This is a genomic window from Shewanella sp. BJSY2023SW001 (assembly GCF_047314685.1).
Classification (GTDB): domain Bacteria; phylum Pseudomonadota; class Gammaproteobacteria; order Enterobacterales; family Shewanellaceae; genus Shewanella; species Shewanella indica.
Genome location: NZ_JBKORF010000072.1, coordinates 1 through 57,671 on the forward strand (window position 1 = coordinate 1; position 57,671 = coordinate 57,671).

The 57,671-nt window shown below is 53.5% G+C and carries 46 protein-coding genes (1 of these 46 running past the window's edge); 20 read left to right on the forward strand and 26 right to left on the reverse strand.

The window, feature by feature from the left end; translation table 11 throughout:
• The 4 genes from ACMHXH_RS16285 to ACMHXH_RS16300 form a co-directional block, all read left to right on the forward strand.
• On the forward strand, positions 1 to 1,099 hold a 1,099-nt coding region (locus ACMHXH_RS16285; protein WP_413738326.1), incomplete at its 5' end, for an ATP-binding cassette domain-containing protein.
• Position 1,100: 1 nt separating this feature from the next.
• Positions 1,101 to 2,846: a heme ABC transporter ATP-binding protein/permease CydC gene (gene cydC, locus ACMHXH_RS16290; RefSeq protein WP_071475450.1), complete on the forward strand. Its 1,746-nt coding sequence runs from the start codon at positions 1,101 to 1,103 to the stop codon at positions 2,844 to 2,846.
• 203 nt (positions 2,847 to 3,049) lie between these two features.
• On the forward strand, positions 3,050 to 3,340 hold the full coding sequence (locus tag ACMHXH_RS16295; RefSeq protein ID WP_025888568.1) for a DUF134 domain-containing protein: 291 nt from the start codon (positions 3,050 to 3,052) through the stop codon (positions 3,338 to 3,340).
• On the forward strand, positions 3,337 to 3,912 hold the full coding sequence (locus ACMHXH_RS16300) for a NifB/NifX family molybdenum-iron cluster-binding protein (protein ID WP_039034520.1): 576 nt from the start codon (positions 3,337 to 3,339) through the stop codon (positions 3,910 to 3,912). Before ACMHXH_RS16295 ends, ACMHXH_RS16300 begins: the two co-directional genes overlap by 4 nt.
• A 63-nt stretch (positions 3,913 to 3,975) precedes the next feature.
• Here ACMHXH_RS16300 and ACMHXH_RS16305 read toward each other — a convergent pair whose 3' ends face one another.
• Positions 3,976 to 5,274, reverse strand: a complete 1,299-nt coding sequence (locus tag ACMHXH_RS16305) for a DUF5666 domain-containing protein (protein WP_335912428.1) — start codon at positions 5,272 to 5,274, stop codon at positions 3,976 to 3,978.
• Positions 5,275 to 5,705: 431 nt separating this feature from the next.
• Here ACMHXH_RS16305 and ACMHXH_RS16310 point away from each other — a divergent pair, with 431 nt between their 5' ends.
• Positions 5,706 to 5,969 carry a hypothetical protein gene (locus ACMHXH_RS16310; protein WP_039034522.1) on the forward strand — a complete coding sequence of 88 codons (264 nt, stop codon included), beginning with the start codon at positions 5,706 to 5,708 and terminating at the stop codon, positions 5,967 to 5,969.
• Between the two features lie 230 nt (positions 5,970 to 6,199).
• Positions 6,200 to 7,429 carry a dicarboxylate/amino acid:cation symporter gene (locus ACMHXH_RS16315; protein WP_039034523.1) on the forward strand — a complete coding sequence of 410 codons (1,230 nt, stop codon included), beginning with the start codon at positions 6,200 to 6,202 and terminating at the stop codon, positions 7,427 to 7,429.
• Between the two features lie 75 nt (positions 7,430 to 7,504).
• Here the strand turns inward: ACMHXH_RS16315 and putA are convergent, their stop codons facing one another.
• From putA to ACMHXH_RS16335, 4 genes are all read right to left on the reverse strand, one after another.
• Positions 7,505 to 10,696: a bifunctional proline dehydrogenase/L-glutamate gamma-semialdehyde dehydrogenase PutA gene (gene putA / locus ACMHXH_RS16320; protein ID WP_177192571.1), complete on the reverse strand. Its 3,192-nt coding sequence runs from the start codon at positions 10,694 to 10,696 to the stop codon at positions 7,505 to 7,507.
• 255 nt (positions 10,697 to 10,951) lie between these two features.
• Positions 10,952 to 11,530, reverse strand: a complete 579-nt coding sequence (locus ACMHXH_RS16325) for a TIGR04211 family SH3 domain-containing protein (RefSeq protein WP_083399717.1) — start codon at positions 11,528 to 11,530, stop codon at positions 10,952 to 10,954.
• Between the two features lie 127 nt (positions 11,531 to 11,657).
• Complete coding sequence (locus tag ACMHXH_RS16330) at positions 11,658 to 12,926, reverse strand: inorganic phosphate transporter (protein WP_101052656.1); 1,269 nt, start codon at positions 12,924 to 12,926, stop codon at positions 11,658 to 11,660.
• A 27-nt stretch (positions 12,927 to 12,953) separates the two neighbouring features.
• Positions 12,954 to 13,634 (reverse strand): TIGR00153 family protein, encoded by a 681-nt coding sequence (locus tag ACMHXH_RS16335; protein WP_039034527.1) that lies wholly within the window; start codon positions 13,632 to 13,634, stop codon positions 12,954 to 12,956.
• Positions 13,635 to 13,866: 232 nt separating this feature from the next.
• On the opposite strand from ACMHXH_RS16335, the gene ACMHXH_RS16340 reads away from it, so the two are divergent.
• A complete protein-coding gene (locus ACMHXH_RS16340) occupies positions 13,867 to 15,351 on the forward strand; it encodes an inorganic triphosphatase (protein WP_335912427.1) in 1,485 nt (494 codons plus the stop codon).
• A 148-nt stretch (positions 15,352 to 15,499) separates the two neighbouring features.
• Here the strand turns inward: ACMHXH_RS16340 and ACMHXH_RS16345 are convergent, their stop codons facing one another.
• The 8 genes from ACMHXH_RS16345 to ACMHXH_RS16380 form a co-directional block, all read right to left on the reverse strand.
• Positions 15,500 to 16,297 carry an ion transporter gene (locus ACMHXH_RS16345; RefSeq protein WP_039034569.1) on the reverse strand — a complete coding sequence of 266 codons (798 nt, stop codon included), beginning with the start codon at positions 16,295 to 16,297 and terminating at the stop codon, positions 15,500 to 15,502.
• Between the two features lie 71 nt (positions 16,298 to 16,368).
• Complete coding sequence (locus ACMHXH_RS16350) at positions 16,369 to 16,695, reverse strand: hypothetical protein (protein WP_039034529.1); 327 nt, start codon at positions 16,693 to 16,695, stop codon at positions 16,369 to 16,371.
• Positions 16,696 to 16,701: 6 nt separating this feature from the next.
• Positions 16,702 to 17,352, reverse strand: a complete 651-nt coding sequence (locus ACMHXH_RS16355) for a hypothetical protein (protein WP_039034530.1) — start codon at positions 17,350 to 17,352, stop codon at positions 16,702 to 16,704.
• Between the two features lie 6 nt (positions 17,353 to 17,358).
• Positions 17,359 to 18,048, reverse strand: coding sequence for a PspA/IM30 family protein (locus ACMHXH_RS16360; protein WP_039034531.1), 690 nt, complete (start codon positions 18,046 to 18,048; stop codon positions 17,359 to 17,361).
• A gap of 11 nt (positions 18,049 to 18,059) precedes the next feature.
• On the reverse strand, positions 18,060 to 18,473 hold the full coding sequence (locus tag ACMHXH_RS16365; protein WP_025010359.1) for a YjfI family protein: 414 nt from the start codon (positions 18,471 to 18,473) through the stop codon (positions 18,060 to 18,062).
• A 79-nt stretch (positions 18,474 to 18,552) separates the two neighbouring features.
• Complete coding sequence (locus ACMHXH_RS16370) at positions 18,553 to 20,280, reverse strand: polyamine aminopropyltransferase (RefSeq protein WP_039034532.1); 1,728 nt, start codon at positions 20,278 to 20,280, stop codon at positions 18,553 to 18,555.
• Between the two features lie 4 nt (positions 20,281 to 20,284).
• Positions 20,285 to 21,184, reverse strand: coding sequence for a DUF350 domain-containing protein (locus ACMHXH_RS16375; protein WP_039034533.1), 900 nt, complete (start codon positions 21,182 to 21,184; stop codon positions 20,285 to 20,287).
• 31 nt (positions 21,185 to 21,215) lie between these two features.
• Positions 21,216 to 22,166, reverse strand: coding sequence for a hypothetical protein (locus ACMHXH_RS16380; RefSeq protein ID WP_039034534.1), 951 nt, complete (start codon positions 22,164 to 22,166; stop codon positions 21,216 to 21,218).
• A gap of 235 nt (positions 22,167 to 22,401) precedes the next feature.
• On the opposite strand from ACMHXH_RS16380, the gene glnE reads away from it, so the two are divergent.
• Positions 22,402 to 25,254, forward strand: a complete 2,853-nt coding sequence (gene glnE / locus ACMHXH_RS16385; protein ID WP_039034535.1) for a bifunctional [glutamate--ammonia ligase]-adenylyl-L-tyrosine phosphorylase/[glutamate--ammonia-ligase] adenylyltransferase — start codon at positions 22,402 to 22,404, stop codon at positions 25,252 to 25,254.
• A gap of 64 nt (positions 25,255 to 25,318) precedes the next feature.
• Here glnE and zapE read toward each other — a convergent pair whose 3' ends face one another.
• A complete protein-coding gene (gene zapE, locus ACMHXH_RS16390; RefSeq protein ID WP_335912426.1) occupies positions 25,319 to 26,437 on the reverse strand; it encodes a cell division protein ZapE in 1,119 nt (372 codons plus the stop codon).
• Positions 26,438 to 26,621: 184 nt separating this feature from the next.
• On the opposite strand from zapE, the gene ACMHXH_RS16395 reads away from it, so the two are divergent.
• Positions 26,622 to 26,963, forward strand: a complete 342-nt coding sequence (locus ACMHXH_RS16395; protein WP_025890081.1) for an FKBP-type peptidyl-prolyl cis-trans isomerase — start codon at positions 26,622 to 26,624, stop codon at positions 26,961 to 26,963.
• Between the two features lie 100 nt (positions 26,964 to 27,063).
• Positions 27,064 to 27,885 (forward strand): M14 family metallocarboxypeptidase, encoded by an 822-nt coding sequence (locus tag ACMHXH_RS16400; RefSeq protein ID WP_025890080.1) that lies wholly within the window; start codon positions 27,064 to 27,066, stop codon positions 27,883 to 27,885.
• A gap of 94 nt (positions 27,886 to 27,979) precedes the next feature.
• Here the strand turns inward: ACMHXH_RS16400 and ACMHXH_RS16405 are convergent, their stop codons facing one another.
• The 3 genes from ACMHXH_RS16405 to ACMHXH_RS16415 form a co-directional block, all read right to left on the reverse strand.
• Entirely contained in the window at positions 27,980 to 28,894 is a 915-nt protein-coding gene (locus tag ACMHXH_RS16405) for a L,D-transpeptidase family protein (protein ID WP_071475457.1), read from the reverse strand.
• Between the two features lie 110 nt (positions 28,895 to 29,004).
• The gene (norR, locus tag ACMHXH_RS16410; RefSeq protein WP_413738332.1) at positions 29,005 to 30,525 is read right to left on the reverse strand and encodes a nitric oxide reductase transcriptional regulator NorR; all 1,521 of its coding nucleotides are present in this window, start codon (positions 30,523 to 30,525) and stop codon (positions 29,005 to 29,007) included.
• 84 nt (positions 30,526 to 30,609) lie between these two features.
• Complete coding sequence (locus ACMHXH_RS16415) at positions 30,610 to 32,883, reverse strand: nitric-oxide reductase large subunit (RefSeq protein WP_071475459.1); 2,274 nt, start codon at positions 32,881 to 32,883, stop codon at positions 30,610 to 30,612.
• A gap of 514 nt (positions 32,884 to 33,397) precedes the next feature.
• Here ACMHXH_RS16415 and ACMHXH_RS16420 point away from each other — a divergent pair.
• Positions 33,398 to 35,122, forward strand: a complete 1,725-nt coding sequence (locus ACMHXH_RS16420) for a potassium/proton antiporter (protein ID WP_039034540.1) — start codon at positions 33,398 to 33,400, stop codon at positions 35,120 to 35,122.
• Positions 35,123 to 35,173: 51 nt separating this feature from the next.
• Here ACMHXH_RS16420 and lpxL read toward each other — a convergent pair whose 3' ends face one another.
• On the reverse strand, positions 35,174 to 36,097 hold the full coding sequence (gene lpxL / locus ACMHXH_RS16425) for an LpxL/LpxP family Kdo(2)-lipid IV(A) lauroyl/palmitoleoyl acyltransferase (RefSeq protein WP_101095374.1): 924 nt from the start codon (positions 36,095 to 36,097) through the stop codon (positions 35,174 to 35,176).
• A 106-nt stretch (positions 36,098 to 36,203) separates the two neighbouring features.
• Between lpxL and hldE the strand changes: the two genes are divergently transcribed.
• From hldE to ACMHXH_RS16440, 3 genes are all read left to right on the forward strand, one after another.
• A complete protein-coding gene (gene hldE, locus ACMHXH_RS16430; RefSeq protein WP_039034542.1) occupies positions 36,204 to 37,634 on the forward strand; it encodes a bifunctional D-glycero-beta-D-manno-heptose-7-phosphate kinase/D-glycero-beta-D-manno-heptose 1-phosphate adenylyltransferase HldE in 1,431 nt (476 codons plus the stop codon).
• Complete coding sequence (locus ACMHXH_RS16435) at positions 37,634 to 38,461, forward strand: hypothetical protein (RefSeq protein WP_335912425.1); 828 nt, start codon at positions 37,634 to 37,636, stop codon at positions 38,459 to 38,461. Before hldE ends, ACMHXH_RS16435 begins: the two co-directional genes overlap by 1 nt.
• 156 nt (positions 38,462 to 38,617) lie before the next feature.
• Positions 38,618 to 39,097, forward strand: coding sequence for a TetR family transcriptional regulator (locus ACMHXH_RS16440; RefSeq protein ID WP_071475461.1), 480 nt, complete (start codon positions 38,618 to 38,620; stop codon positions 39,095 to 39,097).
• Positions 39,098 to 39,284: 187 nt separating this feature from the next.
• On the opposite strand, the gene ACMHXH_RS16445 is transcribed toward ACMHXH_RS16440, so the two are convergent.
• The 6 genes from ACMHXH_RS16445 to ACMHXH_RS16470 form a co-directional block, all read right to left on the reverse strand.
• Positions 39,285 to 41,504 (reverse strand): PAS domain-containing protein, encoded by a 2,220-nt coding sequence (locus ACMHXH_RS16445; protein WP_335908585.1) that lies wholly within the window; start codon positions 41,502 to 41,504, stop codon positions 39,285 to 39,287.
• A gap of 182 nt (positions 41,505 to 41,686) precedes the next feature.
• Positions 41,687 to 42,304 carry a TatD family nuclease-associated radical SAM protein gene (locus ACMHXH_RS16450; RefSeq protein WP_039034546.1) on the reverse strand — a complete coding sequence of 206 codons (618 nt, stop codon included), beginning with the start codon at positions 42,302 to 42,304 and terminating at the stop codon, positions 41,687 to 41,689.
• Between the two features lie 164 nt (positions 42,305 to 42,468).
• Positions 42,469 to 45,618: an efflux RND transporter permease subunit gene (locus ACMHXH_RS16455; RefSeq protein WP_039034547.1), complete on the reverse strand. Its 3,150-nt coding sequence runs from the start codon at positions 45,616 to 45,618 to the stop codon at positions 42,469 to 42,471.
• The gene (locus tag ACMHXH_RS16460) at positions 45,618 to 46,832 is read right to left on the reverse strand and encodes an efflux RND transporter periplasmic adaptor subunit (RefSeq protein ID WP_234501156.1); all 1,215 of its coding nucleotides are present in this window, start codon (positions 46,830 to 46,832) and stop codon (positions 45,618 to 45,620) included. Before ACMHXH_RS16460 ends, ACMHXH_RS16455 begins: the two co-directional genes overlap by 1 nt.
• A 281-nt stretch (positions 46,833 to 47,113) precedes the next feature.
• On the reverse strand, positions 47,114 to 48,337 hold the full coding sequence (gene srmB, locus ACMHXH_RS16465; RefSeq protein WP_162206455.1) for an ATP-dependent RNA helicase SrmB: 1,224 nt from the start codon (positions 48,335 to 48,337) through the stop codon (positions 47,114 to 47,116).
• A 174-nt stretch (positions 48,338 to 48,511) separates the two neighbouring features.
• A complete protein-coding gene (locus ACMHXH_RS16470) occupies positions 48,512 to 49,243 on the reverse strand; it encodes a tRNA1(Val) (adenine(37)-N6)-methyltransferase (protein ID WP_071475463.1) in 732 nt (243 codons plus the stop codon).
• 575 nt (positions 49,244 to 49,818) lie between these two features.
• On the opposite strand from ACMHXH_RS16470, the gene brnQ reads away from it, so the two are divergent.
• From brnQ to ACMHXH_RS16495, 5 genes are all read left to right on the forward strand, one after another.
• Positions 49,819 to 51,228 (forward strand): branched-chain amino acid transport system II carrier protein, encoded by a 1,410-nt coding sequence (gene brnQ, locus ACMHXH_RS16475; protein WP_071475464.1) that lies wholly within the window; start codon positions 49,819 to 49,821, stop codon positions 51,226 to 51,228.
• A gap of 143 nt (positions 51,229 to 51,371) precedes the next feature.
• On the forward strand, positions 51,372 to 52,316 hold the full coding sequence (gene xerD, locus ACMHXH_RS16480; protein ID WP_233962966.1) for a site-specific tyrosine recombinase XerD: 945 nt from the start codon (positions 51,372 to 51,374) through the stop codon (positions 52,314 to 52,316).
• A 199-nt stretch (positions 52,317 to 52,515) separates the two neighbouring features.
• Complete coding sequence (gene dsbC / locus ACMHXH_RS16485; protein ID WP_039034550.1) at positions 52,516 to 53,244, forward strand: bifunctional protein-disulfide isomerase/oxidoreductase DsbC; 729 nt, start codon at positions 52,516 to 52,518, stop codon at positions 53,242 to 53,244.
• An 86-nt stretch (positions 53,245 to 53,330) separates the two neighbouring features.
• Entirely contained in the window at positions 53,331 to 55,055 is a 1,725-nt protein-coding gene (recJ, locus tag ACMHXH_RS16490) for a single-stranded-DNA-specific exonuclease RecJ (RefSeq protein ID WP_039034551.1), read from the forward strand.
• A gap of 99 nt (positions 55,056 to 55,154) precedes the next feature.
• Positions 55,155 to 55,469, forward strand: coding sequence for a cupin domain-containing protein (locus ACMHXH_RS16495; protein WP_039034552.1), 315 nt, complete (start codon positions 55,155 to 55,157; stop codon positions 55,467 to 55,469).
• Positions 55,470 to 55,563: 94 nt separating this feature from the next.
• On the opposite strand, the gene rpiA is transcribed toward ACMHXH_RS16495, so the two are convergent.
• Complete coding sequence (rpiA, locus tag ACMHXH_RS16500) at positions 55,564 to 56,220, reverse strand: ribose-5-phosphate isomerase RpiA (RefSeq protein WP_025008999.1); 657 nt, start codon at positions 56,218 to 56,220, stop codon at positions 55,564 to 55,566.
• Positions 56,221 to 56,509: 289 nt separating this feature from the next.
• Between rpiA and ACMHXH_RS16505 the strand changes: the two genes are divergently transcribed.
• Positions 56,510 to 57,463, forward strand: coding sequence for a DUF808 domain-containing protein (locus tag ACMHXH_RS16505; protein WP_039034553.1), 954 nt, complete (start codon positions 56,510 to 56,512; stop codon positions 57,461 to 57,463).
• Between the two features lie 75 nt (positions 57,464 to 57,538).
• On the opposite strand, the gene sodC is transcribed toward ACMHXH_RS16505, so the two are convergent.
• Positions 57,539 to 57,671, reverse strand: the final stretch of a protein-coding gene (gene sodC / locus ACMHXH_RS16510) for a superoxide dismutase family protein (protein ID WP_039034554.1). 389 nt of this gene lie beyond the right edge of the window; 133 of the gene's 522 nt are visible here — the last part of the coding sequence; its start codon lies beyond the right edge, outside the window; it ends in the stop codon at positions 57,539 to 57,541.

Below are 57,671 nucleotides of genomic sequence, written 5' to 3' on the forward strand. Positions count from 1 at the left end.
TATTTTGGCGGTATATTTCGGCTTCAGTTATCTGGGGCACCTGGACTTTGGTCATTACGGCATGGGTATCAGCCTGTTTACCGGCATGTTTGTGCTGATTTTGGCACCTGAGTTTTATCAGCCGCTGCGCGACATGGGCACTCACTACCATGCCAAGGCCCAGGCGGTGGGCGCCGCCGAATCCTTGATGGCACTGCTGGAGTTGCCTGAGCCGCTCAAGCGTGGCGAACAGCCCCTCCCCGGTGAGAGCATTGAACTGCAGGCCCGGGATCTCAAGGTATTGAGCATAGACGGCGTGCCTTTACTGGGGCCGTTGAGTTTTAGCTTAGCGGCGGGCGAGAAGCTGGCCTTGGTGGGCCCGAGTGGCGCCGGTAAAACCAGCTTGCTCAACGCTCTGCTGGGGTTTCTGCCCTATGAGGGCAGCTTAAAGCTCAATGGTATTGAACTGGCCGAGCTGGATCCTGCCGCCTGTCGCAGCCGTATCGCCTGGCTTGGCCAGAATCCGCAGCTGTTTCACGGCTCTATCGCCGATAATCTGCGTCTCGGCCAGCCCGAACTGACCGAGGCGCAATTGTGGGATTATCTGCAACAGGCCAAGGTGGCCGACTATGTTCGCGCCTTGCCGGATGGGCTGGCGCACCAATTGGATGAATACAGCGGTGGCCTGTCTGTGGGGCAGGCGCAGCGGCTGGCGTTGGCCCGCGCCCTTGGGCGTCAGGCGCAGCTGTTTGTGCTCGATGAGCCCAGCGCCAGCCTCGACAGCCAGAGTGAACAACTGGTGCTTAGCGCGCTGTGGCAGGCGATGGCTGGCAAGAGCTGCCTTATGGTGACCCACAGATTGGATCAACTGGATCGGATGGACAGAGTTCTGGTGCTGGATCAGGGAAAACTGGTGCAGCAGGGCACTTTTGCCGAACTCAAAGCGCAGCCGGGCTTACTGGCGCAGATGCTGGATGAGCTGCCGCTGGCGGTTTCCCTCGATGATGCGCCAAAGGCATCGGCGCCGCCGATTGCCGCGAGCGCTGAGGCGGAAGCCGTGCCCGAGTTAAAGTCAGAATCAAAACCAGAGTCAAAGTCAGAGTCAGGGGAGGAGCGTTGAGATGAAGCTGTTACTGCCCTTTATCCGGCTATTCCGCCGCCAGTCTTTGATGATGTTTGTCGGCCTGCTGCTGACAGTAACGACCCTAATGGCCGGTATTGGCCTGCTGTCGCTCTCCGGTTGGTTCTTATCTGCTACCGCAGTGGCCGGTCTGGCTTTGGTGACGGCGGAAGCCTTCAACTACTTTACTCCGGCGGGCGGGGTGCGTTTCCTCTCCATTGCCCGCACGGCAAGCCGCTACGGTGAAAGGCTGGCTACCCATGAGGCCACCTTCAGGATCCTGACCGATCTCAGGTTGTGGGCCTGGCGCTCTTTGCTGCCTTTGAGTGAACGTAATCTATCCGGGATGCGCCGCGGCGATCTGCTCAACCGTTTGGTGGCCGATATCGACACGCTGGATCACCTGTATCTGAGGTTGTTGACGCCGCTGACGGCCTTCTTGCTGATGTTGCTGGCATTGACCGCCTTTATCGGTTGGTTTGATCTCAACTTGGCTATCCTGCTTTGTACTGGCCTCTTGCTCAGTTGGTTGTTGTTGCCGAGTGTGTTCTATCTGCTTGGCAGGCGACCCGGGCGCGAGCTGATTGAAGCGCGGCGCAGCTACCGGGTTCGGCTGCTGGAATGGTTGTCCGGTCAGGCAGAGCTGAGTCTGTTTTCCGATGCCAAAGGTGGCGCTGCTGAAAGCTTTCGGGCGGAACTCGACCGCGCCGAGCAGAGCTGGTTTGCCAGTCAGAAGGCGATGGCGGCGATCACAGGTCTGAGCCAGGCAATGTTGATCCTCTGTCACGGCTTGCTGGTGTTGCTGCTGCTCTGGTTTGCCGCCGCAGGTGTTGGTCCGGCCGTGCCCCCCGGGCCTTTGCTGGCCATGGTCTTGTTTGCCACTCTGGCCTGTATTGAGATGATGATGCCGTTGGCCGGTGCCTTTCAACATCTGTCTTCTGTGCTCTTGGCTGCCAAGCGGGTGTCCGAGTTGACAGAGCAGCGCTCCGACATTGAATTTCCTGCCGTCTCGGCAACTGGGCCCGAGAGCGGCGCCCTTATCATCAAAGATCTGCATTTCGGTTACACGGACACCCAGCCAGTGCTGCAAGGCTTGTCACTGCAGGTCCCTGCGGGCAACAAGGTGGCACTCCTGGGTAAAACCGGCTCGGGTAAGTCCAGCCTACTGGCCTTGATAACCCGTCAGTGGCAGCCGCAGCAGGGTGAGATACTGCTGGGCGGTGTGCCTGTGGCCTCCTTGGATGAAAAGACCTTGCGGGCTTCCATGACAGTGGTCAGTCAACGGGTACAATTGCTCAGCGCCAGTCTCAGAGATAACCTGCAGCTGGCCTTGCCGGAAAAAGTCACCGATGACACGCTAGCCGAGGTGCTGCGCCAGGTTGGGCTGGAGGGGTTACTTGCGGGTGAGGGGCTCAACGCCTGGATAGGTGAAGGCGGGCGTCAGTTATCCGGTGGTGAGCAGCGCCGGATCGGCGTGGCTCGGGCGCTGCTGCGGGATGCGCCGTTGCTGCTGCTTGATGAACCCACCGAGGGGCTGGATCGGCGCACCGAACAGGAGATCCTCAGGTTGCTGCTGCAGTTTGCCAAAGACAAGACGCTGGTGATGATAAGTCATCGCCTAACCGGTATGGCGCAGATGGATGCCATTCACCTGCTGGATGAAGGCAAGCTAGTGGCCAGTGGCAGCCATGAGCAACTGCTGCAGGAGTCGACCGCCTACAGCGCCCTGTATCAGAGGTTACATTGAGCCCCAGAGGTTCAAAAAGAGACTCAAGAAGAGGCTCAAGAAGATACTCAAAAAGAGGCTCAAGTTAGACTTATTCAAAGGGATGCTCAGCATCCCTTTTTCTTTTAAAAGCGCTAAATTCTCGCCTGGATCACAGATCCCATACGGGTTCAAAGTCAGAATAAAGTTATTGGCATATGCTAATAACTAATAAGGATACTCCCATGCCCAGACCCAGAAAATGCCGCCGCCTGCAGCATGGCACGCCCTGCCGCTTTTATAAACCCAACGGCATTCCGGCCTCAGCCCTGGAAGCAGTCGCCTTAGCGGCCGATGAGTTCGAGGCCCTGGCGTTGGCCGACTTTCGCGGTCTGGCGCAACAAGAGGCCGCCGAGCAGATGGGGATATCCAGGCAGACCTTTGGCAACTTGATTAAGCAGGCCCGCCATAAGCTGGCCAAGGCCCTGATAGAGGGACAGATGCTGGAGTTGCCCCACACTGAGGAACAGAGATGATAGTGATACCCATGAGCCGGGGCCGCTTGGCCGGGCATTTTACCAAGGCCAAAGAGCTGGCCTTTTACGATAACGAGCACAACCACTGTTTTACCCTGGATAATCCGGCAGCCGCAGGCGGCAATTGCGCCGCCAAAAAGGCGATGCTGCAACTTATCAAGGACAAAGGTGGCCGCATTGTGTTGGTGGATCAAATCGGCGAGCGAATGTTGGGTAAGCTGCTCGATGGTGGCATCAGCGTTTGTCGGCCCGGCAAAGAGAGCCGCGATATCGCCGCTTTGCTGGTTGCGGCCAGTGATATTCAGTTACGGCTGACCAGTGCTGCGGCTGGACGCCCGTCACTCAAACATCAAGCCAAAGGCGGTTGTGGTGGCGGCTGCGGTTGTCATGGTCATAATGAAACCGGCGCAGCTTGTCATGGTGAAGATCATGGCCATGAGGGGGAGGCGAAAGGCGGTTGTGGTGGCGGCTGTGGCTGTAAGAGCCGCACCGAGGCCAAACTAAAACCCCTTGGTGATTCGCTAAACCAGCAAGGCAAGTTGAGTTACGCAGGCTTCAGGCCTTTGCGATAAAGCCGTCTGCAGAAAAAAAAGAGTGCCGACAGAAAGCCGGCACTCTTTGTTCATCTTGTGTTATCAATCATCCAGGCGGCACTGGCTCAGCAGTTCACCACTTAAGTGGCATTCCAGCTCGACCCTTTTGCCAATATGAGGCTCAAGGCTTTCATCGCTGGCCTTATAACCCCAGAGGCTGGCGCCTTGGCCGTCATCATTGACCAAGCCCTTGAGCTCTATATCTGCTTCCTGCACCTCAGGTTCGATCTCCATCACCAGGAATTGACCATTTTGCTCTGAGCCTTCAACCTGTACCCAGGTACCGTTGAGGCTGGCTTGGTTCAAACCATCTTCAAAACGAGTCTGAGGTGTCAGTGTCAGTACTATGCCGTTGATGCTGAATACACCGGCGTCATACACAGCCTTGCCTTCAACTTCAAAAGCGTGGCTTGCAATTACTGGTGGCTGACTCTGTTTTTCAAAGTCAATCTCGGTGGCCTGCAGCTCTTGAGTGTCGTCTTGCCACAGGCCTTCCACATCGACCAAGGCGCCGGGTTTGAGATCGGCAACAGTACCATCTTCAAAGTGGGTTTTGCCATCCAGGGTCACTTGCCATTTTTGGTTCAAGGTAAAGCGGGTCTGCAACTCGTTGACCCAGGTAACCTGACCTTCGAGTTCCACCTCAGTGCCCTTGTCCAAATCCGGGGCGCGTTCGACTTCCACTTCAGAAGCCAGCAATACTTCACCCTGATATTGACCTTCAACTTCTACCCAGGAACCGTTGGCCAGCGTGTCATCTACCTGCACGGCATTGGCACCATAGTCCACCTGCATACTACCGAGATAGAACTGCTTCAGATGAGTGTCCAGCTTGCTTACCCGCCCTTCAACTTCCATCTCTTGCCTGTCATTGTCGATAGCAAAATAGGTGGCCTTGAACTGACTATCACTCAGGTTGTAACCACTGAGCTCAACTATGTCACCTGCCTTGACTTTATTGAGGTCAAGTCCAGTTACTTGGTAACCGGCCACAATAGCTTGCTCGCCATCAATTGCGTTCACCGGGGATACCAGCACAGGGTCATAGTCTACGCTGATGGCACTGCTGCCATCTGTCTTGATGTTGAGCTGCATACCGGGCTTCAACTCAGTGATGCTGGCCTTGGTTTCATTGATTTCAACACTGGCCCTAGCCGCCGGGATTGCTACACCATTGACCCAAAGCGTATCCGTATCGACCTTTTGCAGGGTACCTTGGATAGTCTTGGCCAAAGTGGCAACCGGCGGTTGGGGATCGGGATTGTTCGACTCATTGGAATCTGAACCGCCACAGGCGCTCAGTCCGGCAACGAGAGGAACCAGCCATATGCTTCTTTGCATTCTGTTCTCCTTAGGGTCTTGGTTTTTAAAGCGGCGGCAGGATAAACAACTGTAGATGAGGCTAAGATTAGGGCGGGATGAAAGTTTATTAATGATCGTATGCAGCCGTTAAAAAATAGAGGGTTACTTTGAAAATCTCCGTGCAGATGTGTTTGGTTTTTGAATTTAGTTAAGGTTTAAATCAGCATGATTTACTGCAATCGGCAGACAAACATGCTGTCTGCACGCTTTTTGTTCAAATCCCAAGCCAACTTAAATGGGAAATCGTATGATTTTTAGAGGATTTGTAAGGGAGGTATACAGGCAGTTGGAGAATCTGAATAGCTAAAAAAGAGAACAAGTTACTACTTGGCTCTATGCTTTTTTATAGCTAAAGTTATCAGTATTATAAAAGTTGTGACAATGACGTCCCCACTAATCAGGAAGATACTATGACCCCCACCAAAGAGCGCTCCTTGGATTTGGAAGTGATCAGTCTACTGGAAGACCGGCAGACGATTCATGCAATTAAACTCCTGCGAGAACGAGACAACCTGAGCCTGAAAGAGGCAAAAAAGAAGGTGGATGACTATTTGCAGGGGCATCCTGAACTGGAATTGGCCGACAAAGAACCCGGAAGCGGCAATGCCATTGTCTGGATAGTGCTGGTAGGGTTGGCTGCAGCAGCAGCCTTGGCTGTCTCGACTCACTTATAGTTGTTGAGATATCTCTATTTTAAGCCGTTACAAGGCGAGTTTATTTAAACTTTTCTCATTTAAAGGCAGGGAAAATTGAATATTTTAAATTCTCTTTGCATCTTTTGCCATTTTTGACTAATTGTTGAGCCTGAGTCGAGAAAACTCACGGAAGCGATTGGCTTGAATGTGGTACCTTTGCCCGCTTTGATTTTGACAAGATGACGCCCTTGTGCGGCGGAGACATAACAATGAATAACAAACACTGGATTGGCAATATCGGCGTGCAAGTCGTGATTGCCATGTTTTTGGGGGCGGCTGTAGGCTGGTGGTTAGGTGAGGATGCCAGCATGTTTGCCCCATTGGGGACTATTTTTATCCATTTGATCAAGATGTTGGTCATACCGCTGGTATTGGTGGCTATCATCTCTGGTGCTGCCAGTTTGGGGGACACCCCTTCGGCTGGGAAAATCGGTCTAGGAACATTCGGCTTCTTTATTGTGACTTCGGGTATCGCAGTCACCTTGGCACTGGTGCTGGGAAACCTGTTTCAACCGGGTAAGGGAGTTGATTTTACTGCCCACAGCATGACTGACCTAATGGAAGTCACCAAAGAACAGGGCGATCTCCCCGGGGTGATGGATACCTTCATCGGCATGATACCAACCAATGTATTTGAGTCGCTGACCGGAGGGAATATTTTACAGATCCTGGTGTTCAGTATTTTCTTTGGCATAGCACTGACCAAGGTCAAGGGCGATGGCGCCAAGCCGATCCTTGGGGCGCTTAATGCCATCACAGAGGCTATGGTCTGGATGATTAACTGTGTCATGTTGGTGGCACCCATAGGGGTATTCGGTCTGATGGCCGACTCAGTCGGCACCTTTGGTTTTGATGCCCTTGAGGTGGTATTCAAGTTATTCATCGTCTTCGTTGGTGCAATTTTGATTTACGCTTTCATCTTCTTCCCCTTGATGGTGCAGCTGTTTTCCAAGGTGTCGGCGGCGCGCTTCATCAGTGCAATGAAAAAGCCCCAGGTGATGGCCTTGTCTACGGCTTCCTCCATGGCGACCTTGCCGGTGAATATGGAAACCTGTGAGCAGGAGTTGAAGGTCTCAAAAGCCACGGCTTCTTTCGTATTGCCGTTGGGCGCCACCATCAATATGAGCGGCAACGCCATCTATTATGGTTTGGTCGCCATGTTCTTTGCCCAAATGTATAACATTGATCTGAGCCTTGCCGCCTATGCGGCTATCATCTTCACCTCTACCTTGGGTGCTATTGGCCAGGCCGGGGTGCCTGGGCCTTCTTTCCTGGTGGTGGCCGTATTACTGGCGGCCAAGATCCCTATCGATGGACTGCCACTGCTGTTTGCCCTCGACCGGATTTTCGACATGATACGTACATCGCTGAATATTACCGGCGATGCCGCCTGCGCTCTGGTGATGGATAACTTTTGTCCCGAGGAAGCCAAGAGCTGATAGCGTGAGTTTGTTTGCCGCGAGCAGATAATAAAAAGCCAGGAAATAATTCCTGGCTTTTTTCATGGGTGGAGATTATTCCGCATCACCCAGTGACAGCAGAGTAGCATTGCCACCTATGGCTGTGATGTTGTTGGTGCGGGTCTTTTCTGTCATAAAGCGGGTCAGGTAGTGTGGCCCGCCGGCCTTGGGACCTGTGCCGGAAAGCCCCTGACCACCGAAGGGCTGCACACCCACCACGGCGCCAATCTGGTTACGGTTAATATAGACGTTACCTACATTGACTTGGTCGGCAACGCTCAGGGCGTGGCCTTCGTTGCGGCTATGGATCCCCAGAGTCAGACCAAAGCCTGTGCTGTTGATATCGGCAATCACCTTGTCCAGCTCTGAGGCTTTGAAACGGATAACGTGCAGTATTGGGCCGAAATGTTCTTTCTCCAGCACCTTGATGGAATCGATTTCCACCGCGGTTGGAGCAACGAAATGGCCATCCTTGCAGTCAGCGGGCAGCTCCACCTGTTTGATAAGCTTGCCTACCTGTTTGATGTGCTCGATATGGGCGTTGAGATTGGCTTTGGCTGTGGCATCGATCACAGGGCCGACATCTGTCTTCACTGAACCAGGATAGCCAATGCTGAGTTCATCCATTGCACCCTTGAGGATCTCCAGTACCCGATCGGCGATATCTTCCTGCAGATAGAGTACCCGCAGCGCCGAGCAGCGCTGGCCAGCGCTGGTAAAGGAAGAGGCAACCACATCGTTGACCACTTGCTCCGGCTGGGAGGTGGAGTCCACCACCATGGCATTTTGACCACCGGTTTCGGCGATAAGCGGAATGATGGCGCCTTCGCGGGCAGCCAGAGCACGGTTGATCACCTTGGCCGTGCCGGTCGAACCTGTGAAGCAGACACCGCCGATACGTTCGTCGCTGGTCAGTGCGGCGCCGACACTGGCGCCTGTGCCCGGCAGGAATTGCAGCGCTTCTTTGGGGATCCCGGCTTCATGGGCCAGTTGTACGGCGCGGTAGCCCACCAGGCAGGTTTGCTCGGCCGGCTTGGCGATAACTGTGTTGCCGGCAGCAAGGGCTGCTGTCACCTGACCGAGGAAAATCGCCAACGGGAAGTTCCAGGGGCTGATACAGACAAAGACACCGCGGCCTTGAACAAACAGTTCGTTCAATTCACCGGTTGGCCCGGGGAGCAGCTCGGGCTTGCTCATCATCTTCTTGGCCTGCACCGCATAGTAGCGGCAGAAGTCGATGGCTTCTCGGACTTCATCTATGCCGTCCTGCAGGCTCTTGCCGGCTTCACGGGTACAGAGCACTATCAGCTCTTCGCGATTTTCTTCCAGCAGGTCGGCCAGTTTTTGCAGTGCGCTGGCGCGCTGTGCCACCGGCGTGCGACACCAGGCTGGGAAGGCGGCGACGGCTGAACTGATGGCCTGCTCAACGGCTTGGTTGTCGGCAAAAACCACCTGACCGACGGTTTGTGTCGTGTCATAGGGGCTGACAACCGGCTTTGACTCGCCGCTCAGGGTTTCACCATTGATCAGCGGGCCTGCATGCCATTGATGAGCCTTGAACTGATCCAGTGCCGCGAAGAAGGGTTCGGCTTCAGAGAGAATGTTCATATTGAGTCCCTTGGAGTTTTTGCGTTCGCTGCCAAAGATGTCGGCAGGCTTCACTATCTTGTTATTGGCCAGGGTTTTGTATTGTTTGACTGTCACCAGAGGGTGGGTGATCAGTGAATCGATTGGTGTGTTGGGATCCACCAACTTATGCACAAATGAAGTGTTGGCACCGTTTTCCAGCAGACGGCGCACCAGATAGGGCAGCAGATCTTTATGGGCACCTATCGGCGCATAAATTCTGACGGTGCGAGCTCGGCTTTCCGCCAAAATGGTGTCGTACAACTCCTGTCCCATGCCGTGCAGACGCTGGAATTCAAACTCACGATCGCCGGCCATATCGCTGATGGCAGCGACTGTCTGGGCGTTATGGCTGGCAAATTGTGGATAGATGGCACCACGGGTCTTGTCCGATAACAGGAAACGAGCACAGGCCAGATAGGAGAGATCCGTCCCCACCTTGCGGGTGTAGAGGGGATAACCGGCTTCACCTGCCTGTTGGGCCCACTTGAGTTCGCTGTCCCAGTAAGCGCCTTTCACCAGTCGCAACGGGATTTCATCGCCTTGCTCTTTGGCAAGCTTGGTCAGCCACAGGAGTACAGGCAGTGCCCGTTTAGAGTAAGCCTGAACCACTATGCCTAATAGGCCCCAGCCCTTGGCGGCTTCTGAGTTGTATAACTTGCGGAACAGCTTGAGTGACAGCTCGAGACGGTCTACCTCTTCGGCATCGATAGAGATACCGACATTCAGGCTGCGAGCCTGCTCAATCAGCTTGATCACAGTGGCATACAACTCGGACATGACTCTGTCTTCATTGGCCACTTCATAGCGGGGATGCAGCGCCGACAGCTTGATGGAAATCGTCGGTCTGGGCGCCTGGGATTCATCGTACTGCTGGGCTCCCAATTCGCTGATGGCGTGGGAGTAATCCTGGAAGTATTTCTCGGCATCTCTCTGGGTCAGAGCGGCTTCACCCAGCATGTCGTAAGAGTGGGTATAGCCCTGCTTGCGCTTGTCTTCACTGTTTTTCAGCGCTTCTTTAACTGTGCGGCCGAGTACGAACTGTTTGCCCATGATCTTCATGGCGGCATACATGGCTTGGCGGATCACCGGCTCACCCAGGCGATTAACCAAGCGTTTCAGTAAGTTGCTTGGACTGCCATCCAGGTTGCGGTCAAGTTTGACGATTTTGCCCGTCAGCATCAGGCCCCATGTCGAGGCGTTGACCAATACAGAATCACTCTTTGACAGATGCTCGTCCCATTTGGCACCTGAGAGCTTGTCTTCAATCAGGGCATCGGCCGTTTCCGGATCCGGGATCCGCAGCAGGGCTTCGGCCAGGCACATGAGTATGATGCCTTCTTGAGTTTCAAGGCTGTATTGCTGTAAAAAAGCGTCTATACCTACCATCAGACCTTTTTTGTCATATTGACGAACCTTGCTGACCAAGTCGTGGGCGCGACGGGTCACACGCTCTATGGTTTCGTCACTCGACGGGACTAGCTTGATCAGATCGGACAGATATTGCTCTTCGTCGACAATATAGTTGTCACTGATGGCTTTAAAGAGTTCGTCGAGATTGGCGCTATCATAGTGGCCTGCCAGAACTTCACTCGCTTTGAACATAGTTATCGCTTCCATCTAAGCCGGTTGGGGGGCAGTTAATGACTGCTCGAATTACCTGGAATATGTCTGACGCAAAAGACGCTTTATTAATTTTGTATACAATATCGGCGCTTGCGCGCGCCGATTATACAATCAAAATGTGATCTGTGACACCAATCTTGGCGGGAATGTGAAAATTGTTTAATTGGCTTTACGCACCCCAGCTGTAAAGTCACATAAACAAAAGGCCAGTGGTTTTAAACACTGGCCTTTAAGAAGGGAAAAATGTTATTACATCCAACGATCTTTCTTGCGTCGCTGTGGTCTTGGCATGTAAACCAGAATGACCCCGAGGATTAAACCCAGGGCGGCGATGAGTCCGCCTTCCTGCCACATACGGAAACGCTCATTATCTTTCATCGATTTGAGCTTGGCGATGGCTTCATCGCGTTCTGCACTGGCTTGGGCCAGTTCGGCCTGGGCCTTGCTCAGCTGAGATTTGAGGCTGCCAAGCTCGCCCTTGAAGTCACCATTTTCGCTCTGAAGTCCTGTGAGCTGGCTTTTGGCTTCGACCAACTGGCTTTCCAGTTCTGAGACGCGAAAACGCAGCGACTTGTCCTTGGAGATCATGCTGGTCAGTACCCAGCCTTCACGATCCTTATGGTCGATAATCTTGGTGTAATCGCCTTGGCGCTCAGGCAACACGTTTATCTGCTGACCGGCTTCGATACTACCCAGGATCCGGTATTGAGTGCCGGGTCCACCATGAATGTAGATGAAGACATCATCCGAAATATAGCGCGTCTGGCCTTGGGCCAATAGGGTGGGAGACAGGAGCATCATCCCTATGAGAGTCAGGAGTCTTAACACTTAGTCATTCTCTGTCGCAAAATACTGCCCACATGCTAGGGATTTGAAGGCTTCAATGCAAGAGGGAAGTCATTCGACTTCCCTCTTATAATCATGATATTTACCGTGATTTCTAATGCTACTTCTGTTAACCGAACACACCTTTGATGGTGAAGAAGAACAGAATAGACAGGCCGGCACCGGCTGGCAAGGTCACTACCCATGAAACTACAATGTTGCGAACCACACCGATATTGATGGCGGCAATCCCCCTGGCCATACCCACACCCAATACCGCACCTACCAGAGTTTGAGTGGTGGAAATAGGTAAACCTGTGCCCGAGGCGATAACCACGGTTGAGGCTGCGGCCAGTTCGGCGGCAAAGCCACGACTTGGGGTCAGGTGAGTAATATTCTTACCTATAGTGGTCATTACGCGCTTGCCGAAGATGGCCAGACCCATAACGATACCAACGGCACCCAGAGGCAGAATCCACCAAACCAGCGGTGCCTTGGCTTCAATGGCACCGCCACTGTTTACCACAGAGACAACTGCAGCCAATGGACCAATAGCATTGGCCACGTCGTTGGAGCCGTGGGCAAAAGCCATACAACAGGCGGTCACAACCATCAGAATGGCGAAGACTCGTTCAACATTGCCGAAGTTGGTCTGGCGATCGTTTTTGCTGCTCATCTTCAGACGGCTGATGGCGATTTTACCCGCAATACCCACCAGAATGGCGATTGCCAATGCCAACAGATAGGCTTCTACAGTACTGAACTTGAGACCAACGTGCTTAAGGCCCTTGGTGATGGTAACCAAAGACATTACAAAGCCGGCAAAGGCCATGTAGAAAGGCACATAACGTTTAGCGTTTTCCAAAGGGTTTTCAGTATTGAAAATCAGTTTTTGTACGCTCTGGAAAATCATAAAGGCGATAAAGCCTGAGATGGCCGGGGTGACGACCCAAGAGCCAACGATACCAACGACTTTGCCCCAGGCAACGGCTTCAGTGCCCACACCCACAGCAGCAAAGCCTATGATGGCTCCCACGATAGAGTGAGTGGTGGAAACCGGCCAGCCAAGAGCTGATGCGGCTACCAGCCAGATACCCGCAGCCAATAGAGAGGCTATCATGCCGTAGACCAGTAGCTCGGGGCTATCTATGAAGAAAGCGGAATCTATGATCCCTTTTCGTATAGTACTGGTGACTTCACCACCGGCCAGATAGGCACCGGCGAATTCAAAGATCATTGCGATAATAATCGCTTGCTTAATGGTAATAGCGTTTGAACCAACAGACGTACCCATAGCATTTGCTACGTCGTTGGCCCCAATGCCCCAGGCCATAAGAAACCCGAAAACAGCCGCGATACCTATGAGCCATGGGCCATAGGTGACTAATACATCAACCATGTTGTTACCTTGATAACCTTTTGTTTGTTAGACGCGAGCCAGCATCAGCTCAAGGCGGGAACCGACACGTTCGGCAAGATCTGCCAGGTCACCAACCCACTCAATTATCTTATAGAGGAACATGACATCGATAGGATTAAGTTCAGCTTCCATGGCGAACAGCTGTCGACGCACCTGAATTTGCAGATCATCAGTGTCTTCTTCGATAGCATCGAGTTCACTGATCATTTTGGCTACCAAATCCACTTCACGGCCTCTAAAGCCTGCTTCCAGCAGATCATCGAGCTCGTTGATCGCTTCTTTGGCCAGGGCGACTGCATCTAGGCAGCGCTGCAAATAAGCGATGAATGGGGTTTGGATGGTTTGAGGAACAAGCAGTTGGCGGCCGATGATTCGACCGGAAATATCTTTAGCTTTATTAGCGATTTTGTCCTGTTGGGTCAGGAGCTCCAGTAAGTCAGTCCTTTCTACTGGCATAAACAAGCCACCTGGCAGTGTCAGGCGGATTTCGCGTTTAAGAAAGTCAGCTTCTTTTTCCTCTTGGCTGATCTTCTTGCGAATAGTGACCGCACTGTCCCAATCTTCAGCTATGGTCGCTTCGAAGAAGGGCACGAGTAGCGAAGCACAATCGTATACTTTGTCTATATGCTCTTGCAGAGGTTTTATCGGCGATTTTGCAAACACGCCTAAAATAGAGTTTACTGGCATAGCCGTTTACCTATTTAGGTTATTCCACTATTGGAAATGCGGGCGAATGTTAACCCAAGCGTCCGCTTATTGAAACTGTGTTTTTACAGAAAACACGTCAGTTTTTATTCTATCGGGTTATATATCACCCGACAGGATAATCCTAGGTCATTTTTGTGACAACAATATGACATTGTGACCTTTGAATGACGAGATGATGAATTTTTGATGACAAAATGAGCAGTAGCGCACCATGGATGCCGACAATCAACAAAATGAGATAGAACTTAAGCTCTTTTTCCCCGCCACAGAAGTCAGTCAGCTGACCACATTTCTGAACTCTTTACCCGCCGCTACATCCCAGGGATGCCAGCTATTGAGTAATGGCTATTATGATACGCCAGAGCTGGCACTGCGTCAGCTGGATATGGGGCTTAGAGTCCGCGGATGTGACGGTAAGCGGGAGCAGACCATAAAAACAGCCGGTCGGGTCAGCGGTGGGATCCACAGTCGACCGGAATACAATGTCGATATTGATGCCAACAGCCCTGTTTTATCGCTGTTTCCTGCTGAAATTTGGCCTGAGAATACCGATATCGACGGACTGCAAGCCCGCCTCGGTTGCCTGTTTCATACTGATTTTCAGCGTTGCTGCTGGTTGGTGATTCAGGGGGATAGCCTGATAGAGCTGGCACTGGATACCGGCACTATCAGTGCCGGGGGCCGGAGCGAATCGCTTTGTGAGCTGGAATTTGAACTCAAGCGGGGCCGAGCAGCCGATCTCTTACCGCTGGCACAGCAGGTGGCAGCCAATGTGCCCCTGCGCCTGGGGAAGGCCAGTAAGGCGCAGCGAGGCTATCGCCTGGCGCAGCAGGCCAGTCCACTGGCGTTGGAAGCGCTGCAATATATCAGTCTGCCCTGTGATAATGATATCAAGGCGACACTCTTGGTGGTGCTGGAAACGGCGTTGGAGCGTTGGCAACTGTTGGAGGGCATGATTGCCGAGAGTTTTGATGACCCGGTAGGGCAAGCGCTATTGTGGCAGCGTCTGCGCTCTTGCGTGCGCCTGCTGCGCTTGACTTTGGGGCAGTTCACCCTGGGCAACAGCCAGACCAAAGCGGGATTTTCCTGGCTGGAGCAGCAACTCGCTTTTGTGACAGAAGCCAATTATCTCGGGCGTTTGGCCCAGGATAAGTTGCTGCTTGGTAAGCTGGGCAATGCGGGGGATGTGCGTGAACGGGCATCGCAACAGTTGCAAAATATGGATTTCCACGGCCGTTTACAAACGCTATGGCAGGATTGCCGCTATGGTCAGCTGCAGTTGCAACTGGTGAACATGTTGCTCGAACTTGCCAGTGGTGAAATGCAGATAGTCGTGGCCGGTGGCTTGAAGGGAACCTGTGACGGTCTGCAGGAGGCATCCTGGCAAAAGTTGTTGGCGGCCATGCCGGGGGATGAACTCAGCCGTGATGACTATTTGAAACTGGCAACGCCCTTGGATGAAGGCATCTTGGTGGGGCTGGCTTATGGCAGTCTCTACTCATCCAAGGCTCGCGATAGTTTCCGTGCCCCCTGGCAGGACTTGAGTCATGGGATCATCAGTCTTGGCGCTTATGTCATGGCCGAGCAGTTGGCGCCTGAGTGTGCCGAAGCCTTGACCGACAAACAGCAGAGTTTGATTTTTGCGATGGAGCAATCCCGCAAGATGGCGCTGCAGCAACTCCCTTACTGGCGTTGACGCCTTGAACGCCAATTGCTGTGCAAGCCACTCTACTACAAAAGAGAAGGCCACGAGGACTTATTCGCGCCTTCCCTAAGTTTTCCGGAGGAGTCGCCCGGAAATAAGCACAAAGAAGGACGCCTAGGCGTCCTTCTTGTTGATTGGATTAGTCCCGCTGTTGCTGCGCCAGTTTCTGCTTCAAGTCGGCGATCTCCGTCAGCATCTGTTGTTGGTTAGCTTCCATGCGTTCGAGTACCAGATCCAACTCGCTCTTGATGACCTTGCTTTGGTTTTCCAGGCTCTCTTGTTCATCAGGGGCGACAAACAGCGATGCCATATAACCGGAAATGACCCCGAAGAAACTGACCCCGCAGACGATGACTATGCCACCTATTACATGACCCACAGTCGTCACGGGGTAAAAGTCACCGTATCCGACGGTGGAAATAGTCACAATTGCCCACCAGATAGCGTTTTCGGCGGTTTGAATATTGGCGCCTTCGACGCCGCTTTCCACCAGCAACATCAATACCGAGGCGATAGTGATGATAGTCACCATGGACACCAGTAGGCTGGCGATAGTGGCTTGACGTCTTTGTTTCAGCAGTGGCCCTATCAGCGAACTGCTCATGCGAATGAGCCGCAATACCCGGAGGATCTGGAATAAACGGGCGAAGCGCAGCGCTTCAATCGCCGGAATGCTGGCGACAAAGTCGACCCAGTGAGACTTGATATAAGCGAGTCGATTCTCTGCCTGAACCAAGCCCACCAGGAAATAACTCATAAAGATAAAACAGATACCCGTATCGATATAAAACAACAGCTTATGGGTTTCAGGATCGACAGGGACAAAGGTCATGATCAGGATCACAACCACAGAAATCAGCGACAATAACATCATCGCCAATTCGAAAGGGGAGACTTGAACAGGCGGCTTCAGGAACCAGCGAGGTTTATCCGGCATTGGTTCTTCCATTGAAAAACTTGATATCCTTTCAGGGTAAAAGACTTACCGTTTCCTGTAAATGCGCGCGTTTATTGTTCGTCTACGAATTGTACCAGGTCTTCCAATACCCGTTTTTTGATTTCCAGCTGTGCATCCGGTGCCAAGCCGTATTTTTCGGCGAGCTGAACATAGTCGGCGGGACTGAGCGAAACGGTTAACCGTGGCCGCTTGGGACGCTTGGCCACGGATAAACCCAATATCATGCGGATCTGATCTGACGGGCTTACTCCTGTATCCAGGGCCGCCTTGCGGATGGAGTATTGAAACCTTTCATCCAGATCGAAAGCTACCTGGGTTGCCTTGGCAGCTTTTTGGTTTTGTAACCATTTTTCCGGATAAGGGTGGTTCTTGCTCATGCCGCATTATTCTCCTGGCCAGTAGTCACGAATATCGCTGAGGGGGCGGTAAAGGGTTAGCGCCACATCGGTTTCGCCGCCTTCATAGACTTCGATATCCACAGCGCGAGACTCGTCATCATCCAGCAACTGATAGCTCTCGAAGGCATCACCTGTTGCACCGTCAGCATCCTGAGGAGGCCTGAGCCCACGGTAATCTTCCCGGTGGAAATAGCCAAACTCAGCAAAACTGACCTGATGGTAGTGTTTCCCGAGCCATTGCTCAAGCATCTCAGTCTCGGCGGTGAGCGCCTTGGTACTCAGCTCAGCTTTCCCCGGTTCATCGAAGATGGCGGAGAAATCATCCAGATCGAACAAGGCATCGACCTGAGCACGGCTTATTTTCAGTGAAAAAGCCAGCCAGGTTTCGTCGTCTTCATCCAGCCCCAGATAGATGGCTTCACCGCTGTGCCCCTTGAGTACCCACTCAGTCGACTGACTGCGCTGATACTCATAGGTATTGACGGCTTCGACCCTAAGCTGCTGCCCGCGCAGGTGCGCAGGCAGGGCAAAGCTGTCATCTAGGGAGATCATATCGCCCTTTTGCAGCTCTGACGGATGCTTAAGCTGACGCACTGGAGTTTCTTTTTTGCCAAACAGGCTGCCAAAGAATCCCATAGGTTATCAGCCTTTCTTGGCTTTTAAACGCTCGAGCACATCGCTGGCGTTGCTCTTCTGCTCGCCGATACCGGCTTCAGCCAGCTTGGCTTTCAGCGATTGGTCGCTGTTCTCGGCTTCCAGGTTTTCGGCAGCCTTCAGGCGGTCGTCAAATTGTTGCTGACGGGCCTTGATACGCTCCAGTGAGTCTTTGGCGTTGAGCAGTTTGGAGTTGCTTGACGCGAAAGAGTCGGTAATGGAAGCCGTGGCCTTTTGCACACTTTCTGTGGTCTTGACCATGCTCAGCTGACGCTGATAGTCGGCCAACTGACGTTCGGTTTTCTTCACCAGATCTTTCAGGCGGGCAGCGTGGGCGCTGAAGCTGTCGTTGGCGGTTTGTTGCTCGGCCAGTTCCATTTCCAGCTGGGCAATCTTCTCGGCCACTTCCAGTGCCAGGGTTTCATTGCCTTTTTCCAGTGCCTGAGTGGCATAGCCTTCATGCTCGGCGATAGCACGCTTAATGCGATCGATTTCGCGGCTGGCTTGCATCTCTTTGGCCATCACATCTGTCAGTTCACGCTTGGCCTTGGTGAGGTGTTTCTCGGCGTCACGGATCTCCTGTTCGAAGATGCGGGTTGAATTGGCATCCACTATGCTTTGGCCGACTTCGTTGGCCCCACCGCGGAATGCTGTAAGAATTTTGTTCAGTATGCCCATGATTTGGCTCCTTATTTCAAAAAGTCGACCAGTTCGTCAATGACTTCGAGACAGTTGTCAGACAGGACAGAGAGTTCCTGCTCTATTTCCAGCATGCTCGATTGCAGGGAGAGTGCACCGTAAACCACATACTTATCATCAATCTTGGCGAATGAAGACAGTGGCATAGGGATGTTGAGTTCCAACATGGTTTCAAACATCTCGGCACGGCGTTCCTGCTTGAGTTCATCCTCTCCCCAGAGATAACTGATGCAGAGGATTTGGTTTTCCGTTACCGAAACAAATACGGGGATCTCTTCACGGCCAACCACATTGACCTGCAACACTTCTACATCCCCTTCAATGGGGTAACAGTCAAACTGGAACCCAGTAGAGCTGTTGTCGCCAAGTCCATTTAAATGATTGGCAATAGTGTGAATATTCATATTTGTCCTCTTTGACATATTATGTCTGCGTTTAAAGATAACACCGAGACATAATATGTCAAGCGTTATCTTTGCCTGTTTAAAAGGTTGCTACACCCTGTTCATCTGTCCACGCCTGCAGGTGGTAGTAATACAGCTGCAGCGAGCCTATGGTGTTGGGCTGAACCTGGTCCATCTTAGTGTAAAATTGTTTCGGAAACTCGAAGGCGCCGCGAATAAGCCCAGGCGTCAACCAGTCATCCTCTACCGGCAGTTGCTGCATCTGCTGCAGCCTGCTCTTGGCGTCCTGGCCATTGAGTGTCCCTATGGTCCAGCCCCATTCGCCAAAGCTGGGCACATTGTGGTGATACTGATTCACCTTGAATCCCGCCAGTGCCAGGGTCTTGCCGACTGAGATAAAGGCCTTGGTCGCATGGTAAGGCGAGGTGGACTGTATACTGATGGCTCCATCCGCGCTCAAAAGTTCCCTGAGTTTTTTATAAAACAGGTCTGAATAGAGCTTATTGAGATCCGGATGTGAGGGATCAGGCAGATCCACTATGATGGCATCGTATTTATCACCGCGGGCCAGCAAGCGGTCGACACCGTTAAAGGCATCGTCGAAAACCGTTTCCACCCTGGGATCGGCAAAGGCGTTGTCGTTGAGGCCGAGCAATGCAGTCCTGAGATCTTCCGGTACTTCAGCCCCGGGTTCTTTGAACAGTTTGACCATCTCGGCATCGAGATCCACCAGAGTGACCTGCTTAGGTTGCCATTTCAGTACCTGTTTCAAGCCTAATCCATCACCACCGCCTATGATCAACACCTTGTCGTGACGGGCACTGGCTGCCAGAGTCGGATGTACCAGGAAGGCATGATAGATGTGTTCATCACTGGAGGAGAACTGCAGCCGTCCATTGATATAGAGGGAGTACACCGGCGGCAGATGGTTACCCATCAGGCGCTTGGTCAGTGTCAGTTGCTGAAACCGGGTAGCCTTGGCATAGACGACCTTGTCTTGATACAGGAGGTTGTTGAACCCTTGCTCCCAGGTTGGCCCCTTGATGGCCAGCATCAGCAGTATCCCCGTAGCCAGTACGTGTGCCGCCAGTAACCAGTTGGCGGCGCGGATCCTGTCTCTGAAGCGGATAATAAAGATAAACCCGGCCAAGAGGTTAAAGGCGGCTGTCATGGCGGCAGCCAGCTGGATATCCAGCGCCAGCATAAAGCCGACCCAGAGCGCCGCGCCGACACCTGCGCCTATATAGTCGGCGCCATAGATGGTGCCGGCATTGTGCAGCAGGTGTTCTTCGGAAAGAGCCTGACGCACCCTGGCAATGAGCGGGATCTCCATGCCTATCATCAAGCCGAGCAACACACCCCAGAGATAGGGCAGGTAGCGGGATAACTCCTGAAAACGGCCGATAAAGCCACCCTTAGGCAGATGATCCGGCGGTAGCCCCAGGGTTCGTCCTATCAGTTCCGGCAGCTCGTGGCCAAAGCCGATGACGGCCGCAGTGATCAGAATCGCCAGTGAGCCCAGCAAGGCGACAGTTAATTCCAATACTGCAAAGCCACTGAAGGCGCACTTTATCTTGCGGGCGGCAAAGGCCCCCAAGCCCATGGAGACTATCATCAAGCCTATCATGGTGTAGATGGCTGCCTCGAGGGCGCCCAAAATGCGCCCGGCATAATGAGAAAGCAGGTATTCGTATATCAGACCACAGGCCGCCAGTACCCCCATGATCCCCAAAAGCAGGGCATCATCGAGGGCACCTAAGTGGCGTCTGTTGGGCTCTTGGGTGTTGGTGTGACTACTTAATGCCACGGGATCAGGCCATCAAAGCGGTGAGGATCAGCGCAACCGCTATGCTGATCGCCATTTCAACCGCGGCCAAGCCTATGTTGTGCTGCTTTTCCACCTCATCGGCGAGGTCAATTTTTGCCAGCACCAGGAGTTTGACCAAGGGCAGCAGCAGGCTCAGTACCACCAACATAATGAAGGAGAACACCAGCCAGCCAAGGGCGTTGGTGACATAGGCTTCAGGGCTGAAGACGATAAAGTGACTGGCGGCATTGAAGCTCAGCGCCATGGCGATCATCGCCCCGGCATGACGTATCGCCAGGGCGGTATTTCCCTGTGCCAGCGCTTGCTGCATTGAGCTGTCCTGGTTGCGGGCGGCGTAGCGATTCTCTCTGAGGCGGGTCAGCAACACCAGCATCAATTGAGAGATGGCGAAGGCACTAAGGATGGCAATAAAGGTATCCAGAGTCAGATCTTCGGCCCACAGCAGCACGGCGCGGATAATAATCGCAGTGGCGATAGCGGCCGAGGCATCGACTATGGCAACCGACACATTGCCTTTGAGTACCAGGGCGTTCTTGTCGATATTATTCAAGGCGATTTTATCGTGCAAAAAGCGCCCCATTTTGATCAGCACCAGACCAAACAGGCCGTAGGCGCTCATGCCGATGGCTTCCTGCAGATAACTGTGAGCGGCGGCGCCGGTAATGGCGCCTGTCAGCACTATACCCAGTGCCGCAACAGCGCCGGCGGTGCTGATGCCGAAGGCGAAGTTGTCTCTGACCGCCAGCTCTTCACTGCTGTTTACCCGAATACTCCAGCCTTGCAGGTAGCGGGTCAGAGTGAGCAGTACCACGGCGATAGAAAGGTCGATGGCGAGTATGACGGCCAGTTCCTGAGTGATGCCGAATTCCTGAAATAGAGTCATGTTCATTCCTTAAGTTGTGATCCTGGCTGAGTTATTTGCCCCGGCTGACACCACGGCTGGTGCGACTGCCAGAATTACGGAAACTGCTGTCTTTAGAGTAGTTTGAGCGAAACTTGCTGGCCGATTGTCCACTGCTGGATGGCTTGGGTGCGGCGCTGCTCTGACGAGAGAGGGCGCTGGAGCCGGAGCGGGACTTGGCATAAGGGCTGTCAAAGCGTTTGCCTTGAGAGTCGAAACGTTTTTTGGTGCGCTCATAGACCTGAGTTTGGGCCTTGGCCTGCTTGGGGGAGGTATAGCGATAGCGGCCCACATCATTGTAATAGCTGTAATCCCTGCCTCTGGACCAGTTGTCATAATAAACCGGCCTGTGGAACAGGTTGGAAAACATGGAGTACATGCCATACCAGGCCCAAAAGGACATGCCGTTGGAATCGGTTTGCCACTGGCCATAGGCGGGGTTACCCACCAACTGGCTGCCGGCACCAAAGTCTTCCGAGCCATTGGCCAGGGTTGAAGCCTCGCGGCTGATGGCGTTGACCCTGGCGAGTTTGCCCTCTGACATATCGGCAATCACATTGACGGGATCTGACAGCATGTCGTTGAACAGGCTTGAGTCCAGCGCTTGATAGAGGTTGTTTTCCTCTTCCAACTGTTGGTCAAGATTAACAAAGTTGCTCGCCACCTTGGCGTCTTTCACCCTGCTTTCCAGAGACTTGTACAGTGGTCCTTTACTGGTGGCATCCAGTGTCAGTTGCTCCACCAGCGGTTGTAATTCCGGCCGCTGCTGCGCCAGAATTTGACCATACTGTTTAAGTAAGATGCCGTTGCGCAGCTGGTCTTTGTCCAGCATCTGGCCGAGTTTTTCCAGACGTTGGTCATTCAGCTGTTGCAACTGGGCGATCTGCTCGGGTCTGTCGTCACCGCAGGCTGTCAGTGATAACAGCATTAGCAGACTGAGAATACGGATCAGCATTCCTGCCATGTTTTCTCCATTATGATAAGCACTTGAGACTGGCAAACGGTGCTAAAACCTCTGGTCCCCGTAGGCCGTCAGTGCAAGTTGGTGTAATCTGTGCACAGAGTATCACCCACAAGAATTGGGGTGAAGTCAGAATCACAGGCATCGACTTGGTAACCCTCATGTCGAGCAGAGATACGTGCAGTAAAATGACATAATATGTCTAAATAATCTTGAATACAATCGAACAGGGATAACTATGGAATTGGGGTGTGACAGTCAAAAGCCGTTTTCCGAGTTGCTGTGTAAGCAGGCCGGTAAGCATTGGCATCTGCTGGTGGAGCGCTGGCCTGAGGTGGTCACCGAGCTCAGCCTCATCGAGCAGCAGGAGCTGCAGCGAGTTATGGGCCTGAGTGATTATGTTGCCACTCAGCTGTGCCGCCACCCAGAGTGGATTGCCCCCTTGTTTACCGGCCAGCTCACTCGCCTGGATAGACAAGACTTTGCCGGCGAAATTCAATCCCTGCTCGACTCTGTCACCCAGGAAGAAACCGCCAAATCAGTGCTGCGAAATTATCGCAATCGGCAAATGGTACGCCTCGCCTGGCGCGACTTCATGGGTTATAGCCCGCTGCAGGAGTCACTGCTTGATCTCTCTGTATTGGCTGAGGCACTGATCATCGGCGCCAGAGACTGGCTCTATCGTGAAATGTGCCAGAGTCTGGGAACCCCCTGTGACAGCGACGGCAAGCCACAACCCTTGATGATCCTGGGAATGGGCAAGCTGGGCGGTCGTGAGCTGAATTTCTCATCCGATATCGACTTGATCTTTACCTTCCCGGAACACGGCGAGACCCAGGGCGGTCGGCGCAGCCTGGATAACCAGCAGTTCTTTATCCGCATGGGGCAACGCCTGGTCAATCTGCTGGGGCAGGTCACAGTCGATGGCTTTGTGTTCCGGGTCGACATGCGTTTGCGTCCCTATGGCGAGAGTGGCCCGCTGGTGGTCAGCTACAGCGCCCTTGAGGATTATTATCAGGAGCAGGGGCGTGACTGGGAGCGTTATGCCATGGTCAAAGCCCGTGCGCTTGGTCCCTGGACTCAATACTCTGATGAGCTTCACGACCTGCTGCGCCCCTTTGTTTACCGGCGTTATATCGACTTTTCTGCCATAGATTCCTTGAGGCGGATGAAACGCCTTATCGCCCAGGAAGTACGGCGGCGCCAGCTCAAGGACAACATCAAACTCGGTGCCGGCGGTATCCGCGAAGTGGAGTTCGTGGTGCAGAGTTTTCAGCTTATCCGCGGCGGCCGGGAGCCTGCGCTGCGCAGTCAAAGCCTGTTCGATGCCATAGATACCCTCTTTCGTTTGGGGCAACTTGAGTACCTGGCGGTAGATGAACTCAAGCAAAGTTATCTGCTGCTGCGCCGGGTAGAAAACCTGTTGCAGGCCATAGGAGATAAACAGACCCAGACCCTGCCGGATAACGGTTTGGATTGGCATCGTCTCTGCTATGCACTGGAGATGGCCAATGAAGCAGAGCTGCGCAGTGAGATTGATTCTGCCATGTTCAAAATTCATCGCCATTTTCGCGATACCGTCGGCGGTGATGAAGACAATGAGGAGCAAAGCGATAGCTGGGCCTGCCAGCTCTGGGTCTGTGACAGCGAGGAAGACATACAATCGCTGCTGGCCGAGCGAGGCATAGAAGACAATGAACTCTGGAGCAGTCTGGCCCATTGGCACGAGACGGTATCACGCCGGGCCATAGGCCCAAGAGGGCGGGATACCCTGGATAAGCTGATGCCGAAAATGCTTGAGGAGCTGACGCTGCAGCCCAATCCCGGCAAGGCATTCAAGCCGGTAACCGGCGTACTGGAGCAGATCCTCACCCGCACCACTTATCTTGAACTTTTGTGTGAAAACCCCGGCGCCCGCCAACAATTGGTGAGCCTGTGTTGTGCCAGTCCCTGGATTGCCCAGCAACTGGCGAAATTCCCCATGTTGCTGGATGAGCTGATCGATCCGGCGCAGCTTTATGACACCACTTCTCTGGATGATTACGGCAGTGAACTGCGTCAATACCTGCTGCGGGTTCCGGAAGAGGATATGGAGCAGCAGATGGAGGCGCTCAGGCAGTTCAAACTGTCACAACAGTTGAAAATTGCCGCCGCGGATGTCACCGGGGTCTTGCCTATCATGCAGGTCAGCGATCACCTGACCTTTCTTGCCGAGGCCATTATAGAGCAAGTGGTGCAACAGGCCTGGCAGCAAATGACAGAGCGCCACGGCATGCCGCCTGGCCTGGCTGACGGGGAGATAGGTTTTGCCGTCGTCGGTTATGGCAAGCTGGGGGGCATTGAGCTGGGCTACGGCTCGGATCTCGACCTGGTGTTTCTGCACAATGCCAAGGGCGGCTCGACTGACGGTGACAAGCCGTTGGATGTGGGGCATTTCTATCTCAAACTGGCGCAGCGGATATTACATCTGTTTTCCACCCGCACCATGTCGGGCGAGCTCTACGAGGTGGATATGCGCCTGAGACCATCGGGCGCCTCCGGGCTCTTGGTCAGTGAAATTGGGCATTTCGGTGAATATCAGCAGCAGGAGGCCTGGACCTGGGAACATCAGGCTTTGGTTCGTGCCCGCTTTGTTTTCGGTGACAACGTCCTGGCGCAGGAGTTTCAGACGGTGCGAGACAGTGTGCTGCGCCAAGCAAGAGACAGGAAACAGCTGGCCAGCGAAGTGCGCGAGATGCGCCTTAAGATGCGCGACCATCTGCTCAAAGCGCCGCAGGGAATGTTCGATCTTAAACAAAGCGTTGGCGGTATCGCCGATATTGAATTTATCGCTCAGTATCTGGTGCTGGCCCATGCCCATAAGTACCCTGAGCTGTGTATCTGGTCTGATAATGTGCGGATTTTTGAGGTGTTGGCTGAGCTTGAGCTGTTGCCCTTGATGTCGGCGCAGCATCTGACTCAGGCCTATTGCATGCTGAGGGATGAAAACCACAGGTTAACTCTGGCCGGGTTGCCTGGGCAAGTGGCGCAGGAAAAAGTGGCGGAGCAGGCCGAGCGGGTCAGCAACATCTATGAGCTTATCCTGGGGTAAGAGTTATTTATGGCTGATGGGCATGGCTCGGATACAAGAGGTTGATGTCATCTTTATTCGCGTTTCAATAACCTACCCCTGGCTTGGCGGGAGTTCCCTGCAACATTTCGCTTAAGCGGCTGTAGGTGCGGCGAAACTCGAAGCTGAGGGCGCCGCCCTGATAAAGCTGCTCCAGTGGTACTTGGGCATGCAGCACCAGTTGTTTACCCCTGTCATAAAACTCATCTATCAGGGCGATAAAGCGCCGGGCGGCATCATCCTCCGGCGCATAACTGAGTTTTCTATCGCCTGTGCTGACGGCTTCGGCAGCATCTTCGGTGCCACGGGCGCGGATCCAGCCGCGGCGCTCACCGCCAAGTCTGGGCACATGGCTCAGCAGCAGAGTATCCAGTGTTTCGGCCAGCTCCATATAATCCAGAGTGGATCTCGGCCCTTCGCACAGCTGATCGAAGCGAAACCAGGCCAGGGATTGGGTGGCCTCCATGGCTTGGAAAAAAAGCGCTCTGCCCATGATGCTGAGTTGCCCTGGGCCCGAGGCGTTTTTTGAAAGCCACTGGCTGAAGTCAGGTTCATTGCCAAGCTGCAGCAGGGGAAGTGCCGCCTGGGCATGGAGCGCGCCTTTGGTGAGGCGATGGTCCCGCTCGCCATTGAGGTGCAGCGATTCCATCTTTTGTTGCAACAAGTCGATAGTCGGCAAAAAGCGCTCTCGCTGCAGGCCGTTTTCATAGAGGCGCTCGATTGGCGTATTGGAAGTGCTGACCAGCATAACGCCACGGTTAAACAGGCCTTCGAGTAAACGTCCGAGAATAATGGCATCGCCGATATCCGAGACGAAAAACTCATCGAAGCACAGCAGGTGGCATTCTTTGGCCAGTGTGGCGGCAATCTGATCCAAAGGCTCACGGGTGCCGCTGATGCGGTTCAGATCTCTGTGAACCCTGGCCATAAAGTGATGAAAATGCAGTCTGAGCTTGGGCTGCCCCTCGACGGCATTGAAAAAGAGATCCATCAACATGGTCTTGCCGCGGCCGACATCCCCCCACAGGTAGAGCCCGGGGACTTTGTTTCCCTGACCGAGTGCCTGAAAACGCTGATCAAGCGCTGCCAGCGCAGGCAACTGGGCGGGGTCTTGCTGCCAAGGGCCTTGGGCATAGCGTTCAGAGGGGGAAATAGTGTGCTTCATTCTGGACGTCCCATCCTGTGACTGTTATTTAAGTGCCATATAAGTGCCACGGGCGGCCAGTATAGCAAGGGCTTGAGCTTAAAGGAAAAGTGCCTACCATGCCGCTTCATCTATCCATGGAATAGTGTTTAGTTCCTTTTACGGATAAGATGCGCCTTTTGAACCATAGGTTGAGGAACAAGCCATGACGGCAGAATTGGCAATCATAGATATTGAGGAAGGTCAGGGCAAAGCTGCGGTGAAAGGAGCGCTTATCACGGCTCACTACCGAGGTTGGTTGAGTGACGGTACTCAATTTGATTCTTCCTGGGACAAGGGCCGTCCCTTTCAGTGTGTCATTGGCACGGGGCGGGTGATCAAGGGCTGGGATCTGGGCTTGATGGGAATGAAGGTCGGTGGCAAACGCCGACTCAAGGTTCCGGCACATCTGGCTTATGGCGAACGCCAGGTTGGGGCGCTGATCAAGCCGAATTCGGATCTTGAATTTGAAATCGAACTGCTGGAAGTCCTGACCCGCGACGATTGAGTCCAGGGCTTTTGAGCGCTATTGGCTCAGATGGATTTTGTTTTTATATAAAGCTGATATTATAGCTTTGCCCTTCATTCATCTGAGTCATAAAAGCACTATGAGCCGTTCCCCCTTCGCATCTTTTCAATGGCATTCAGACATTTTTGCCTGCGACAGTACGGATATCGAACATTTCTATGCCCAATTGCAACAGGAAGTTGATCGTCTGCAGTTGGGGCGCAAGAAGCTGGGCGAAATAGGTGATTATCCACTGGAGCTGTATCAGTCGCCCTCAGCGACGGCGGAGCTGCCCTCTGTGTTGATCAGTGCCGGATTTCACGGTGAAGAGGCTGCCGGCCCTTGGGGTATGCTGCATTTCCTCAGTGAACTGCAACAGGATATTTTCGAGCGAATTAATCTAAGCTTGTTGCCTTTGGTCAACCCCACTGGCTTTGCCAAGGGGCACAGATTCAATAAGTTCGGTGAAAACCCCAACCGGGGGTTTTTACAGCCCAAAGAGGGCGAAGCCAGTTCACCTTCGGTTGAAGGCAAGCTGCTGCTGGAATATGGTCAACTGCTGCAGGGCGCCAGCCGCGAAGGCATATTGACCTGTCATGAAGATGTGTTGCAGCAGCACACCTATATCTATTCTTTTGAGCCCAGACAATCACCCGGCCAGTTCAGTTTGCAGCTGCGTGATACTCTGGGGCGTTTCTTTGATATTGCCGCCGATGGCGATATCGATGGCTGTCCGGTGCAAGACGGGGTCATCTTCAACCACTTTGATACTTCGTTCGAGGCCTGGCTGGTTCGCACCGGCGCCAAGGTGGGGGTATGCAGTGAAACACCGGCAACCCAGAACCTGGATCAGCGAATTCTGGCCAACAGCGCCGTGATGCACGCCTTTGTGCAGCAGCAGTTGGCTCCCATCAAGGGGTAACAGCCAATTGCTGTGCAAGCCAGAGTGCCACAAGGACTTATTTGCACCTTCCCTAAGACCCCAGCCTTGGCTGGGGTCTTGCTTTTTAAAGGGTTCAGGGATTGAGGCGGGTAGGAATACCGCTTCTGTCATCCAACAGGCGTTTGAGCACGGTGGAGTCGGTGTCGGCATGGGCGATAAAGCGGCTGATGGCCGGGGTCATCTTCAATACCACAGGCGCGGTGGATTCAAACTCGGCCTCGGTGCGCGACAGTGGCTGATGCACTTCCAGATAGCGACCGCCATCAGGCTCCAGGCTGGCCTTTATCGGCTGATTGACAAACTGTACCCGGGTGCCGTTGGGCACAGTATTGAACAGATGCTCGATATCCTGATTACGCAGGCGGACACACCCCTGGCTGACACGCAGGCCTATACCGAAGCTGGCATTGGTGCCGTGAATGGCGTACAGGTTACCGATATAAAGCGCATACAAGCCCATGGGGTTATCCGGGCCTGCGGGCCAGACCTTGGGCAGGGTAATGCCGTTGGCGGCATACTCCTTGCGGATCCTGGCCGTTGGGGTCCAGGTGGGGTTGGCGCGTTTGCGATAAATCTTGGTCACCCAGTTTTCCGGGGTATCCCGGCCTATTTGACCTATACCTATGGGTAAGACCTGTACCGTATTGCTGTCTTTGGGATAGTAGTAGAGGCGCATTTCGGCCACGTTGATCACTATCCCTTTACGGGGGGCATCCGGCAGGATCAGTTTATGGGGGATCAGCAATGTGCTGCGGGGCTTGGGAAGAAAAGGGTCTACCCCTGGGTTGGCCTCGGTCATGTTGGTCAGCCCCAGTTGATATTCGTCGGCAACACTCTCAAGTGTGCGTTTGTCATCGGGCACTACATAATACTGGTTGTCACCGACGATACTGCTGCCCTCTGGCGGCAGAGGATATTCAACGGCCTGCGACAGGCAGGCGGGAAGTAACAGGCCCAGTAACAGGGCGAGGCGGGGGATTCTTGTCATAGGATATTTTTCTTCATTAAACGCTGTCAGTCGCCATGGTTTCAGGCATCAGAGTCGAGCAGGCATCCTTACCTTTTCCGGCGCAGATTTCAACAGATTGCGGCAAAAAACTATTTCAGTTGCAGGCGTTTTGCCAGTCGATGCAGGTTGCCCGGGTCGACACCCAACTCGCGGGCACTGGCGGCCCAGTTGTATTGGTGCCGTTCTAGCACACTGCGCAGCAGCTGTCTTTGGAACTCCGCTGTGGCTTGCTTGAGTGTAATGGATTCTGCAGGCACTGTTGTGTCCAACTGGCGCGGCAGCGCACTTGGAGAGGGGCTCTTTGACTGTAACTCACCCAGTTGCAACTGGCATTGGTTATGGTCACTGGCGGCGCGCGCCAACACGCTGGCGCGGTGCAACAGGTGTTCCAGTTCCCTGACGTTGCCGGGCCAGTCGTTGGCCAGCAGCCAGGCTTCCGATTCGGCGGACAGACTGAGGCGCTCCAGCCCCAGCTTGCTGCGGCAACGTTCAAGAAAATGCCCGGCAAGCAGCAGTATGTCGCGGCCCCTTTCTCTCAGTGGCGGCACAAGTAGCGGGAAAACACTTAGCCTGTGGTAGAGATCGGCGCGAAAGTGGCCTTCAACCACCTCGGTTTTGAGATCCTTATTGGTGGCGGCGATAACCCGCACATCCACTGTCAGGCTTCTATCTTCGCCAACCCGTTGCAGATCGCCGTATTGCAGCACCCTGAGTAACTTGGCCTGCAGCGGCAGGCTGAGCTCGCCTATCTCGTCGAGAAACAAAGTCCCCTTGTCGGCCAATTCAAACTTACCGGCGCGATTGCTGATGGCGCCGGTAAAGGCGCCTTTGACATGACCGAAGAGTTCACTCTCGGCGACCGACTCGGGTAGGGCGGCGCAGTTGAGGTACACCAGAGCCTTGTTGCCTCTGGGCGAGGCGGCGTGTACTGCCTTGGCAACCAGCTCTTTACCCGTGCCGGTTTCACCGAGGATCAATACGTTCAGATCGCTGGGAGCGACCACGGCAATTTCCCGCTTCAGCGCCAACATTTGCGGGCTTTCTCCCAGGAGTTCACTATGGCCGCTTTCCGGCAAAGGTCGACTCTGGCTCTGTAGCGACAGGCTTTCCAACTTATCCAGCAGCAGGGCATTGCCGAGGGAGGCGGCGGCGATGGCGCTCAGGCTTCGCAGCTCTTCATCGCTGAAATCGTCGAACTGGCAAGGGTCCAGACCATCTATGGTCAAGGCGCCTATCAGTTGTTCCTTGTCCAGCAGCGGCAGGCCGATACAGGCATGCACCTTGAGCTTATCTGTATGGGCGGCTATCAGGCCATCGTAGGGATCCGGCAATTGGCTGTCTGCCGGAAAGCGCACCAGATCGCCGGCGCGGGCGATGGCTTCCAGTCTCGGGTGCTCTGTGATGTTGAAGCTGCGACCGAGTACATCGGCCCTGAGGCCATCGATTGCCAGTGGGATAAAGCGATTGCCCTGAAACCTCAGTAGAGCGGCGGCATCACAATGGAGATTGTCCCGTACCGTTGCCAGCAGACGGCTGAATCTGTCGCTGTTTGGCAAACCTGAGGTGATATCCAGCGCGATACGGGTGAGATCGGAATGGCTGAGTGGCATAAGCTGACCTGAATAAAATCCCTGGGGTGAGTCTACCCCAGGGACAGTGGAATGTCATTTTGACATTGTTTGCAGTGTGAGTGGCTAGTGACTGGTAGCAATGGCCAAGCGTTTGGCCTTGACTGCCTGTCGTAACAATCCCAGCAGGAAGGCGCCCAGCAATAAACCACCGACGGAGAAGATGATATCACCGAACATCCGCATCCATACCAGGCGTTCTACCAGCGGGCTGTGGATCACCTCTGCCGAGCGGGCAAACCAGTAGCCATGATCCAGAACGGCAAAGAACTGCACTATGCCCACCGGCAGCAATGACAGGAACAGCATGGCGGCCAGCCCCAGATTCAGGCTCCAGAATGCTCCCTTGAGCCACTTGTCTTCCCAGCGCAGTTTACCGGCAAGTCCTGACAGGCAGAACAACATCAGGCCTATCCCCAACATGCCGTAGACTCCCATAAAGGCGCCGTGGGCGTGGGTGGCCGTGGTATTCAGCCCTTGAATGTAATAGAGGGCAATCGGTGGATTGATCAGGAAGCCCAGTACACCGGCGCCCACCAGATTCCAGAAAGCGGTGGCAACAAAGAACATGATGGCCCAGTGATAGCGTTGCATCCAGGGAGCGGCCCGGCGCAGGCGATAGCTTTCTACCGCTTCAAAACCGATAAGGGCCAGAGGCACCACTTCCAACGCCGAGAAGATAGCGCCCCAGGCGATGACCGAAGTGGGGGTGCCGGTGAAATAGAGGTGATGCAGTGTGCCTATCAGGCCCCCGGTCAGGAAGATCAGGGTAGAGAAGAGTACCGCACCATTGGCACTGCGGGCACGGATAAGGCCAAGACGCACAAACATCAGGGCGATAACCGAGGTGGCAAAGGTTTCAAAGAAGCCTTCAACCCACAGATGTACTACCCACCAACGCCAGTATTCGGCGATGGCAAGGTTAGTGTGTTTACCCATAAACAGCCCGGCACCATAGAAGAGGCCGATGGCGACACAGGAGGCGTAGAGTACCCAGAGCACAGGCTTTAGCTCAGATTCCTGTTTCAGGGCGGGCAACATGGCGCGGCTCACCAGCGCCAGCCAGATCATCAATCCGGCTAACAGCAGCAATTGCCAAACCCGGCCGAGATCTATGTATTCATATCCCTGGTGACCGAAGAGGAAGTTGTTGTCCAGCGAGAAATATTGTTGTACCCCCAGCCATTCACCGGCCATGGAGCCCAGCACCACTACCAGCAGAGCGACCCACAGTAGGTTGACACCGAAGCGTTGATATTTTGGCTCGTGGCCGGAAAGCGCCGGCGCGATATAGAGCCCGGTACCGAGCCAGGCCGTCGCTATCCAGAATACAGCCAGTTGAGTATGCCAGGTGCGGGTCACTGAATAGGGCAGGATCTCACTCAAGGGAAAACCGTAAAACTCCTGGCCTTCAACCGCATAGTGCGCCGTGACGCCACCTAGCAGTATCTGCAGCAGAAATAGGCCGATAGCGGTAATGAAATATTTACCCGTGGCCTTTTGTGAAGGGGTGGGTTTGTGTCTGAACAGGGGATCTTCTGTGGCGGGAGCCGGCAGCGCTTCATGTTTGCCGGCGGCATGATACCAAACTAGGGCACCGATACCGGCCAGCAGAGTCACTATGCTCAGAATCGACCAGACGATATTGTCTGAGGTCGGTGTGTTGCCCAGTTGCGGATCGTAGGGCCAATTGTTGGTGTAGCTGTAACTGGCATCCGGGCGCTCGGTCACTGCGGCCCAAGCGCCCCAAAACAGGAAGGCATTGAGCTGCTGACGGCGTTCGGCAGATCCTATGGTATTGGTTTTCATCGCATAGGCTTCTCGCAGCTCATTCAGCGCGGGATCGTCACCAAACAAAGATTGATAGTGCTGACTCACTTGCGCCATGGCAGCGATACGGGTGTCGGAAAGCACCACCCGGGTGTGACCTCTCTCATCTGTAGTGACAGTGTTATGGCGCAAATCGTCCCTTAAAGCTTGCTCCAATGCGGCCTGAGTACTCTTGTCCAGGCTATTGAAAGGCTTGTTGTATGTCTCCTTGGCGCGAATATCCAGCCAGGCTTCGGCCTCACGGTGCAGCCAGTCTGCAGTCCAATCCGGAGCCACATAAGCGCCATGGCCCCAGACGGAGCCCAACTGATGCCCGCCCATGGAGCGCCAAACCAGCTGCCCTTGTTCTATGTCCTTGCCGCTGAAAACCACTTGGCCCTGGCTGTCGCTATAGACATCGGCAATCGGTGGTTTTTCCCGATAGATTTCACTGCCGATACTGAGAAGTACAGTGAAAGAAGCGACCAACACAAGTAACAGTGCGATCAGGGTGAATTTTTGTCTGCTCATTGGCATCCCTCTGACAAAGTCTATTTGATAGGTTTTCCTTCATAGAGCAGCTAATGTGCCAAGTTTTATTCTTGTTTTTAATCAGTGTCTTACTTTTTTGTGTGTTTTTGATTGTGTCATTTTGATTGTATTTTGAATGTCTTTTTAACATTACAAAGTGTCATTATGACACTGAATGTTTGCCCTGAAGCCATCACTGATATATTGATGAGGATTCTTGGATTTCAAATTCTTTAGTTGATTGAAAAAATTAAGTTTTTTTCATTAATTTGAGTTTATGTTTCTTTGGCTTCATATTTGATGTTTTATTGGTAAATTTTCTATTTTTTAAGGGGTTACACGGCTTCTTTTGCTGGTCTTTTTCGCTGAAAGCGAAAATAAGTCAACTGTTTCTACTGAAAAATAACCCTAATTAATGATATAATTCCGTTTGTAACCCACGTGTTTTCCGGAGTCTCATTAGAGTCAGGTTTCTCTTTTATTAGCTTCCCCGCATTTTCAACTGGAGGGTCATTTGAACGCAGATATCATCAACAGCTTTTTCCTTGTCGGGGCCTTGCTTGTCGCAGTCAGTGTATTGCTCAGCCCGGTGTCGTCGCGACTCGGTATTCCTATTTTGGTGGTATTTCTTGCGGTGGGTATCTTTGCCGGTGAAGATGGCCCAGGCGGCATAGTATTCAATGACTATTCAGTGGCTTATTTGGTCAGTAACCTGGCGCTGGCTGTTATTCTGCTCGATGGTGGCATGCGTACCCGGGTTGCCAGTTTCAGGGTGGCATTGTGGCCGGCCTTGTCCTTGGCCACTTTTGGGGTGGCGTTAACCACCACGCTGACAGGTTTATTGGCTGCCTGGCTGTTTGATCTCAGCTTACTTCAGGGCATGTTGGTGGGGGCCATTGTTGGTTCGACCGATGCCGCGGCGGTATTTAGCCTGCTCAAAGGCAAAAACGTGAACGAGCGTGTCGGTTCGACACTGGAAATAGAATCCGGTTGTAATGACCCCATGGCCGTGTTTTTGACCGTGACGCTGATTGCTATTCTCGGCAGCAGTGGCGATGAACTCTCGGGCAGCTATCTGGCACTGAGCTTTATCAAACAGTTTGGCCTGGGCGGGATCCTCGGTGTCGGCGGCGGTTGGCTGCTCTGGCAGGTTATCAATCGCAATCAATTGCCCGAAGGACTCTACTCCATTTTGGTGCTGAGTGGCGCAATGATGATCTTCGCTATCTCCAATGCCCTGGGAGGCAGTGGTATTCTGTCTATTTACCTGGTGGGTCTGTTTCTCGGTAACAAGGCGACCCGTGGCAAACACTCGATTCTCAACGTCCTTGATGGTATGACCTGGCTCAGTCAGATAGGCATGTTCCTGGTACTGGGACTCTTGCTGACGCCATCGGATCTGAAAGATATCGCCTTACCGGGTTTGGCACTGGCCTTTGGGATGATCTTTCTGGCGCGGCCGATTGCGGTTTGGCTTAGTTTGCTACCGTTTCGCAGCTTCCATGACAGAGACAGATGGTTTATCTCCTGGGTTGGGCTGCGCGGCGCCGTACCCATTATTCTCGCGGTATTTCCCATGATGGCGGGGCTGCCACAGGCGCAGCTTTACTTCAACCTGGCCTTCTTCGTGGTGATGGTTTCCTTGCTGCTGCAGGGCAGTACCTTATCCAAGGCGGCGCAGCTGGCCAAGGTGGAGTTGCCCCCCAAACCGGCACCCATATCCCGCGCCGGGGTGGAAATTTATCCCACCAGTGAATGGGAGATATTTGTCTATCGCCTCAGTGAAAACAAATGGTGTATCGGTGAACCTCTGAGGCGCCTTGCCATGCCGGCGGGAACCCGGATTGCCGCGGTATTTCGCAATAACGAACTGTTGCATCCTTCGGGGAGTACCAGGCTGATGGCCGATGACATTCTTTGTGTGCTGGGGCAAGAGGACGATTTGGAGCCTCTGAGTCAGCTGTTCAGTGAGGCGCCAGAAAAACGCGAGGCGCCCCGCTTCTTTGGTGACTTCTTTATTTCAGTGGATGTGATGCTGGCCGATATGGCACCTATTTACGGCATGCAGCTGGAACCCGAATATGAGCAGATGCGGGTTGCCGACTTACTGCAGCAACAACTTGGCAGTCACCCTGTAGTGGGAGATCAATTCCTCTGGCAAGGGCTGGACTGGATTGTCGCCGAGGTGCAGGAAGGGACTGTCAGCCGGGTTGGTTTGAGATTGCCCTCTGAAGACTGAAAAAAAGCGAAGAAATGCCGACCCTGAGTCGGCATTTTTACGGTTATTTTCTTAATAGAGCGAGGGCGTGCTCTCAGTGGGGCGGGTCTTGAACCTGCGGTGCAGCCACATGTACTGCGCCGGGTTACGGCTGATCAGCTGCTCGACAATGACGTTGCCGCGTTTGGCGTCTTCCACCTCATTTTCGCCGGGAAAGTTATCCAGTGGCGCCTGGATCTCTATGTTGTAACCCGTATCGTCGGCGTTGCGCTCGACAAAGAAAGGCAGCACTTTGGCTTTACCCAGCTTGGCCAAGGTGGTACCGCCGGTAATGGTGGCGGCATCGGGAACGGCGAAGAAGGGGATAAAGACGGCACTGGAGCGGCCAAAGTCCTGATCTGCTGTATACCAGATGACATCAGGGTTACGCAGGCAACGCACCATCTGCCTAAGATCCCGCTTGGGAACCAGCGCCTTGTTTGAACGCAAACGCCCCTTTACCTGCAGGTATTCCATTACAGGATTGTTATGGGGGCGATACACACCAACCCCGGGCTGAAATTGGCCGAATATTCTTGCGCCCATTTCCAGCGGCAAGCAGTGAACCGCAAACAGAATAACCCCTTGACCGGCAGCCAGTGTCTGCTCTACATGCTCCTGGCCCTTTATCTGCATGTGCTTTTGCACCTTGTCGTTGTTCCACCACCAGGCGTTGATAGTGTCGAAAATGGCCTTGCCGGTTTCTTGAAAGTTACGCTTAAGCAGGTTTTCCCGCTCCGCGTTACTCATTTGTGGAAAACACAGCTCCAGGTTGCGTCTGGCGGTGTTGACCCGGCTTCCGGCCAGCTTCATTGCCACAAGGCCGAAGGTGCTGCCAAGCTTCATTTGCCATTTAAGTGGCAGCAGGAGAGTCAGCCTGGCCAGACCGACAGCAAGCCACAGCAACCAGAATTTAGGATGATACAAGTGAGTGGAAAATTGCGCTTTCTCTACCAAAACGATAAACCCGTTTACTGGAAAAATTACCGCATATTCTAACCCAATTTATTGTGAAAATTAGGTACAATTAGGGTTTATTTGGCCCTAAGAAGACAAGTTCGTTATGAAGGTAACTCTGCCCCCATTTGAAAAAGCCAAGGTTCTGGTCGTTGGTGATGTCATGCTCGATCGATACTGGGGTGGCTCAACCGGCCGCATTTCACCCGAGGCGCCTGTACCTGTGGTGCGAATCAATCAAATAGAGGATAGGCCCGGCGGAGCAGCCAACGTGGCACTAAATATCGCGGCGCTGGGTGGGTCGGTGCAACTGGCCGGTATTGTTGGTGCCGATGAGGCCGCAGCAGCCCTGCATATGGGCATCAGTGCTTTAGGTGTGGAGCCTAAGTGGTTGACGGTCGAAGATAAACCCACGATCACTAAGCTGCGCGTGCTGAGCTGTAATCAACAGCTTATCCGCTTGGATTTTGAAGAGACCTTTGCCCGGGAACAGAGCCAGGCGCTATTGGCGCAGAGTGAGGCTTTGTTGGATGATTGCAAGGTACTGGTATTGTCTGACTACGCCAAGGGGGCCATCTTTGAGCCTCAGGCCTTTATTGCCAAGGCGAGAGCAAAGGGGATCAGTGTCTTGGTGGATCCCAAGGGCAGTGATTTCGGTCGTTATGCCGGAGCCAGCCTGATCACCCCCAATATGAATGAGTTTGAGGCTGTCGTGGGCACTGTTAGTTCGGAGGCCGATTTGGTAGCCAAGGCGCAGGCCTTGATTAGTGAGCATCAACTGGGGGCGATTCTGGTTACTCGTTCGGAGAAGGGCATGACACTTATCACCAGTGAAGGAGATGAGTTGCATATCCCGACTATGGCCAGGGAAGTCTATGATGTGACAGGTGCCGGAGATACTGTGATATCGGCGCTTGCCACTGCTTTGGCGGCTGGCAGCGACCTGCCGCAAGCTTGCGCTATTGCTAATAGCGCCGCAGGTGTGGTGGTTGGTAAGCTGGGGACTTCCACTGTCAGTCGTATTGAACTCATTGAGGCTTTGGCTTTACATCAGGGGGAATCGGGCTTTGGGGTGGTCAGCGAAGATCAACTGCTGTACGCCATTCAGCAAGCCAAGCTCAGAGGCGAACGAGTGGTGATGACCAATGGTTGCTTTGACATACTCCATGCCGGGCACGTTAGTTATCTCAAAGAAGCCAGGGCTTTGGGCGATAGATTGATAGTGGCGGTTAATGACGACGCTTCGGTAAAACGTCTTAAGGGCGAAGGACGTCCGGTCAACAGCTTGGAGCGGCGGATGGCTGTTTTGGCAGGGTTAGCTTCCGTCGATTGGGTAGTGCCTTTCAGCGAAGATACGCCGCAGCGGGTGATTTCCAGATTGTTGCCGGATCTCCTGGTCAAGGGCGGAGACTATCGGGTGGAAGAGATAGCCGGAGGTGAAGAGGTGATCGCTGCCGGTGGCAGTGTCAAGGTGCTGGGATTCGAAGATGGTATCTCCACCACAGCTATCATTCAGAATATTATGACCAAATCCTGATGTTGATGGCGGCGTTGCTATCGGGAAGCTTGTTTTGGACCGATGTGGGTCCAAAACAAGCCTTGATATGCCCGCCATCGGAACTGCCACTGTGTCTGCAGCAACTCCCCGATAGGGTCAAGCGGCAATTGCCCCTGTCTCAACAAGCTTTCTTCGATGCTTTGGGGATGAGAGGCGCCATGTCTCTGCCCGTCGAAGATGACAAAATTGCCGGCATGGTTCTCTGGGCACCGCAATATATCCCTCAAAGTCAAACTGCTATCTGGAATGGTCAAAATCATGAACTGGTGTTGCGGCATCAGCCGCAATTAACTCTCTGGCATGAGTTGGGACATTTGGAAGTAAAGCGTCTGCAAGGAAATGTTTTGCCTGCCGAGTTGTCTGAACTGGAGCATGAGTGGTTGGCTGATACTTATCTCGCTTGGCGTTGTGCTAAAGAATGGAACAGTCTGGAACTTGTGTGGCAACAATACCATCGTCGCAACCTGGCCGTCATTTCTGATATCGGCAATTTGTCACACTGGAGTCCACTGTATCTGATACAAGTGTTAAAAAAATATGAACAGCAAGAAATCGCAGGATTTACTGATTTTGCAACATTTGTGCTCGATTTTTATCCGAACATCAGTGGTTATTCTCAGGACGAAGTGGCGGAATTTTCCAGCTTACTGCAGCATCTTTTTTCTCGGAACCGTCGGCAAGTCCTTCCCAGCTACATGTTTTGGCGTCGTGAGCAGTTGGGTAGAGTGTTGCAACCCACCCTGGAACAGTTGCTGGGAACCGAAAGCGCCAATATTTTGTTGTTTAAAGAGGGTATGTTGCAATAATGTGAAAAATAAGCATTTTTTTCAGTTTTCTTAGCTGAACATTTGCTGAACGAAAGTGAAAAACACTGTTAGCACCCCTATTTTTGGCAGTATTCTCTTTATCCCTTTGATAAGCTCGTTGGCAATAAAAACAAAAGGGATAAGAGGCAAACAAGAATGGCCAAGCGTTCAAAGGCTCAGACTGAGCTGACTATCAATCAGATTATGGACGAAGCTCTCAAACAGATCTTAACTATTGGCTTTGAGGCTATGTCTTATACAACACTTTCTGAAGCAACGGGGATTAGCCGCACGGGGATTAGTCATCATTTTCCGCGCAAAATTGATTTTTTAACAAGGTTAGATGTGCGTATTGGTCGACTGTTTCTGGCCGCTCTGGATTTTTCCAGTGTTGGAGCACTCGAGCATTCCTGGATGCAGGCGCTTAATCAAGCAGAGCATAGGGCGGTATTGAGGCTTTTCTTTAGTCTCTGTGGATACAATAATCCAGAGATCACTCTATTTCGTGCCGTAGCCATGGCCAGAGAAAACGCCCAAATAGAGCTGGGGGATAAGGGCGAGCAGATGATCAACGATCTCCTGGGGCGCAGTGCTGTTATGTTGTTGTCCGATCCGGGTATCTCTTACGCCGCTTAAAATCCCGTTTAAGTGACGCCCATTCAAGCGATTCATAGAGATAATTGAGGCAGCAGGCTTAGGCCTGCTGTTTTATTTGGACGCTCTGTATATCAAGGCCAGTTGTCGCTTAAGCCGTACTCAGTAGTCGGCGCTGCAAAAAGCCGCGCCGTAGACAGCAACTCTTTAGTATCAAAGGCAACTTATATTAGAGCTGGCGGGTATAGGCCTGGCAGATATTCTGCTCACCGGTCTGCTTGGCTCGTTTTAGTGCTACTTCGGCATTGCCGAGGAATTGCTCCAGACTCTGGCCCGGCAGATAGGCGGCTATGCCTATACTGATCCCTTCGGCCAAGCCGTTTTCATTTAGGCTTGCCAGTGCCTTGACCGCATAGTGGTGTGCCTGGTTGGCATCGGTTTCCGGCAATATGATAATGAGTTTTCCCAACTGCCAGTGGGACATTTGATAGCTGTTGGGCAGATCCCTGAGTAGTTGCATCTCCACCTCATGTTGGCGGTTTTCCAACTGGCCAATATCACTCATATGACTGAGCATGCCCTCTGGGCTGATGTCCATCAGAAGCAGACTGGCCTGCAGTTTTTCCTCTTCGGACATGGACTTGAAGTAGCGATCCAGATCTCTGAGATTCACCAGGATGGTGCTGCGGTGAGGCACCAGATCGCCACTGGCTTCAACTTTACTTCTTGGGGTTGCCTGCTCCAGGGTGCACACCAGATACTCAATCTCGCCGTCTTGATCCAGATAGCCCTTGAGCGTGGCCTGCAGGCAACTGCCATGACGCTGGGTACAAAGGATCTGCCCCTGCCACTGGCCTTGCATACTTACCAATTGGCTTATTCTTTGCCACTGGTTGCCAAGATCGTTTTCCAGTAGAGCCGCCAGACTATGGCTGATATCGCCATTGAGCTGCATTAGCTTATCGAAGGCGTCGTTGACCTTGAGCAACTGTCCTGATGGCGTGGTTAGGGCGGTGGCAACATTGCTGCCGGTCAACAGCTTACTGAGGAAGGCTTCCTGTTGGGCTTGTTTCAGTTCGCCGATATCCTCGAGGGTAATCAGTAGATAAGTCTGTCGGCTGGCATAGTAACGGCGGATATGCAGTCTGAGTTGGGCGTTATCCAGTGACTCGAGTTGCACCTCACCGCGCCACTCGCCGATATCTGCCAGTTGCTGCTTCATTGATGAGTAGAGCTCATCTTCCAACTGCAGGATCCGCTGCAAACTGCGATCCGGCAGCTCATCTTGTTCGAGTTGCAGAATACGGGCCGCGGTGGCGTTGGCGCTGACGATACGGCCACTGGGATTGACCAGTACACAACCCAGGTTGGAGCGGAACAGGCCACGGGCCAACTCAATGCTGTTTTGCCTGGCACGTTGTTCAAGGCGGAACATATGGGTCAGCAGAATAACCGCGGTCGCCAGAATGGTCAGTATGGCGGCACAGGCCAACAGCATATTGCGCCATTGGAAAAAGCGCGAAGCGATATCGTGATTGCGGATATAGGAAAGCAGCAGATATTCACGTTTGGCATCATTGGGCGAGGCCAACTGCAACTTGAGGTAGACGAAGGTGGCGTCTTCACCGTGGAATTGGCCAAAGTTGCTTGCGGCCATCTTGCTCCACAGTGCCGGGTAGCTCTGTCTTATGCTGCTGCCCATGGTTTCCGGTAACCTTGCCAAGGGCTCCAGATCCGATGCTCCTGCATAGAGCAGGCCTTGATTGTCAAACAGCAATAGCGGTGAGGCATTGCTGGAGAAAGCGGGTTTTATCGCCTGCAGCATTTGCAACATGGAGTTGTAGGTGACCAGATAACCGCGCACAGTCTGATCCTGAGTTTCCAATCGGGCTACTTGATAGATGTAAGGTTCGAGACGCCCGCCAATCGGGGCAAACTCTAATGCCGAGGTATAAATATCCTGGCTTCCGAGGTTATGCTTGTTGCCCAAGAGTGCCGGCGGCATCGACATGCTGCCGAAGGTATTACTGGTAGCGATCCGAAACTTGCCGTCGGCATCAAACAGCGCCAGATCCAGCAGCTCGGGGGTGCTACGCTTCAGGCTGTCCCAGCTTGTTAACAGGCGCTGATATTCCTTGTGCCCCGGATTATCCAGGTACTGTCGCAGATACTCGGACTTGGCAAACATTTGGGTGCGAAACTGTTGGAAGGAGATTTTATCGGCCAGCAGGGCGCCGACGGTTTGCAGCTCGCTGTATCTTTGCACCGCCCACTCTTCCTGAAGACGTCGTTCGCCCAATGTGATTAACACATTGGTAATAAGTATCACAGTGATCACCAGCATGCTCAGCTGACTGGCAACGGCCAGCAAGCGCTGCTGGGACCAGTGAATACCCTGAGCCGAGATAAGCAAAGGCGTGTCTTTGAGTCCGGTATTCTTTTTGAACATGGAACTGTGCTGGCTCCGGAGTGAAAAATTGCGCTCATGTTAACACGAATTAATCCGGCGGGCATCGACGGTGACTGAGTGCTCACCGGGCGGTTAACAATGGGGCCAAGCAAGGCGCAAATCAGTTATGTGACGGCTTTGACCGGGGTTTATGGCATCATCGGCAGGGTTCGGCAGCTAAATTATCCCAGCTGCCCGAGGACCCTGTGCTTGAATTGACAACCGGCGTCTTCCACTATCTTGCGACAGGCGTCGATATCCACCCCTTCCAGGCCATCGAGTGCCGATACCTGTACCTGTTTAATGTAACGGGGCGCTTCGCGGATAAAGGCATTGACCGCATCCCAGGAGCCCGCCAGCCGTGGTCGACAGTGCTTGATGTAGCCCGCTTCAGTGTCGGCATTGAGTGAGACCGACAGGGCATCTACGCTCTCGGCCAGTTCCGGTAATATGTTGCGTCTGTGAAACAGGTTGCCGAGGCCATCGGTATTGACTCTAACCTTGCCGCCGCGGCGTTTGATTTCGCGGGCCACCTCCAGCAAGGTGTCGAGATTGAGCGTTGGCTCACCGTAGCCGCAGAACACATATTCATCAAAACGGGTTACCTCGCCCAGCAGCGGAATGATATCGCTGCCGCGGGGACGAACCTTGAGATCCAGTTGATACTCATGAATACTCTTGCTGCCGTTGTGCTTGGGGCAGAAGCGACATCTCAAGGTGCAGCGGCCGGTAATATTCAGATAGCGGCTGTTGCGGATGTCATAGACGAGTGTGGGTTGCTTTGCGGCTGTGCTGCTCATAACGACTCAATAGGGCATGCAGGATATATCTTCGAGTCTAACCAAGAATCCATGTTGAAAATGCTAGCAGGATCAGAAAACACCCACTTGGTACGGGGCGCGATAGAGTTGAGTTTGTTGCTGGCCGATAAAAAGGGAGCCTTTCGGCTCCCTCCATATCCCAATCAATGTTGAGGATCATTCATCTGGGCCTCTGCCTCTTTCGGGCGCCACCACCACTGGTACAGGGCTCGGCTCTTGTGGGTCAGATCATCGAGAATGATATAGAGCATGGGCACCAGGATCAGGGTCACCAAGGTGGAGAACAGAATACCGAACGCCAGAGAGGTGGCCATGGGGATCACTATCTGTGCTTGCAGGCTGCGCTCCATGATGATGGGCACCAGGCCGACAAAAGTGGTCAGCGAGGTGAGGATAATCGCCCGGAAACGATAACAACCCGAATCTATGGCCGCCTTGACCACAGATTGGCCCTGCTCTCGGGCGCGGTTGACGAAGTCCACCAAAATCAATGAATCATTCACCACTACCCCAGCCAGAGCAACTATGCCGCAGAGACTGAGAATGCTCATGGATAGCCCCAGAATAAAGTGACCAAACAGCGCACCTATCATACCGAAGGGGATCACCGACATGATGATCAGCGGCTGGCTGTAGGACTTGAGCGGAATGGCCATCAAGGCATAGATGGTAAATATCGCGAAGAAGAAACCTTGCAGTAAGCCGACCATGGCGGCCTGTTCATCCTGGCTGGCACCGTCGAGGCTGGCGGAAATATGGGGATATTTGCGCTCGAGTTCGGGCATAAACTTCTCCTGGATCTCCTGCACTACCTTGGAGGGCTCCACTTTATCCTTGTTGGCGTTGGCGGTTACGGTAATCGCCCTGCGACCATCCACCCGGGTTATGGAAGAGTAAGATTCCCCCAGCTCCAGTTCGGCCACGGTAGAGAAGGGCACCGCCATGCCGTTTGGCGTGCGGATCATCATGTTCTCCAGGTGGCCTATGGTGCGGCGCTGCTCCAGCGGATAACGCACCATCACCTTGACCTCTTCCTTGTTGCGCAAAATTCGTTGCGCCTCATAGCCATAGAAGCCATAACGCACCTGGCGCGCCAGATCCGATAACGTCAGCCCCAACGCCTCGGCCTCGGGACGAATCTTGAGGCGAATTTCATGGCTGCCGGAGGAGAAGTTATCGGCAATATCATAAACGCCTTCATAGCTGGCAAGCTGCTGTTTCAGTTCTTTGGCGGCCGCAGATAATTGTTCCAGATCGGTGGAGGTAAAGCGGAAAGAGATATCGCCGCCGGCATCATTGGTGCTGGCATTGATATTGAGTTTCTTCACTGCCACCAAGTCCGGCAGCTGTTTGCGCCAGGCCTCGGCTATGGTCACACCGTCCACGTCCCTGTCTTCACCCTTGGTCAGCTCGGCAAAGATAAACGCCGAGGTGCGGCTGCTCATATTGATAAAGCTGTGCTTCACCACAGGGTAGCCGATTTCGGACTCCATCTGCTGGTTCATGGCATAGAGGGCATTTTCAATTTTCTGCACTGCATCCAGGGTGTTGAGCTCTGAGCTGCCTTCATCCATTTCCAGATTGACTTGGATAAAGTCGGATGGAATATCCGGGAAGAGCACCCAGCGCACCTTGCCACTGGTGACCATGGCGACCGACAGAATAAGCACGCCGATAAAACCCGCCACCAGGGTATATCTGTGGGGGATCATCCGCTCCATAAAGTTGCGGTAACTGTGGTGGATAAAATGCTGCACTTTGTCGTTGAAGGCGCGCTTGAAGCGACCAAATGGCCCTGGGTTGGGATTGGGTTTGCTGGGCTTCATGTGCGCCAGGTGCGCCGGCAGAATGAACTTGGACTCCACCAGCGAGAAGGCCAGGCAGAGGATTACTACTATGCCGATGGATTTCCAGATGATCCCCATGGGACCTGGCACCATCAACATGGGGATAAAGGCGGCAATTGTGGTCAACACCCCGAAAGTGGCGGGCATGGCGACCTTCTTGGCACCGCGGATCACATTGTTGACCGAGTGGCCGTGGCGCTCAACCTCTGTATGGGTACTCTCGCCTATGACTATCGCATCATCCACCACTATCCCCAGCACCAAAATAAAGGCGAACAGAGTCAACATGTTGATCGACATGCCTATAGGTTCCATGGGCATCAGCGCCATGGCACCGAGGAAGCACACAGGCAGCCCCAGCATGACCCAGAAGGCCAGTTTCAGATCCAGAAACAGCGCCAGGATAATGAACACCAGTAAGGCACCCATCAACATGTTGGACAGCATCATGTTGAGGCGGCCCTTGAGATAGTGGGTCAGGTCGCCCCAGTAGTCCAGTTTGGCTCCACTTGGCAGAGTGGCCTGACGCTCGGCAATAAAACCTTTGACCTGATCGGCAATCGTCAGAGCGTTTTGATCGTCTATGCTGGTGATCTCTATGATGGCCGCCGGCATGCCATCGAAGCGGGTGTACTCGAGCCGCTCCTCAAAGTCATCCTTGATCTCGGCCACCATGGGCAGCATCACCCGGCTGCCATCGGCGCGAGTGCTGACCACTATGTTGGCAAAGTCATCTCCCGTGTAGGCCTGGCCCTTGGTGCGCAAAAGTATGTCACCGTCCTGAGCCCGAATTGAGCCACCGGGCAGATCTATCGAGGTGTTTTGCACTGCCTGCGCTACCTGAGTGAAGGTGAGGCCGTACTCTCTGAGCTTATCTTCCGAGACTTCGATACCGATTTCATAGTCGCGTACCCCGGTCACTTCGGCACGGGTCACCGCCGGCAGGTTGGTGATCTCATCACGGATCTCCTTGGCCAGCTCTTTCATGTCGTGCAGTGTCATGTCGCCATAGACTGACACCCAAATAACGTTGTTTTCCGGCTTGATCCGGTAGATATCCGGCTTTTCGATATTGGCCGGGAAGGTGGCGATGGCATCGACCCTGAGTTTGGCCTCATCCAGCACCTCTTTGGCATCATAGCCGTCTTCCACCTCTATGGTGACAGAGCCCACGCCTTCGCTGGCTACTGAGGTAACCTTCTTGATGCCGCTGATGTCCTGAATCGCCTCTTCAATTTTGATGGTGATCCCTTCTTCAATCTCTTGCGGCGCGGCGCCGGGGTAGGCGACCGAGATCCGCAAATAGTTGAGTTCGAAGCTGGGAAACACCTCTTTATTGATCAGAAAGGCGCTGAAGATCCCGCCGATAAGCAAAACCCACATCAAGAGGTTGGCGGCGACATTGTTGCGGGTAAACCAGGCAATGATTCCTTTTTCCTGCTCCATCAGAGTTCACCCGCCGCAGCCAGGCGCTGCTCCTGAGTATCATTATCTTCACTGTGGGAAGCGTCTTTATCTTTGCTGTTGGCAACCCGCACCAACTGACCATTGGTCATATTGTTAAGGTTGGTTTTGGAAACCCGCTCGCCATCTTTGAGGCTGTCCTTGATGTAGACATACTCAAGATCTGTGCGTACCACGTTGACGTGACGCATCTCTATCTTGTTGTCCTTGTCTACCACGGCCACATGCTGATTACGCACCATATACCTTGGCAGTTTCACCAGGCCATCGACGGTGCGGCCCTTGATCACGGCATTGACAAAGCTGCCGAATTTCAGTGGCAGTTGGCCGCTCTGTTTCTGCTTTCTCAGATAAGGATCCTGCACTTCGGCCACCAGATAGACCATGCGGTTATCCGGATCTATCACCCCTTCACTGCGTACTACCTTACCGGTCCAGGTCACGGTTTTACCCGCTAAGGCGGCGCTCAGGGTCACTTGAGTATCAGGGTTATCCACCGACTCCAGATAGGCCAGGTCTTTGTTGGCCAGCGGTAGGCGCACTTCGGCCACGGCTGTGTCGTAAAGCTCTCCCAGGTTGGTGCCGATGGAAACGTATTGCCCCAAATCGACACTGCGGGCACGCACTATGGCATCGAAAGGGGCCCGGATAACTGTGCGTTCCAGGTTGCGTTTGGCTCTGGCGAGTGCCGCTTCGGCATACTTGACATTGGCTTGCTCTTTCTTCAACTGAGGAACCCGCAAGCCAAGCTCGGGTGGCATACCGTTGTCATAACCGCTGAATTCTATCTTGGCGACTTCGCCACGGGCGATTTCTTCATCCAATGCTGCCTTGGCCTGGGCCAGAGTCGCCTGGGCCTGCATCAGGTCGGCCTCATAGTCAGAAGGTTCTATCACCGCCAGTTCATCGCCTTGATGCACCACGCCACCGGCCACAAAGGCCGGGGCTATGCTGAGGATTCGGCCCTGAACTTCACTGACCAACTGAGTCTTGTACTTGGGAGTCACAGTGCCGTAAGAGGGCAGATTGAGTGACATTGTCTGTTGTTCGACCTGAGTCACGTCGACCACAGGCAGCGGGATCTCCTCCGCTTTTTGCTCCGGCTCCTGCTTGGTCATCATCAGGAGTTCGGCACCAATTACGGCGACCACTATGATGATCAGTGGTGCTATTCTTCGGAAAAATGTCTTCATAATCTTCTGCATATCCATGCTTGCGGCTTGATCTGAGCCTAAATTACCAGACAAGCAACGGCCAATAAATGTGTTTTTGTAAATAAAATGTGTCAAAAGCTGTTAGTGGTGAGAAGGCTGTGAGGCAGGTAACAAAAAAGGACCCAAAGGTCCTTTTTTGCGATAGCTTAAGCCGCAGCTTATGGCGTTCTTGCAAAAGACTTAGTCCATTTACTGCGAACCATGTCTTGTACTCAGGTCAGTAAGCCTGAGTAGAGCACGCATCGGACTTGTTCGCCCCTTGCTTATTTCTTCTTCTTTTTCTTGCCGTTCTTGGTGCTGGCATCCTTGGTTTTGACCTTTTTCTTGGTCGGCACCTTGGCTTCTTTGTGCTTGGGACGCAGCTCTTCGATGATCCGCCGTTTCAGCTTTTGCTCAATATAGCGCTCAATCTTGTTGAGGATCCGCATATCATGGGCTTCCACCAGAGAGATGGCTGTGCCCTTGGCTCCGGCGCGGCCGGTACGGCCAATTCTGTGCACATAGGCGTCGGCAGAGCGGGGCATATCATAGTTGATCACATGGGTGATGCCTTCGATATCTATGCCGCGGGCAGCGACGTCGGTAGCCAACAGTACCTTGACTTCCCCCTTGGTGAAACGCCCCAGCGCCTGGAAACGTTTCTTTTGCTCCATATCGCCGCGCATAAAGGCGGCGGGGATCCCGGCCTGCAGCAACAAGCCTTCCAGGCTGCTGACCACTTCGCGGGTCTTGCAAAAGACGATGGCGCGTTTGGTTTCTTCCTGATTGAGCAGGTGGCACAAGAGAGCAAACTTGTGCTCTCTATTATCGGCCAGGTGGATCCATTGATGGATCTTGGCCTTTTCGCTGCGTGGTGGTTCGGCTTCTACTAACACAGGATCATTGAGCAGCTCGCCGGCAAAACGGCGCACGCCGCTACCTTCCAGCGTGGCGGAGAACAGCATGTTCTGCTTACGTCCCTGTGCTTCTATGGCTATGGTCTGCACCACCTGAGAGAAGCCCATATCCAGCATGCGGTCGGCTTCATCTATGATAAGCAGTTCCACTTCGGTGGCTTCAAACTTACGCTTCTCCAAGTATTCGAGCAGGCGACCCGGAGTCGCCACCAGAATATCCAGGTTACCGGCCAGAGCTTCTTCCTGGGGGGCGTATGGAACGCCGCCTGTGATTATGCTTATGTCCAGCCCAAGTCCGGTCGCCAGATGGCAGGCGTATCTGTGTACCTGACTGGCCAGCTCGCGGGTCGGGGTCAACACCAGTACTCTGGCCTGGCCGGGACGACGGCGGGGAAAGTCAATCAGGTGTTGCAGTGCCGGCAGCAGGAAACTGGCGGTCTTACCTGTGCCGGTCGGGGCGTGGGCAAGAATATCCCGCTGCTCCAGCGCCAAAGGCAGAGCCAATTGTTGAATACTGGTCGGGGTCTTGTGGCCCATGGCTTTCAGCGAATCTAAAAGCCTATGGTCCAGATCAAAATCTTCAAATAGCATGGGAAGCATCTCAAACAATAATGCGCGGGAGTATACCTTGTCTGGGTTGCCGTGCACAGCTTGGAGCTTGGGAAGCTGTGAATAAATCCCATCTGTGGTCTGTGGCGGCTTAACGGCTTGGATCCCGGGTTTGGTTGGCAACGAATGCCCAAGTCCTTTACTGTAAGCAATGGTTTAAAGTTTCAGGTAAAAATCCCGGGTTAGTCGTACCATGGCCTCTGAATAACGGCCATCGGTTTCTCTGATATAGAGAGCCGAGTGGGCTTCCGGCGCGGTAACCGCTTCGCCGTCCTTGACATGCTCAAGCAGTAACAGCTGTCGGTTACAGGGCTTTTGAGGCGTGCTGCTGACACTGACCCGTGCGGCCAGTCGCAAACCTTGCTCAATTGCGGCGCGCTCAAATCTCTCTAGGCTCTGGATTGGCAGAATAAGACTCGCCTGCCCCTGTGGTTTTAACAACTGCTTTATCGCCAGACACAGCTCGTCAAAGTTCAGCTGTTCCGTATGTCTCGCTGTGGCCCGTTTGGGGTCATTGGAGCGCGGGCCGGTTTCGAAATAGGGCGGGTTACAGAGAATATGGTCGAACAGCGCTGAGTCTGCCAAGGCAAGTTCATCGCAATAGGCCTGAATTGAGCCTTGAAACAGAGCGAGTCTGCTCGACCAGGGTGAAGCCTTGAAGTTGGCATTGCTGGCATGGGCTGCGCTGTGGTCGATCTCAACCGCCAGTATTTCGGCCTCACTGCGCTGCGCCGCCATTAGACTCAGCAAGCCGCTGCCGGCCCCTATATCCAATACTCGTTTGGCCCCGGTTAAGGGCGCCCAGGCGCCCAAGAGCACCCCATCGGTGCTGACCGGCATACCGCAGCCGTGATCTTCGATATGAAATGCCTTGAAACTGAATGCCATTAACTGCCCAACCTCTCAAGCAAAATGCTTGGCGGTGATTTTATCCCGAAAGAGTCATCATTCGCCAAGGCTTTGCCATAGCTTTGTTTCGCTGGAGTTCATACTTTGGCAGGGGATGCTGCTCACTTTAGGTTAGTGATGTCGGGCGAGTGTTAAAGGTCGTACCAGCAGGGAAGTTGGGCCGCCAGTAAATGTTTGCAAAATGCTATGTCTGTTGCCTCGTTTGGGGCTGGGTGTGACCTTGAACAACTTTTTTTCATCCTGAGATTTGCATCTGTTGTGTTTTTGGTCGGCTGTTGGGGCGTGTTATTGCGTACTTTGGTTGGGTCTGGTATTAGTGTTTCCCCTTAATTCGCAGCATTCTGCGAATTAGATCAAGGTAAAACAGTTTTAGGATAAGCAAAGCAGCGAAAACCCCTGCCATTTGTTCATAAACTCGCCAAGAATGGGCCGAATTTACCACGGATACCTGTAATAAAGGCTTTACACTCGAATAGGGCGAGCGCGGCGGCTGTTATTTCAGCTATAGCTAAAAATGTCGCAATCACTTAAGTTTATTAAAAAAACATAACAAGATGGGGCATACAGTGCACAAGACTCAATTGACACTTGGTGACACCCTGGGCCTGGGATTCATGACCTTTGCGTTTTTCCTGGGGGCGGGCAACCTGATTTTTCCTCCTTTTGCCGGACAACTGGCCGGCGACAATATGCCACTGGCCATGATTGGCTTTTTGATTACCGCCGTGGGGTTACCGCTGGCCGGCTTGATAGCTGTCGCCAAGGCGCAGGGCAAAGTGATGAAGCTGTTGCCGGCCTTTGCCGCGACAGCTCTGGCGGTGGCAATTTATATCATTATTGGCCCAGCCTTCGCGGCGCCTCGTACCGGCCTGGTGGCCTATGAGATTGGTGCGCTGCCTTTCATTCAAGACCCAGCATCGGTAGTCAATATCCTTGGACTTGAACTGAATAAGCCGCAACTATTTTATACCCTGGGATTTTTTATTGTGACTATGCTGCTGGCACTGTTTCCAGGCAAGCTGATGGATAGCATAGGCAAGGTGTTGACTCCTGTGCTGATTCTGCTGCTGGTAGGACTGGCGGTCTCGGTGATCTTGCTGCCCGGCAGTGAGGTACCGGCCGCCAGCGGCGACTATATCAAGCATCCGCTGACCAAAGGCATTATCGAAGGTTATAACACCATGGACACCCTGGCGTCCTTGATGTTCGGTATGCTGATTATCGATATTTTGCGTAACAAAGGGGTGTCTGAGCCAGGCTTACAGACCCGCTATCTGGTGCGTGCCGCCTTGGTGGCCGCTGCCGGGCTGGCATTTGTGTATGTGTCACTGTTTTTCCTTGGGGCAACTGCCGGCGATATGGCCAAGGGCGCAGAGAGCGGTGGTCAGATCCTCACCAATTATGTGACTCATGAGTTCGGTGATATGGGGATTATCCTGCTGTCCACAGTGGTGACTCTTGCCTGTTTGACCACGGCCGTAGGCTTGGTGAGTGCCTGCTCTGACTTTTTTCAGGAGTTGATCCCGGGTGCCACTTATCGCTTTCTGGTGGTGCTGTTCAGCGTGATCTGTGCCGTGGTAGCCAACGTAGGTCTAACCCAACTGCTGGCTATCAGTATCCCCGTGCTGATGACCATCTACCCAGTGGCTATTGCTTTGGTGTTGGTGACCTTCCTGACACCGTATTTCCGCAATCCGAAATTTGCCCACAGACTGGCGCTGTCGGTGGCCTTGTTCTTCGGGATTTTTGATGCGCTTAAGGTGACTGTGGCTTCACTCAAGCCGTTGACTGAAGTTGCCGAACCCAATGGTTTGCTGTTGGCATTTGTTTCAGGGGTGGAAAGCCTGGCCCCTGTGATGTCTACCTTGCCGCTTTACGAAGAGGGCATGGCCTGGCTACCGCCAACTCTGACAGTGATGATTATCTGTCTGTTTGTCAGCCCTAAGGCAGCGCAAACGACCTGAGGAAGGTATTCACTCACAAGTTGCATCTATGCTCTGCATTGGCTTACCGGGCTGATGTAAGGCATAGTTCGCAGCAACTAACCTTAAGTCCTTTGCAAGAGCTCTGAGTGGCTGGAGTCTATTTCGAGACGGCGTTATCCTTGATGACGCCGTTTTTTATTGGAGTATTGTTTGTGGCCGCGACTTCTTCATCCGCTTATGTCCTGGATCCCTTGATTGAAGGTTTTCTCGATGATTTATGGTCCAGTAAGGGGTTGAGCGACAACACACTGGCTGCCTATCGCAATGACCTGCGCCATTTTGATCAGTACCTGCAGGGAAGAGGGCTGACGCTCAGCACTGCCGGGCGCGAAGTGGTGCAGGATTATCTCGGTTTTCGATTCGATAAAGGGGGAGCCGAGAGCAGCAGCGCCAGGTTGAAGAGCAGCTTGCGGCGCTTTTATGGTTTTTTGCTGCGTCGGCAACTGATAACGGAAGATCCTATGGCGCGTATCGCCTCCACCAAGCTCAAGCGCAAACTGCCCGGCAGTCTTAGCGAGGCCGAGGTGGATGCCTTGTTGGCTGAGCCCATACGGGAAGATCCGGTCGAAGCCAGAGACAAGGCGATGCTGGAGCTGTTATACGCCACCGGGCTCAGGGTCAGTGAGCTGGTGGGGTTGACGCTGGAGCAGGTGAGTCTGCGTCAGGGGCTGGTACGGATCACGGGGAAAGGCGGCAAGGAGCGTCTGGTGCCCATGGGCGAGGTGGCCGTCAGTGAAATAGAGTCCTTCCTTAAGTTGGCGCGCGCCGAGCTGCTCGGCGGTAAACAGAGTGATGTGGTGTTTCCCTCCAAGCGCGCCCAGATGATGACCCGCCAGACCTTTTGGCACAGAATCAAGCTTTATGCGTTGCGGGCTGGTATCAGTACTGAGTTGTCGCCCCATACCCTGAGGCATGCCTTTGCCACCCATTTGCTTAACCATGGCGCTGACTTGCGGGTAGTGCAGTTGCTGCTGGGGCACAGCTCGCTGTCTACCACCCAAATCTATACCCATGTGGCCAATGCCAGGTTGCAGTCGCTGCATCAACAGCATCATCCAAGAGGTTGAACAGGTTCCCCCCTATCAGCAAGCTATTCACTTACTTGGCTTTAACGCTAATGGCCGAGAGGGGTTTGATGGGAGCAAGCTCTTGTATAAGATGGTATTAGTTGCTTTAACTGACAACAGCCTGTAACTTTTCAGCCTCTGGCCCGGTCTGATGAAAGACGATAAAACCCAATCAGGCCCAAATAAGATAGGATTTCCAATGAAGTTAACCCGTGCATTTTCCCTGTGTCTGGCGCTGGCGGTTACCCCCTTTGTCGGTGCTGCCTCAGCGGCTTCCGAGCCGGGTGATCAACTGAAGCAAAAGCTCAGTGACACCTTGGGTATTGAAGTGATCTCTATGGCAGATTCACCTATCCCAGGCCTGTATCAGGCAATCACCAACCGTGGCGTACTCTATATCAGCAAAGATGGTTCCAAGCTGCTGCATGGCAATGTTTATGATCTGAATCAAGGGATGAAAAACCTCACCGAGGCGGCGCTTGCAGGCCCAAGACTTGAGATGCTCAAGCCATTTGAAGACAAGATGCTGGTCTACAAGGCCAAGAACGAAAAGCATGTGGTGACTGTCTTTACCGATATCACCTGTGGTTATTGCCGTAAGCTGCATAACCAGATGCAGGAATACAACGATTTGGGGATAACAGTGCGCTATCTGGCCTATCCCCGTCAGGGCGTGCCTTCACCCAATGCCGAGGAGATGGAAGCGGTTTGGTGTGCCAAGGACCCTCACAAGGCCATGGATGACGCCAAGGCCGGCAAGAGTATCAAAATGGCCAAGTGCGATGCCAATATTCCTGGGCAGTATCAACTGGGGATGAGTTTCGGCATCAATGGTACTCCGGCGGTTATCCTCGAAGATGGCAGCCTGATCCCGGGTTATCAGCCACCGAAAGAGTTGTTGTATAATCTTGAGCGTGCTCAGCAGTAATCGAAAAATCCCATTCAAAAAGGCGAGCAACCCACTCGCCTTTTTGTTATCTTGCCCGCCAAAGCCATTTTCAAGAATAACCCACAGTGATCCACAAAATCGTCCGTCGTCCCAGGGTGGACGACAGCCATTTACCCGCTAATTTGCACCCGCTTTTAAAACAGATTTACGCCAGTCGCGGCGTTCAGGCTCCCGAGTGCGAACTGGTGCTCAAGCGTCTGCTCAGGCCGGATACCATGCTGGGCTTGCAGCAAGGGGCCGAGCTGGTGGCCGATGCCATCGCCGCCAACCGCCGTATTCTGATCATGGGTGATTTCGATGCCGATGGCGCCACCTCCACCAGTGTGTGTCTGTTGGCGCTCAGAATGATGGGAATGGAAAACTGTGATTATCTGATCCCCAATCGTTTCGATTATGGTTATGGCCTCAGCCCTGAAATAGTGGCGGTGGCGCACGGCAAGGGCGCCGAGTTGCTGATCACTGTCGATAACGGTATTTCCTCCATCGAAGGCGTCAGGGCCGCCAAGGCGCTGGGGATGACGGTTGTCATCACAGATCACCATTTGCCGGGCAATGAATTACCCGAGGCCGATGCCATTATTAACCCCAACCAACCCGGTTGCAGCTTCGCTTCCAAGTCGATTGCCGGGGTCGGGGTGGCTTTCTATCTGATGTTGGCACTGCGGGCCGAGCTGAGAAAACGTCACTGGTTTGTTAATCATGCCTTGGCCGAGCCCAACTTGAGCGTATTGCTGGACTTGGTGGCCTTGGGCACTGTGGCCGATGTGGTGTCGCTCGATGCCAACAACCGTATTCTGGTGGACGCGGGTATCAAACGGGTGCGAAACGGCGCCTGTCGCCCGGGGATCACCGCCTTGCTGGAGGTGGCCCGCCGCAATCCGGCGCGTTTGGTGGCCGCCGATTTCGGCTTTGCGGTTGGCCCCAGACTCAATGCCGCCGGAAGGCTGGATGAAATGGCGCTCGGGGTTGAAACTCTCTTGTGCGATGACATGCTCAAGGCGAGAAGAATGGCGGCCGAGCTTGATGGCCTCAACGCCGAGCGCCGCGAGCTGGAAACCGGCATGCAGCAAGAAGCGATGAAGAGCCTGGAGGCGCTGCAGCTCAAAGAGAGTGAACAGCCCTGGGGCATCGCCCTTTATCAGCCGGACTGGCATCAGGGGGTGATAGGCATTCTGGCTTCCCGGATTAAAGACAGGTTCCACCGCCCGGTAATCGCCTTTGCCGAAGCCAGCGACACTGAAATCAAGGGCTCGGCTCGTTCCATCAAGGGGCTGCATATGCGCGATCTGCTGGAGCTTATCAATGCCCGTCATCCCGGGATGATCCTCAAGTTCGGTGGTCATGCCATGGCCGCCGGGCTGTCGTTGCGTAAGGATGCCTTCGAGCAGTTTGCCGCGGCCTTTGACACCTGTGTCCGTGAGCTGCTGACCCTGGAAGATCTCAATGGCGAGCTGTTCTCCGACGGTGAATTGCCGCTTGAATGTTTTACCTTGGATACGGCGCAGCTGCTCAGAGATGCCGGTCCCTGGGGCCAGGCCTTCCCCGAGCCGCTATTTGATGGCCATTTCAGAATTCTGCAGCAAAGACTGGTGGCAGAGAAACATCTTAAACTGGTGCTGGAGACTGAGTGCGGCCGGATCATGGCCGATGCAATCGCCTTCAATGTGGATCTCAACACCTGGCCCGATGCCAGCATCAATCATGTGCGCCTGCTGTATAAGCTGGATGTGAACGAGTTTCGCGGCAACAGTAACCTGCAGTTGCTGGTTGAGCAGCTGGAGCCCCTGTAAAACAAGCAGTAAAACAGGCAGTAAAACCAAGTGCACACCGGGAGTCTATTTAAGATAGAGATAGGCTGAGTAACGGCTCATATGTCGCAGGAGAGCAAGATGAACAATCTGTTTGCCAACTTACCCAAGCAGCTTGATGCCGAGCAGTTTGACGCGCTCTTGGCCACGCCGGATCTTAAAATTGAGCGCATTCTGTCCCACGGTCAGGTAACGCCCGAAGGGCAATGGTACGATCAAGCGCAGCATGAATGGGTATTGTTGCTGCAAGGCGCCGCCCGGCTGCAGTATGAAGATGGTTCAGAAGTGAGCCTGAACCCGGGGGACTGGCTCAATATCCCCGCTCATGTGCGCCACAGAGTCAGTTGGACCGCCGAGGAGCAAACTACTGTCTGGTTGGCTATTTTTTACTCCTGAGCCGACTGTTCTTGCTTTGCTCTTGCCCTGCAATTCGCTCATATTTTCACAAAAAAGCCGCCTGCTGGCGGCTTTTGGCATTTAAGCTTAGGGCTTACTTGATGGTTTTAACCCCTTCTGGGGTGCCCACCAGGAGCACATCGGCGCCACGGTTGGCGAACAGACCATTGGTCACTACGCCCACTATGGCATTAATCTGCACTTCCAGCTCTTTGGGATTCAGTATCTTCAGGTTATAGACATCCAGAATGACGTTGCCGTTATCTGTTACCACACCTTCACGATAGACAGGATCGCCACCCAGTTTAACCAGCTCACGGGCTACGTAGGAGCGGGCCATGGGGATCACTTCTACCGGCAGCGGGAAGTTGCCCAGCACATCGACTTGCTTGGTGTTATCAACGATACAGATAAACTTGTCGGCCACGGCTGCAACTATCTTTTCCCGGGTCAGCGCGGCGCCGCCACCCTTGATCATGTCCATGTGGCCGTTGATTTCATCGGCGCCATCGACATAGACAGACAGCTTATCTACTGAATTGAGATCAAACACAGGGATCCCCAACTGTTTGAGTTTGGCGGTGGAGGCTTCAGAGCTGGAAACCGCGCCTTCAATATCGGCCTTTATCGTAGCCAGAGCATCGATAAAGTGGTTGACGGTAGAGCCGGTGCCTACGCCAACTATGCTGTCTTTCTCGACATATTCCAGCGCCGCCCAACCGGCCGCTTTCTTCATTTCATCTTGGGTCATAATGCCATCCTGTTGATTCTGACAAATTCACTTGAACTTGCCCTAGTATACTCCGAGTTGTAGTGAAAAGTGCCGCTCAATCTTGTCCTGAAGAATAGTTCTTGAAGAACAACATAGGTTAAGCATTTTTTACTGTGGTGGCATGCGCCCATGCGCTACCATAGCCGGCGGGGGAACGGCCAGGCTGATGTGGCAGTACTGCGCTGAAAAAGTGCACTGGTGCCACTTGAATATGTTGCACACCGAACCTATTAAGAGCGCAAAATTGACCTGGTTTAAGGAGATTTAAATGGCTGGAGCGAGTCTACTGACTCTGTTGGATGATATTGCCACCATCCTGGATGATGTGGCGGTAATGAGTAAGGTTGCCGCCAAGAAAACCGCCGGGGTGTTGGGAGATGATCTGGCGCTTAATGCGCAGCAGGTAACAGGGATCAGCGCCGATCGGGAGCTGCCTGTGGTATGGGCCGTTGCCAAGGGCTCTTTTCGCAACAAGCTTATTCTGGTGCCGGCAGCCCTGCTGATCAGCGCCTTTATACCCTGGGCCGTTACACCGCTATTGATGTTCGGTGGTTTGTTTCTCTGTTTTGAAGGCTTTGAAAAACTCTGGCACAAGGCCAGCCATAGCAAGGCTTCTGCCGAAGCAGACGATGAAGCCGTCATCGAAGCTGCCATGAAAGAGGTCGAGGATATTCGCGCCTGGGAGGCACAGAAAGTCAAAGGGGCGATACGTACCGACTTTGTGTTATCGGCGGAAATCATCGCCATCACCTTAGGGATTGTGGCGGAAAAAGCCTTTATGACCCAGTTGGCCACTCTGTCTATCATTGCCGTGGTCATGACTATCGGGGTCTATGGCTTGGTGGCCGGTATCGTTAAGCTGGATGACGCCGGGCTGTATCTCTCAAGGCGTAGAGGCGAAGGTTTTTGGGCCCATAACCTCAGACGCCTGGGACTTGTGCTGGTCAGCGCCGCGCCCAAGCTGATGAAGCTGCTCACCATAGTAGGTACCGCTGCCATGTTTATGGTGGGGGGCGGTATTCTCACTCATGGCCTGCATTGGGTCAGTGAGCAGATAACCCATGTTGCCAACTGGGTAGGCTCTCTGGCTGTGGCCGGCCCTGTGCTGGCAGCGCTGACACCTACCTTGCTCAACGCCCTGTTCGGCATTTTGGCCGGTGCTATCGCCGTGGCCTTGATGAGTATGGTGGCGCGTTTAAGAGGCAAGGGCGAAAGCCACTAAAAAAGCCAAGCTATAGGTTCCGGAATTGTAATAAAAAACGCGGCTCAAGAGCCGCGTTTTTGTGTTAGGTGTGGCTCAGTTAATCACGCCACAGGCCATGCGGGCGCCACCGCCGCCCAGTGGCGCCGGGTGATCTGAATGGTTATCGCCTCCCATGTGGATCATCAGTGCCTTACCTTTGACGTCGGCCAGTTTCAACCTTGGTGCC

Excerpts from the sequence above, each read along its gene's own strand:
- cydC (WP_071475450.1), top strand. The coding sequence starts at position 1,101 with ATGAAGCTGTTACTGCCCTTTATCCGGCTATTCCGCCGCCAGTCTTTG.
- ACMHXH_RS16295 (WP_025888568.1), top strand. The coding sequence starts at position 3,050 with ATGCCCAGACCCAGAAAATGCCGCCGCCTGCAGCATGGCACGCCCTGC.
- ACMHXH_RS16300 (WP_039034520.1), top strand. The coding sequence starts at position 3,337 with ATGATAGTGATACCCATGAGCCGGGGCCGCTTGGCCGGGCATTTTACC.
- ACMHXH_RS16305 (WP_335912428.1), bottom strand. The coding sequence starts at position 5,274 with ATGCAAAGAAGCATATGGCTGGTTCCTCTCGTTGCCGGACTGAGCGCC.
- ACMHXH_RS16310 (WP_039034522.1), top strand. The coding sequence starts at position 5,706 with ATGACCCCCACCAAAGAGCGCTCCTTGGATTTGGAAGTGATCAGTCTA.
- ACMHXH_RS16315 (WP_039034523.1), top strand. The coding sequence starts at position 6,200 with ATGAATAACAAACACTGGATTGGCAATATCGGCGTGCAAGTCGTGATT.
- putA (WP_177192571.1), bottom strand. The coding sequence starts at position 10,696 with ATGGAAGCGATAACTATGTTCAAAGCGAGTGAAGTTCTGGCAGGCCAC.
- ACMHXH_RS16330 (WP_101052656.1), bottom strand. The coding sequence starts at position 12,926 with ATGGTTGATGTATTAGTCACCTATGGCCCATGGCTCATAGGTATCGCG.
- ACMHXH_RS16335 (WP_039034527.1), bottom strand. The coding sequence starts at position 13,634 with ATGCCAGTAAACTCTATTTTAGGCGTGTTTGCAAAATCGCCGATAAAA.
- ACMHXH_RS16340 (WP_335912427.1), top strand. The coding sequence starts at position 13,867 with ATGGATGCCGACAATCAACAAAATGAGATAGAACTTAAGCTCTTTTTC.
- ACMHXH_RS16345 (WP_039034569.1), bottom strand. The coding sequence starts at position 16,297 with ATGCCGGATAAACCTCGCTGGTTCCTGAAGCCGCCTGTTCAAGTCTCC.
- ACMHXH_RS16350 (WP_039034529.1), bottom strand. The coding sequence starts at position 16,695 with ATGAGCAAGAACCACCCTTATCCGGAAAAATGGTTACAAAACCAAAAA.
- ACMHXH_RS16355 (WP_039034530.1), bottom strand. The coding sequence starts at position 17,352 with ATGGGATTCTTTGGCAGCCTGTTTGGCAAAAAAGAAACTCCAGTGCGT.
- ACMHXH_RS16360 (WP_039034531.1), bottom strand. The coding sequence starts at position 18,048 with ATGGGCATACTGAACAAAATTCTTACAGCATTCCGCGGTGGGGCCAAC.
- ACMHXH_RS16365 (WP_025010359.1), bottom strand. The coding sequence starts at position 18,473 with ATGAATATTCACACTATTGCCAATCATTTAAATGGACTTGGCGACAAC.
- ACMHXH_RS16375 (WP_039034533.1), bottom strand. The coding sequence starts at position 21,184 with ATGACTCTATTTCAGGAATTCGGCATCACTCAGGAACTGGCCGTCATA.
- ACMHXH_RS16380 (WP_039034534.1), bottom strand. The coding sequence starts at position 22,166 with ATGGCAGGAATGCTGATCCGTATTCTCAGTCTGCTAATGCTGTTATCA.
- glnE (WP_039034535.1), top strand. The coding sequence starts at position 22,402 with ATGGAATTGGGGTGTGACAGTCAAAAGCCGTTTTCCGAGTTGCTGTGT.
- zapE (WP_335912426.1), bottom strand. The coding sequence starts at position 26,437 with ATGAAGCACACTATTTCCCCCTCTGAACGCTATGCCCAAGGCCCTTGG.
- ACMHXH_RS16395 (WP_025890081.1), top strand. The coding sequence starts at position 26,622 with ATGACGGCAGAATTGGCAATCATAGATATTGAGGAAGGTCAGGGCAAA.
- ACMHXH_RS16400 (WP_025890080.1), top strand. The coding sequence starts at position 27,064 with ATGAGCCGTTCCCCCTTCGCATCTTTTCAATGGCATTCAGACATTTTT.
- ACMHXH_RS16405 (WP_071475457.1), bottom strand. The coding sequence starts at position 28,894 with ATGACAAGAATCCCCCGCCTCGCCCTGTTACTGGGCCTGTTACTTCCC.
- norR (WP_413738332.1), bottom strand. The coding sequence starts at position 30,525 with ATGCCACTCAGCCATTCCGATCTCACCCGTATCGCGCTGGATATCACC.
- ACMHXH_RS16415 (WP_071475459.1), bottom strand. The coding sequence starts at position 32,883 with ATGAGCAGACAAAAATTCACCCTGATCGCACTGTTACTTGTGTTGGTC.
- hldE (WP_039034542.1), top strand. The coding sequence starts at position 36,204 with ATGAAGGTAACTCTGCCCCCATTTGAAAAAGCCAAGGTTCTGGTCGTT.
- ACMHXH_RS16435 (WP_335912425.1), top strand. The coding sequence starts at position 37,634 with ATGTTGATGGCGGCGTTGCTATCGGGAAGCTTGTTTTGGACCGATGTG.
- ACMHXH_RS16440 (WP_071475461.1), top strand. The coding sequence starts at position 38,618 with ATGGCCAAGCGTTCAAAGGCTCAGACTGAGCTGACTATCAATCAGATT.
- ACMHXH_RS16445 (WP_335908585.1), bottom strand. The coding sequence starts at position 41,504 with ATGTTCAAAAAGAATACCGGACTCAAAGACACGCCTTTGCTTATCTCG.
- ACMHXH_RS16450 (WP_039034546.1), bottom strand. The coding sequence starts at position 42,304 with ATGAGCAGCACAGCCGCAAAGCAACCCACACTCGTCTATGACATCCGC.
- ACMHXH_RS16455 (WP_039034547.1), bottom strand. The coding sequence starts at position 45,618 with ATGGAGCAGGAAAAAGGAATCATTGCCTGGTTTACCCGCAACAATGTC.
- srmB (WP_162206455.1), bottom strand. The coding sequence starts at position 48,337 with ATGCTATTTGAAGATTTTGATCTGGACCATAGGCTTTTAGATTCGCTG.
- ACMHXH_RS16470 (WP_071475463.1), bottom strand. The coding sequence starts at position 49,243 with ATGGCATTCAGTTTCAAGGCATTTCATATCGAAGATCACGGCTGCGGT.
- brnQ (WP_071475464.1), top strand. The coding sequence starts at position 49,819 with ATGGGGCATACAGTGCACAAGACTCAATTGACACTTGGTGACACCCTG.
- xerD (WP_233962966.1), top strand. The coding sequence starts at position 51,372 with ATGACGCCGTTTTTTATTGGAGTATTGTTTGTGGCCGCGACTTCTTCA.
- dsbC (WP_039034550.1), top strand. The coding sequence starts at position 52,516 with ATGAAGTTAACCCGTGCATTTTCCCTGTGTCTGGCGCTGGCGGTTACC.
- ACMHXH_RS16495 (WP_039034552.1), top strand. The coding sequence starts at position 55,155 with ATGAACAATCTGTTTGCCAACTTACCCAAGCAGCTTGATGCCGAGCAG.
- rpiA (WP_025008999.1), bottom strand. The coding sequence starts at position 56,220 with ATGACCCAAGATGAAATGAAGAAAGCGGCCGGTTGGGCGGCGCTGGAA.
- ACMHXH_RS16505 (WP_039034553.1), top strand. The coding sequence starts at position 56,510 with ATGGCTGGAGCGAGTCTACTGACTCTGTTGGATGATATTGCCACCATC.